The organism is Leptolyngbya sp. Heron Island J (assembly GCF_000482245.1).
Taxonomy (GTDB): domain Bacteria; phylum Cyanobacteriota; class Cyanobacteriia; order Phormidesmidales; family Phormidesmidaceae; genus Leptothoe.
Genome location: NZ_AWNH01000043.1, coordinates 1 through 57,671, shown reverse-complemented (window position 1 = coordinate 57,671; position 57,671 = coordinate 1). Strand labels below are relative to the sequence as shown.

Sequence of the window (57,671 nt, the reverse complement as noted above, 5' to 3'; positions counted from 1 at the left end):
GGTAATTTTGTGGAGCCATTTCAGCGATCGCTAGTGCTGGGGGGCATTGTTACAGCCCTGGTTGGCAGTATGGCTGTATCGGCCGCGATGGCCTTCCGGCAGCGCTTTCGGGGCTCAATGATCCTATTTTATCTGAGTATTGCCAGTCTAATTGTGCCCAGTATTTTAATATCCTTAGGCTTGGGCGTGATGTTTCAAGTCATGCAGTGGCCCACCCGCTGGTATAGCTCTGGTCTAGGTGCTCACCTGACTTGGACTTTACCCATTGCCTTTTTGATTATGCTGGGAATTTTTAATCGGTTTAATCCCTCTTATGAGGAGGCCGCTAGGGATCTGGGAGCCAGCGATGTCAACACATTTTGGGAGATTGTCCTACCGTTGATTGCCCCCAGTCTGATTGGGGTGAGTTTGTTAACATTCACCCTGTCCTACGATGAATTTACGCGGACATCGCTGGTCTCTGGGCAGTACAACACATTGCCTCTAGAAATCTTTGGTATGACGACTAATGTGACGTCCCCGGCACTGTATGCGTTGGGAACATTAACCACGCTGTTTTCCTTTAGTTTGATTGTGTTTGCCTACGTACTCTATCGACAGTTATCAAAGCAGCGCTTGTCGAAGTAATGTAGCGATTGAGTGAACCGCTGACTATAGTTAGGGTTTGCACTAAAGTGGCAGTCGAATGCAAAACTCAGTGCCCTGATCCACTTTTGAATCGACTGTTAGGCTGCCGTCGTGGATCTCGGTGACAATTTGGTGGGCGATCGCAAGTCCGAGTCCAGTTCCCTTACCCAATGGTTTAGTCGTAAACAACTGATCAAAAATCTTAGCCTTGATGTAATCGCTCATGCCCTTGCCATTGTCCCCAATGCGAATTTCCACCGATTGTTCTTCAGGGACCGCGATTGTTTGAATGGTGATGGTTTGGGATTTATATTCTAAATCCGTAAAGGAGAATAGCTCAGCAGCTTCATCAAATACATCAATGGCATTGGCCAGAATGTTCATAAATACCTGATTGAGCTGTCCTGGAAAACACTGAATCTCGGAAACAGGCCCATATTGCTTATGTACCTGGATGGCTGGGCGTTGATCATTGGCTTTGAGGCGATGCTTTAGAATCAACAGAGTACTGTCGATGCCCTCATGGAAGTTGAATGCTATTTTAGTCGCTTTATCTGCCCGTGAGAAGGTGCGGAGACTGGTGCTGATGGTGTGGATGCGATCGCATCCCGTTTCCATGGATGTCAGCATCTTAGGGATATCTTCTAACAGGTATGGCAGATCAATTTGTTGGGCATGGTGATCAATCGACGGAGTCGATGCCTGTGATTGATAAAGTCTCAGATGTTCAAAGATATCGCCAAAGTTTAGCTGCAGTTCTGCCACATTGCCACTAATAAACCCAATGGGGTTATTGAGTTCATGGGCCACCCCTGCCACCAAACCACCCAGAGTCGCCATCTTTTCCGTTTTTACCAATTGCAATTGAGTTTGGATCAATTGCTCATAGTTGAGTTGCAATTCTTGATTGGCCTGTTCTAAAGATTGGTTGAGGTGTAAGAGTTCAGCATTCTGGGCTACAAGTTGTTCCGCTTGGATACTATTGGCTTTTTGTAACTGTCTTTTCATTTGGTAGAGTTCCAGATGAGTGGCTACCCGTGCCAATACTTCCTCTGCTTGAAAGGGTTTCGGAATATAGTCAACTCCCCCCACCTGAAAAGCTTTGACCTTATCAAAAGTCTCATTTAAGGCGCTAATAAAAATTACAGGAATAGCCTGGGTTGATGGTTGAGCCTTGAGTTCCTGACACAGTTCGTAGCCATTCATGCCTGGCATCTGAATATCCAGCAGGATCAAATCTGGAAGAGAATAGGTAATTCCTGCCAAAGCAATTGCCCCCGTTGGAAAAGGGCGCACGTCATATCCTGCATCCTCCAATAGATTAGACAGCAGGTGTAAATTAGCTGGCGTATCGTCAACCACAGCAACTTGGCCAAGCAGCACGGAGGCAGTGTTCATGCTTAATCCTCTTCTTTGGGAATCAAGTTCAAAATTGTTTCGTATTCAAAGTTATGGAAACACAGGGCGATCGCTGTGGATAAAGCCGCATTTTCCTGCTCAATGGCTGCAACGACTGCTGCAATATCTTTTTTACTTGAGGTAAGAACCGCCTGACGCAGTTTTTGCCGCAGTTCTGGTGAGAGGGTTTGCAGATTTTCCACCGTTAGAAGTTCTCGTTTTTGAGCTGCTTGCTTAGGTTGATCCAAAATCTCTTCATAGATATAACGCACCCCCAAATGTTGTTCGATAGCTTTAAAGAGTTGCTCATCCCGAAAGGGTTTGCGGAGAACAGCATTGCATCCTACCGACCAGGCCAGCGCCCGTTCTTCTTCCAAGACGCTGGCGGTTAAGGCGATGATGACAGTTTCTTGCCCTTTGCTACTGGCCTTAATCGTTTGTGCAGCTTCCAATCCATCCATGATCGGCATGCGCATATCCATCCAAATCAGGTGGGGGTGCCAGGCTTCCCAGATTTCGATAGCTTCCTTGCCATGCTTGGCTTCCTGCAATTCAAAACCGAAAGGACTTAACAAACGCAGCAACAATTGGCGATTGACGAGTTTATCATCAACAACGAGAATACGATAGCGGAGTTGACCAGGTTCAAGCGCTATAATTTTGTGCCTGGGACTCAGGGAGTCTATCTCAGTTGCTTCAACGCCTTCACATTGAATCTTAAAGCTAAAGATGGTGCCTGCTCCTACGCAAGAACTTGCCTGTATTTCTCCCCCCATCAACTGGACGAATTTTTGACTAATGGAGAGACCTAATCCAGTGCCTTCTTGAGCTTGTTGGCCGCTTTTCGTCTGGGTAAAGGCTTCAAAAATTTGGTCAAGTTCGTCTGGTGCAATGCCTGTTCCGGTATCTTCAACTTCAAACTGTAGTGTGATTTGCCCGTCATCTGTATCTGTTGATTGATACTGCCTGACGCGTAGGGAAATTCTGCCTTGTTCAGTAAATTTGAGGGCATTGTTAATCAGATTAATTAGGATTTGGCGAAGCTTGACTTCATCGGTGCAAATATATTGGGGTAGAGCGTCTGATAGCTCTAATAACAACTGCAAGCCTTTATCATTGGCTTTAAGTTGAAACATATCGTGAATGTCCCCTAGAAGGCGATATAAATCAAAGCTTTTCTGATTGAGTGTAGTGTGTCCAGCTTCAATTTTGGAAAGGTCAAGAACGTTGTTGATCAATGTCAATAGGTGTTCTCCACTGCGATTAATAATCCCCACGTTTTCTCGATGTTCCAGGGGGAGAGTTTGAGAACGGATCATGATTTGAGTAAAGCCCAAAATGGCGTTGAGAGGAGAGCGCAGCTCATGGCTCATATTGGCAATGAAGGCACTTTTAGTCTGGTTAGCGACCTCTGCTTTTTCTCTCGCAACTTCTAGCTCGGCAGTGCGCTTGGCCACCCGTTGTTCTAAGGTTGTAAAGGATTCTTTGAGGCGATCGGCCATTTCGTTAAAGGCGTTGGTCAGTTCTCCTACCTCGTCCCGTCGTTGGGTAATGATGCGTTTCTCCCATTGACCGCGAGCCAGTTCTTTGGCAGATTGATTAAGACGCATCAATGGTCGCACTACCCAACGAGCCGTGAGAATGCCGATCGCTACAGCCAGTCCTAAGGCGATCAGGCAGAGAAGAATGGTCGTCCGAGTATTGGCGTTAATGTCTGCGAGAAAGTCCGATTCTGGTACAGTGATGACTGCCAGCCAATTTAACCCACCTGCCTCCTGAAAAGGAATGACTTTCAAAAAATACCGCTCGCGATCGATGATGAGACGCGTATCGAACTCTTCGGTAATTTGGGAGAGTTCGCCAAAACGAGACAGCAGGTATTGGGTCCCCGCTGCCACGACTTGATTGGGGCTATCTAAGGCATTGAGCCGCTGAGGAGTTTCATTTTTCGCCTCGGTTTCAAATAAACTATCTTCATTAGAAGCTGCTACCATCAGCCCCGAGTGCTCGATAATATAAATCTTGCCTGATTGACTGACTTGTAAACTTTGCAAAAAATCCGATACTTGCGCCAAGAGTAAATCAGTTCCCAAAACACCTTGTACGGAATTGCGCTGATCATCTATAGCCTGGGCGGCACTGATGCCGAGGGCTGTCTCTAAGGCACCGGGATAGATGTCACTCCACACAGGTTTACCAATCTCTGCCGCTGATTGATACCACCCTCGTTGCCGCGGATCAAAATCTGGTCTAGCGTTAATAAAAGTTTGAGGGTCGCCAGCGGCATCAAGAGCGTAACGTTTAAAATCACCACTCACAAATCCATCGGTCACGGAAATGTTAAAACCATAGTTAGGATCGCGTCCGACAGAGACGATTCCACCACGTTCGTTGGCAAAGTAGATATAATCGACAGTATCAAACTGTTGTAATTGTTGCCAAAAATGTTTGCCCAGGCGCTCTGGATCAGTCGCATCTAGGTTTCCAGCCTGGATCAGATCGTGATTGATTTGATTGATCAGCATTGTCGTTGCTAGATATCCTTCCAGCTTTTTCTCGATGCGATCGCTGGTTTCATCAATCAATTGATTGGCCAGATCTTCTACTGCTTTTTGCCCAACTCTAAAGGAAAGATAACCGACTACCGATACCGCACAGACAATTTGGATGACAAAAGGAATAATTAAGATATTCCGCAGTGAGATACCATTAATTTTCTCGACGAGTTTGTGCATGTGTCAGTTCATATAAGTCAGCCTGCTAGAGAGCTATTCAGCGTTCAGTTAACTTTAGGAACGTTTGAAATCCTGCTTTTATCATGGATAAATACGAATTTACTTCTATTTTATTAGGTTAAGTATTTAATTATTTTAAGACGATAGGCATTGCAGGGTAGTCCGTACATCCATGGAAATTGATGCCTCTTGCCGCGAGTTAACTGAGATTCAGCTAATATATTCACCACAAAACATCCTGTTCGATCCGGAAGGGGATGCTTTTTTATGACGCTGTTACATTTGAGTATGCGTATTTAAATTTAGCATTGCTGATCCTCGGGATGGCTTTGACTGTCAAGGACTGTCAAATAGCAGTGGTTACAGATCGGCTCATCCCATAAATCAGCAATCGCTTAAATTTTGTCTAGTCTCATTCGTCACATCAAAAGGTTGACTGCAAAAATTGGGTAAGAACGCGCATCGATGTGCCCCCACCAGGTTATTCCTCATTTGCAACCACGCTGACAAAACCTGCCTGAAAGGCTTAGGAGAGGTACCGTAGGCGGAGGAGTGAAAGCGATAACAGCCTACGTCTAGCCAACAGCATTAGGGAATGTCATCTGGCAGAATGGCATCTGTCAAATCCGCACTGGTCAGATCAGCGTTATAAGTTCGATCAGGAACCCCCCAATCCTCCAGTGGTAATGTGAATGTTAAAACAGCGTCTTCTAAATTAGCAGCGCGGAGATTGGCGTTTGTGAGGTTTACCCCCCTCAAATCTGCTTCTCTTAGATCAGCCCCTTGCAGATCGGCACCACTGAGGTCAGCACTGATAACATAATGGTCCATCGGTAGACTAGGACCGGTGTTTAACTCCGCAAATTTAGCCCGTTGCAAATTCGCTCCGGTTAGTTGAGCTCCTGGCCATTGGACGCCAATCAGCCCCGCATCGCTGAGGTCTGCATCGGTAAAATCAGCCCCCTCTAACTGAGTGGCTTGAGCAGTCATCAATGTTAACGTCGCCCCTTGTAAGTTAGCAGCTGATAAGTTAGCCCCGGTGAGATTACTCCAGACGAGGTCTGCTCCCTGGAGATTGGCGCTGCTCAGGTTGGCCCCAGCCAGATTCGCTTTCTGTAAATTGGCATTGCTCAGGTCGGCTCCAGTCAGGTCAGCTCCAGCCAGGTCGACACCTTCTAAATTACAGTCACGACACTGCTTAGACTGTAATACTTGGTCAACCAAATCCTCTCCTTCGGTGGATGGTGAAACGGGGGTGCTAGGAGAAGTGCTATCAGGTGGCGTTGGAGACGGTGTTGACTGACAGCCCGCCATGAGACTAGCCATCAGTAGTAACCCAACACAGCATTGAGGTGGTATCCGAAAGACTATGTTTGTAGCCATGGTCAGTCATCCTCCCTTTTAGCGGCATCACAGTCGGGATCCTAGCACGTACAAAAAAGATCAGCGTCATATTGTGTGAATGGGGTATCACATCCCGATCACGGAGTAATAAACGTACTCGTTGGGCATCAGAGTGTCATCGTTGGCTAGTTATTGTGCAATTGCGGGACTGGGCTATCCTTGGGTAGAGAAATCACACCTAGCTGCTGAAACATCGCCAACTGATCTAAAATTTCCCATTCCTCAATAATCTTTCCTGCCTTAAACCGACTGAGGATCATGCCATGCACGTTGACCTGTTTACCCGTTGCAGGAATGCCCATCAGAACGCCCTTGTGAGTACCCGTTAACGTAAAACAAGTGACAGTTTTATTCTCCTCAGTAGCCAGGTCATCAATCTGTATCTTTAAGTCGGGAAAAGCCGTGCGAAACATGCCAATAAACCCTTTCAGTCCATCTAGACCATAGAATTCTTCACCGGGACTACCAAAAATATAGTCTGGATGAACTAGCTCATCGAAAACCAGGAAATTACCTTGGTTAATCCCCTCTTCGATATAACGACGGACGATTGTTGGATAATGATTAGCCATGAGTCTCTCCTAGTTAAAGACAAAGTGAAAGCGTAAACAGTGTTGCTGACAAAAATGCTGCTACTGTCCGCACATGGTTCCAAACGGTCCAGTCGGTCAAATACCTGACCCATAAGGTGGCACCGTCAGTACTCCCTGGGACAACAATTGCCAGAGCATCATTGAGTGGAATATTGCCAGCCACCGTCACACCGATGGTGCCAACCAAATACAGTAAGCTACCCACCAGCCAATAGACAGAACCTGGCTGTTCCCACTGCCGCAGTGCAATCACTGTCAAGATGAGACAGGCCACCGCTGGGCCAAAGAAAGCAACCATAAACCACGGGTTAATCACGGTAATGTTGATCGCCTGCATGGTGGCAATGCCCGATGGGTTAGGTTGTTGCCCCAGGGCTTGCATAACAAAGGTGGAAAATGCAAAGAAGATACCCGCTGTCAGAGCACTGCCGATGGCGGCAAACAGAATTAACGGCAAACGCCAATTTTGAACAATCATCATAATTGTCTCCAGTGAATTGTTGTGAGCACAAACCCGATTCAAAATGAATAATCTTGTGGGGGCAGGTTGTGTGCCTGCCCTAGGAATACCTAATACGACAAACTCGGTGCCTGATGCAGATACGCATCAGTGGATAGCTGCTGCAAGATAAAATCAGCTACATCCGCACGGGTGATTTTGAGCTGTGATGTTTTATCGGCTCCTGGAAAACCGTGGCGATACTGTCCTGTGCGATCACCGTCAACAAATGCTCCAGGTCTGACAATGGTCCAGGCTAGATTGCTTTGCTGTATATAACTTTCCTGTAGTTTATGGTCAGCAAATACATGGCGCAAAATAAACCCAAACATAATGTACTTCCAAAAGAAGTTTAGACTGCCCCAGCTATCTCCGACTCCCATGGTGCTCTGACAGATAAACCGCTGTACACCAGCATGTTCCATGGCGCGGATGATCTGCTGTGTGCCTTCTGAACGGATATTGCTTTTGAGCTGCTGACCAGATCCGAGGATACACACAACTGCTTCTTGGCCTTGAACCGCCTGCTCTACAACGGGCAGATCCATCACATCTCCCTGGACCACCTTGAGATTAGGGTGCTGCATATCAAGCTTAACTGGGGTGCGGGTAAAAGCTGTAACCCTATGCCCTTGCTCTAGTGCCTGTTCAACGACGTAACGGCCAGTACCGCCTGTGGCTCCAAAAACGACTAATTTCATGGGGTTTGCTCCTAAGCAATGACATCCTCACCTTAGGCAGCCAGTTTATTTCCAGCTTTCTACTTCTTGCGGTACTGTTACGATCTTGCTAGCAGTTTTCTAGCTTGTGCGAGTCCCAGATGGCTATAAACTATCGAAATCTTGGGAATTTTGGCAAATTTACCTGATAAATTCAATTACTCCATATAATTGGATTATCAAAAGTAGACGTACTGGGCCAGTGCTGTGGAAAAACCTGCTATACAACCGGCTCAACTGAATTCTTTGTCTAGCCAGCCTCCGGCTTTAGACGCTGTTCAAGTTACACATTTGCTCAATCCTGCTGGGGAAGGGCAATGCCATTTTGCGGGTGAGCATACGCTGTTTATGTCGCTTGCGCCGCGACCGATTTGCTATTTGCAGGCCCAGGATGGCAAAACCCATACAGGGCTTTATAAAAAAGGAGACTTGTCCCTGGTTCCAGCAAATACACCGTTTTTTGCTCGGTGGGAGGGGGATGAGAATTGTTTACAGATTCGGCTGAGCGATCAGTTTTTGAAATGTGTTGCTAGGGAAACTGTTGATCAAGATTGCGATCGCATCACCCTTCTCCCCCAATTTCAGACCCATAACCCACAGCTTGAATCAATTGGCCTGATGCTTCTTGCTGAATTTCAGCAAGAAGCATCAGGCAACAGGCTTTATCTCGATTCGCTCACCAACATTTTGGCCGTACAGTTACTCAGGCAGCACGCAACAACTAAACCCCAACTACCAGTATATGAGGGTGGTCTGCCCCAGCGTCAGCTAATGCAGGTTTTAGACTACATTGACGCCCATTTAGACCAAACTATTAAGCTTGCCGATCTGGCTCAACTATTGGACATGAGTCAGTTCCACTTTGGCCGATTATTTAAACAGTCCCTGGGGGTTTCTCCGTATCAATATCTGGTACAACAACGTGTTGAACGAGCCAAACAGTTCTTAAAACAAACAGACCGCTTAATTGTAGATATTGCCCTAGAGTGCGGCTTCAATAGCCACAGCCATTTAAGCAAACAGTTTCGTCAGGTAACGGGCATGAGCCCTAAAGCGTTCAGAAGCAGTTGAATTTTGTTTTGTGCTAGAAAGAAAAAAGACTGTTTTTGATGCGATCGCTATTTTGCTTAAGCCGTTAATACTTTGCGGTAAACAATCTTATCAGCACCCACTTCGTAGAAATCACGAATTCGTGCTTCCTCATCAAACCCGCACTTACGATAAAATGCACGTGCATGCTCAAAGCTGGCCAATGTTTCCACCAGTAATAGATGTGCACCTTGGGTGGCTAGCATCTGTTCAACATGAGTTATCAAAGCTGTTCCCCGCCCTTGTCCCTGGTAGTCAGGTTGAACCGCAATAAAAAGCAGATTCCAGGTACCCTGAGTCATCCGCTCAGGTGCACAGTAAGCAGCTGCCACCAGTTCATCATCATCATCAGTCCACCAAAAATGATTGGCAGTTTTACCGCTAAAATAATCAGTCAGGATTGTTGTTAGCTCCTCTAACTCATCCGGTGAGAAGCTCATCGCCTTGCTGGCTAAGGCAAGTAGCGCAGCCATATCATCGGGTACAGTGGGTCGAATCATTGCATATCACACTACAGACTAGTCAAAACTAACTCACACCTGCCCTTTGCCACCAGTCTGCTTCTAAATCTGGGAATAACCAGGTTGCCTGGCTGAGTAATTCATCGACAATTTTAGCGGGCAACAACCGACCATCAACAGTAATAACATTTTCGTCTGGGCGAATGGGTTCAAAGGCCGCTAGCTGACTAGCCAGCATTTCAGGTTTCATATAGTGATTTGTTCGTCTTCGCAGTCGCCGCTGTAATTCTGCTGGGGGCACGTTGAGCCACACTAACTGAACTCGTTCCAACGCCGTCAGTTGTTTCTGAGTGGACAGTCACTCATGGTATAGCTTCCCGTTGCTTAACAAATTTTCAGCAAAATGAGCTATTGATTTATGGATTTTTTTCGAATTTGGTTAACATCCATAAATCAAATCAGAATTCAACCGATCTAGTCCACCTACACGTATAAAAGTTCATCTATATTACTCGGTGAGTTGGGCTGGACAGAACCCTGCCAACAGTTTCTCAATGCAAACCCGATTGATCCCCCCATTCCCATGCAAGATTTTAACTGGAAAAAACTTCAAAATGGTTCGGACATCCGTGGTGTTGCAATCGACGGTGTCCCTAATGAGCCCGTCAATCTCACCCCAGAAATTGCTCAGCGCCTAGGTCAAGCTTTTACTACTTGGTTAGCAACAAAGTTCAGCAAACCGACTACAGAACTACAGCTCGCCGTTGGTCGCGATAGCCGCATATCTGGCCCCAAGTTGATGAAAAGTGTCCTGCACGGCATTGCTGATCTAGGGGCTCAGGTGTATGACTTTGGTATGGCATCTACCCCTGCCATGTTTATGAGTACTGTTACCCCAGGCTTTGATTGTGACGGTGCGATCATGATGACCGCCAGTCACCTCCCGTTCAACCGTAATGGTCTCAAGTTTTTTACTCCCCAAGGGGGGCTCGGTAAATCGGATATTGCTGAAATCCTTACCCTGGCTGAGCAAAACAATTTTATCCCAGCCGCCAGCGCTGGTGCCATTGCAGACCGAGACTTTATCTCAGTCTATGCCGACCAGCTTGTCCAAAAAATTCGCATCGATGTCAATCACCCTGACCACCCTGACCAGCCCCTGCAGGGGCTCAAAATTATCGTTGATGCGGGGAATGGTGCGGGTGGTTTCTACGCTAGTAAAGTCCTAGAACCCCTGGGAGCCGATACCACTGGTAGTCAATTTTTAGACCCTGATGGCATGTTCCCGAATCATATTCCCAACCCTGAAAATGGGGCTGCAATGGCCTCTATTTGCCAGGCTGTATTAGCCCATAACGCTGATTTTGGTATTATTTTTGACACCGATGTCGATCGCGCCGCCGCCGTCGATCACCAGGGGCAAGAACTTAATCGCAACCGTTTGATTGCTCTTATTACCGCCATTGTGCTGCAGGAACACCCGGGCTCAACCATTGTCACCGACTCGATCACGTCTGACGGCTTAACTCGGTTTATTGAGCAAGAATTACATGGCAACCATCATCGTTTTAAGCGTGGCTACAAGAACGTGATCAGTGAAGCGGTTCGCCTGAATCAAATTGGAGAAGATTCTTGGCTAGCCATTGAAACCTCTGGCCATGGAGCGATGCGAGAAAACTATTTCCTAGATGATGGGGCTTACCTGATTAGTAAGTTGTTGATCGAGTTAGCCAGAGCAAAGCAAGCCGGGCGTTCGTTAACCGACTTAATCTCTACACTCAAAGAGCCCAAAGAAAGTCGAGAAATTCGGCTGACAATCCAGGCCAATGAGTTTAAGTCCTATGGTGAAAAGGTGATCGAAAACCTGACAGCTTTTGTAGCGGAACAATCTGACTGGTCCCTGGTACCCAATAACTATGAAGGCGTTCGTGTGGCCTGTTCCTCACCTACGGAAGACGGATGGTTCTTGCTCAGGCTGTCTCTCCATGATCCCGTCTTACCCTTAAATGTTGAATCCAATGTTGAGCATGGCGTTGCCAAAATCCTTGAGCGGCTGCGAACATTTTTTAACAACGCTGATGACCTGGACCTATCTGCTTTTTCTTAAGGAGTTGGTCTAAGGACAGCATGCGGTACTGACAAATTCCTTAAAACAGCACCCAATGAGTTTTCACCTCTAGCGAGCCCAGTCGCTAGAGGTGAAAACTGAGACTATTCACGCTGATTGTCCACTACTAGTGACAGTTACAACCAGTGTGTCCGCAGCCCTTAGAGTTATCCCCATGCCCGCTGGCACAGCCTTCACTACAGTAGTACTGACCATCTTTTTGAATGGCCTTACTGATATCCACAATACATAGACAAGGTTCGCAAGCACATTTCATCTGAGTCACAGTCGCCATTATCCAGACTCCTCTTAGGTGACATTATTGAATACTGTAACACTTGAACAATTATTCATATTTCAAGCTTAACACATGAAAGTTAGTTCAGGTATTTAGATCTTGAATCCTGAGAATTGAGCTATAGCCCAGAATGTTTTATCTGATGTTAATAAGGCCAGTAGGTCGCTTATTTCTCATGATTCTTAGATTGCTGTAGAGATATGTTAGAACCCCTAGATATGCCTTAAGAATTAGTGATCATTGTCCACATTACAAATGTTTATCGCTACACTTTCAGAGGCAATTGTTTAGGTAAGCGCTTAAATTAACATTGCTCTTTTTATGCTCCGACGGTTTATTGTTTGACATCGTCCTGTGTCAGGTTCGGCATCAGTCGATATTGGTGATGCAGTCTTAAAGTTTTAGGGCTTTGGGACGCGGCATGCCGGTGGCCATTATGTTCAATGGGAGAATCGTGATGAATCTGAACGGCATCGGAGAAGAGCAAGTTCATGCACTCTTAATGCTAATCGTCTTGAATATTATTGTGTTCGCAGCGCTGGTCGCTAAGGTTCAGGCTGAGTTTGCATTTTCAGGCTGGTGCGCATTCTTTTAATCGGTTGATTTCTGTCATTTTTTGATTGAAATATGTTTGAGTACTTACCTCCACTCAACGAGCACAATTTACCGTATCCCGACACGATTCACCCAATTGTGGTGCACTTTGTCATTGCTATGGTGTTGTTTGCTGTGTTGTGTGACGCTATTGGGTATTTCACCCGTAATGTTCGCCTATATGAGGTGAGCTGGTGGAATTTCTGTTTCGCGACGGTTTCTATATTTATTGCTGTTATTTTTGGGCAAATTGAAGCTGGTTTGGCCGAACCCTATACAGCTGCAGAACCGACCTTAAACTTGCATACTCTGATTGGTTGGTCCATGTCTGGGATTATTGCAGCCATCACAGCCTGGCGCTATGTGATTCGCTCCCGCGATCCCAAAACACTGCCCGTACCGTTTTTAGGTGTGGGGGTTTTATTGGTAGGGTTGGTCTTTTTTCAGGTTTACCTTGGAGATTTACTGGTCTGGATGTATGGATTGCATACGGTGCCGGTCGTGGAAGCTACCAGAGAAGGAGTTTTTCAATGAATTCAAGCTTGATTGAGCAGCTGCAGCTAGGCGCGAATGGCCTACCCTATCAGCTACCGATCCATCCGAATCTGGTTCACCTGACATTGGGCTTGTTTATTGTGGCCATTGGCTTCGATATTGTTGGGGTGTTGTTTCCCCTAGAAAAACCAGTCTTTAAACTGTTAGCAATACCGGCTAGTCGGTCTAACTTTTTCGATGTTGGCTGGTACAACATGTTAGCGGCAGCTGTTATTACCTTTTTTACGGTAGCTGCTGGCTTCTATGAAGTGATGTTAGCTCAGCCCCCTGCAGGCACCAAAAGTGCCTGGGGATTGCAGGCCATGGAAACCATGCTCTGGCATGGTGTTGGTGGAGTTATATTACTGTTCTTAATTGTGGGAATGGCGGTCTGGCGTGGATTTCAACGATTTATTTGGTATCGGGATCGGGCTCGTCAGGTGCAGTGGGCTTACTTGTTAGCTGGATTAGGAATCTTTGCACTGATGTTTGTTCATGGCACCTTAGGTGCACAGCTAGCAGCCGAATTCGGCGTTCATATCAGTGCAGATCGCTTGCTGCAGATGGGTCAAGACCCGAATTTGCTGTTGAAATAGTTGGTCAAAATCGGCTCCCATGAAAATTCGCACGATTTTAATTTTGGCGATAGCTGCTATTGTTGCAGCGGTCATCAGTTTTTGGGTAGGGCAACAAGCCTATGGTTGGATGCCTCCTCAAGCATCAGCAGAAGCGGTGCTTGTCGACAATTTATTTAGTTTTCTAGTCACCATAGGGGCGTTCATTTTTTTAGGTGTGTCCGGTGCGATCGCTTACTCGGTATTGTTTCATCGGGCAGGCAAGTACGACACCAGTGATGGCCCACCGATTGAGGGCAATATCACGTTGGAAGTGGTCTGGACAGCGATCCCGTTTGCTCTGGTTATTTGGATCGCAGCCTACAGTTTCCAAATATACGACCAAATGTCGATTCTAGGCCCCATGGAGCATGTTCATATGGGCATGGCGACGGCTGCTGCCGTTAACCAGGACGCTGGGGAACAACCGATAGAAGTCTTGGCACGGCAGTGGACTTGGGAATTTCGCTATCCCGATCAAAACATCAGTAGTACAGAACTTCACTTACCCAGCAATCAGCGCGCTGTCTTCAGACTTAAGTCTGAAGACGTAATTCACGGGTTTTTTATTCCGGCTTTTCGGGTCAAACAGGATGTCATACCGGGCCAGGAAATTACATTTGAATTTACTCCGATTCGGGAAGGTAAATATCGCCTGCGGGATTCTCAGTATAGCGGCACTTACTTTGCTGCCATGCAGGCAGACGTAGTAGTAGAGTCACCGGAGGACTATCGTCAATGGTTAGCTCAAGCAGCGGCTCAAACTCCCATGGTGGCCTACAACGAAGCGTTTGAGGACTACAGTAAAGCGACAGCAAAAGACGTTAGCGCCGGTTGGAAGACGGTGCCTCCCGCTCCTCCACCCTTGGTTAATTATTCTGGTTCACCCCTCACAGAGGAGTAGCTTTTATGACGAATGTTTTAGTAGATGAGACCAATAACAATCTTAACCAGCCCGGTGAACCGGAAAGCTGGCGACGGTTTTTCAGCTTTAGTACTGACCATAAGGTCATTGGCATTCAATATATTGTTACCGCTTTCTTCTTCTTTTTAGTGGGTGGCATTTTTGCCATGGTCATTCGAGGGGAGTTGATTACACCGGAGGCGGACCTGGTAGACCGGACGGTCTATAACGCCATGTTTACCCTCCATGGCACAGTCATGCTCTTTTTGTGGACCTTTCCGGTGCTGGCAGGGCTCGCTAACTATCTGGTGCCGCTGATGATTGGGGCACGGGATATGGCCTTTCCCCGATTAAATGCCGTGGCCTTTTGGATGGTGCCAGTGTTTGGTGTCGTTCTGATGGGGAGTTTTTTAGCGCCAGGTGGTCCTTCCCAGGCGGGCTGGTGGGCTTATCCTCCGGTTAGTTTACAGAATCCCTCTGGGGCCTTGATCAATGGTCAGTTTCTCTGGCTGCTGGCAGTGGCTCTTTCGGGAATTTCTTCGATTATGGGGGCTGTCAATATTGTTACAACCATTGTGCGGATGCGTGCCCCTGGGATGACCTTTTTCCGCATGCCCATATTTGTTTGGGCGGTGATGAGTGCTCAGATTATTCAGCTGTTTGGATTGCCAGCGCTGACTGCTGGGGCGGTGATGCTGTTGTTTGATTTGAGTTTGGGTACGAGCTTTTTTGATCCCGTTAAAGGCGGCGATCCGATTCTATTTCAGCATTTTTTCTGGTTTTACTCTCACCCAGCGGTCTATGTAATTATCTTGCCAATTTTTGGTATTTTTTCAGAGCTGTTTCCGGTCTATGCCCGTAAACCACTGTTTGGCTATAAGGTTGTCGCTATTTCTTCTCTGGTGATTGTGGCGCTAAGTGCCGTAGTGTGGGTTCACCATATGTTTGCCAGTGGTACACCGGGATGGATGCGGATGCTCTTTATGTTCTCTACGATGCTGATTTCAGTACCGACGGGGATTAAGGTATTTGCCTGGGTGGCAACTATCTGGGGCGGCAAGATTCGGCTCACCAGCGCTATGTTATTTGCTCTGGGTGGACTGTTGATGTTTGTGTTTGCCGGGATCACTGGCATTATGCTGGCATCGGCCCCGGTGGATATTCATGTGAACAATACATACTTTGTCGTTGGTCATTTTCACTATGTGATTTATGGTGCCACGGTAATGGGGGTCTATGCGGCTCTCTATCATTGGTTTCCAAAAATGACTGGTCGTATGTACAACGAGGGGTTAGGCAAACTACATTTTGTTCTCACTTTTATTGGGACGAATCTCAACTTTTTTCCGATGCATCCTCTGGGTTTAGAAGGCATGCCTCGACGGGTTGCATCCTATGATCCTGAGTTTGCCTTTTGGAATGTCATCGCGAGCATCGGTGCGTTTTTGTTGGGTATGTCCACACTGCCGTTTATTTTGAACATGGTGGGTTCCTGGGTGCAGGGTGAAAAAGCCCCTGATAATCCTTGGCGAGCCATTGGTATCGAGTGGCTGGTGTCGTCTCCACCTAGCCATGAGAATTTTGAGGTATTGCCAGTGGTGGTTTGTGATCCCTATGGTTATGGTAAATCTGACCCACTTGTTTCCAATGCTGATGAACTAGAGGTAGCCCATGACTAGTACTGAACTCGACCCCGTCAGTAGTGAACAGACGGCTGTTGATATTGAGCATCACCATGATGAAGCAGGCAACAGTATGTTTGGCTTTATCGTGTTCTTGTTGTCAGAGAGCGTCATCTTTTTAAGCTTTTTTGCTGGCTACATTGTCTACAAGACTACGGCTATCGACTGGTTGCCTCCTGGTATTGAAGGACTGGAGATCACAGACCCGGCTATCAATACGGTGGTGTTGGTGTCCAGTAGCTTTGTTATCTACGTTGCCGAGCGCTATCTCCATGTCAAAAATCTCTGGGGTTTTCGTGCCTTTTGGTTGCTGACCATGGCCATGGGCAGCTACTTCCTGTATGGGCAGGCGGTGGAATGGAGCAGTCTTGAATTCGGTATTACCGATGGGGTATTTGGCGGCATCTTTTACTTACTGACTGGATTTCATGGTCTGCATGTTCTGACGGGAGTATTGCTGCAGCTGATTATGCTGGGGCGGTCGTTTATTCCTGGTAATTATGACGGTGGTGAATTTGGTGTAGCGGCGACGTCACTGTTTTGGCATTTTGTTGATGTCATTTGGATTGTTTTGTTTTTGCTAATCTACATCTGGCAGTGAAAGGGGCATTATGATTATTGATGATGGGCAATATGATGTAATCATTATCGGTACTGGTGCAGGGGGTGGCACTCTGGCCTGTAAGCTGGCTCCTACGGGTAAACGGATTTTGATCCTGGAGCGGGGAGATTTTATGCCCCTCGAAGAACAAAATCGTAGCGATGTCGATGTGTTTAAGCGGGAGCGCTACCATGCTCCAGAACAGTGGTACGACACAGCCGGAGAACCATTTTCACCTCAGATGAACTATGCGGTGGGGGGGAATACTAAAATTTACGGTGCTGCATTACTGAGAATGCGGGAACGAGATTTCGAACGGGTGGAGCATCAGGGGGGGATCTCTCCTGAGTGGTGCTTGAAGTATGCAGATTTTGAGCCCTATTACACTGAAGCTGAGCAGCTGTATAAGGTGCACGGTGTGCTTGCAGGCGATCCGACTGAGCCTGAACATAGCCAGGGATATCCATTTGAGGCAATTGAACAAAAGCCTGAGATTGAGGAGATTTTTGGCGCGATCGCAACTCAGCCGCTGCACCCAGCTCGTCTCCCTTTAGGGCTTACCCGCCAGGACGATGACCCCACCAACGACTCTGAGGTGAGCGGGATTGGTCCTGCCCTCAAGTATCCCAATGTCACCCTCCAAACCGGAGCCCGAGTTGTTGCCCTGCATACCGATCCGACTGGTCGTCTGATTAAAGCGATCGAAACTCAACGTGGCGATCAAACCTATTTATTTTTTGCTGATATCGTTGTTTTAGCCTGTGGTGCAGTGAATTCAGCGGCCTTGTTGCTGCAGTCTGCCAATGAAAAACACCCCCAAGGGTTAGCCAATAGCTCAGGATTGGTAGGTCGCAACTTGATGAAAAGTTTGCTGACAACGGTAGTGCAGCTTAAAAACAAAGCAAACACAGGCGATTTTCTAAAAACTATCTACATTAACGATTTTTACTGGGGTGATACGGATTTCCCTTACCCCATGGGTCACATTTACAATACCGGGGGGCTACTCACCGATGTAATTTTTGCGGAGGCTCCGCCTCTACTCTCAATTCTGGCAAAATATATGCCTGGCTTTGGGCTGAAACAACTGGCTACTCGTTCCATCGGTTGGTGGATTCAGACCGAAGATTTACCCGATCCCAACAATCGTGTTCGGATCGAACACAACAAACTCTACATTGACTACACGCCTAATAATTTAGAGGCTCACGACCGTCTAGTCTATCGCTGGATAGATATCCTCAAAACCATTGAAAAAGAGCTCGGTGGTTTTCAGCGAGGTAATCACCCACGGGGTGAGATCCCGATCCAGGTGATGGCCAATCAATGTGGTACGTGCCGATTTGGTAATGATCGGACGACATCGGTTTTAGACCCCAACTGTCGCACCCACGATGTGGAGAATCTCTATGTGGTAGACAGTAGCTTTTTTCCATCCAATGCCAGCGTGAGTCCTGCATTGACGGTAATTGCCAATGCTTTACGGGTTGGGGAGCATTTGACTCAACGATTAGGGTAGATTTCAATCGTTTACATCACCTGATAGCAGGTCAAGAATAAGCCATTTGGCTTATTCTTGACCTGATTTTTTCGATTTTTAAACGTCGTCAAACCATCGGTACGTAAGTGTTGTATTTGTAACAAAGACAGTTGACAATGCTAAAGCTATTTGAGAAATAAGGGGGCACTCAAATGCGGCTGGATGGCAAGGTGAGTTTGATTACGGGTGCTGGTTCTGGAATTGGTCGGGCTACGGCTAATTGTTTTGCACAGGAAGGGGCGATTGTTGTCGCCGTTGATGTGAATGCTGATGCAGCCCAGGCAACTGAAGAGGCGATTGAGATGGCTGGGGGACAGTGCCTGGGGCTGGGGGCAGATGTCAGCGATGAAGAGCAGGTGATTGGTGCGATCGCAGCCACAGTCAAGAACTTTGGCCGCCTCGATATTCTCTTTAACAACGCCGGTATCTCTGTTATCAAGCCTATTACAGAAACCACCGAGGCCGATCTAGACAAACTCTTGGGAGTAAACCTCAAAGGTGTTTTCTTTGGTTGTAAGCACGGCATTGTGCAGATGCTCACCCAAGGCGGTGGCATCATTATCAACACCGCCTCAGAATTAGGCATAGTCGGACAGCCCCTCTACAGCGGCTACAGCGCCACCAAAGGAGGAGTGCTGGCTTTAACCCGAACCCTGGCCGCAGAATGGTCAGCTCAGAATATTCGCATCAATGCCATTTGCCCTGGCCCTACTGATACTCCCATGATTCGGGCTGAGTTTAATCTGAGCGACGATCCGGTTGCAGAAGAAAAAGCCGCCGTTTCTACCATTCCAGCAGGACACCTGGGTAAACCAGAGGATATTGCCCGTGTGGCCCTGTTTTTAGCCACCAGCGATGCCGACTTTGTCCATGGTGCTGCCATCGTTGCCGACGGGGGCAAAACCATCAGATAAATCCCATAGAAATGAGGATTCAAGAGCATGCTCGGGTCTAAAGCATAGCCAATCGCTCTCGCAACAGCTTTGCCTGAGTTTCTGCCTCAACCAGTGAATCCCGTGCTTCCTGCACCACATGGGCCGGAGCCTTATTCACAAAGCCTGGGTTGCCCAAACGACCGTTAATCGACTTCATCTCGCCTTCGACCTTTGCCAGGGATTTTTCCAGCTTCTGCTTCAGGGCATCCACATCCACCAGACCCGTAAGCGGGATCAGCACCTGAACGGTGCCAAATACACCCGCAAACATCTGCCGAGTATCTTCTGCGAGGGGCTCGCTTGCTTCAGATGTTGTCGTTAGATTCTCTATCTCGTCAGTCTCTTTACTAAAGGTACCAACCACCTCATCCCAGAACCCAGTTGCGTTTTCCCAGAGCTGTCTGCGGTTTGCAGCTTTGAGGACATAACGACCACCAAACCAGGCGGTATAGCCGACACCGATCATTTGAAAGAATCTACCCAATACAGGTAGGGTATTCACTCCAGAAACAACCGCTGCGGCTAATCTAATGGCTAGCCCTGTGAGTAGTAGCAGCAATACAACGGACGCTGGTTTTTTAGCCGTATTGTAGGCTTGTCCAATATAGCCTAGGGGATGCTTAAGCAGTGTTTGTAGAGCGTCTATGCCATCCCCCCAGTCGATTTCTGGCAGGCCGTCAGCGTGCTCAGTACTGTCTGCCGTTTGCGAAGTGGGAACTGTGGCGTTGGCACTGACGCTTAAGGTTTCAGCAGTTAAGGTTGTTCCCCTAATGGTGAGAGTTTCGACCTTGGCGGCATCCTTTAGATAAACCTGGGTGGCGTTGAGGACACGTGCCTCGCCAGCATCATCGGTTTTAAGAATGGCTTCGATCTTGGCCGAGGGTTTCACACCCGCTGCTGCCCGCAGGTTACGGATAGTACGGATAGTGCCAATCAGCAGGTCAAAGTCTTGCTCTAGTTCAGCATCCACCAATTCAGAGCGAACCGTAGGGTAGGGCTGCACCGCCAGATAGCTGTCTTCTCCTGTCTGGGTTAGGGTATGCCAGACTTCCTCAGTGATGTGGGGTGTAAAGGGATGCAATAGCTTGAGAATACCATCCAGCACAAAGGCCAAGGTTTGTTGTGCTACCTGCTTAGAGTCCTCATCCTTACCGTACAGACGGGGTTTGACCAGCTCAATATACCAATCGCAAAAGTCTCCCCAGATAAATTCGTATAGCACCTTGGCCGCTTCACCCATGCCATACTTGTCAAGATACTCGCGGGTTTGGGTAATTGTTTGATTAAACTTGGAGAGAATCCAGCGATCGGCAAGTTCTAGCCTAGCCGTGTCCGGCTCGCCCAAATCAGCTGGCGTCTTGCCTGCCAAATTCATCATTACAAACCGGGACGCATTCCATAGCTTATTGGTAAAGTTACGAGACGCTTCTACCGACGACGACTCATCGGTTTTACGGTTGTAGTCCAGGCGAATATCTTGACCTGCCCCGGCCACTTCACGAATCAGTGTATAGCGCAGAGCATCGGTACCGTACTTGTTAATTAGCACCAGCGGGTCGATACCATTGCCCTTGGACTTCGACATTTTCTGATTTTTCTCATCCCGCACCAGACCGTGGATGTATACGGTCTCAAAAGGCATGGTGTCAGTGAAATGCTCGGCCATCATGGTCATGCGAGCTACCCAGAAAAAGATGATGTCAAATCCGGTAACCAGTGTGGTTGTGGGGTAGTACGTTTGGAAATCCTTAGCGTTTTCATCGGGCCAGCCCATGGTGGAGAAGGGCCAAAGACCTGAGGAGAACCAGGTATCTAGAACATCAGGGTCCTGCTGGAGTTCAACGCCATCACCGAACTGGGCCGTGGCCTGAGCGCGGGCGTCTGCTTCTGACTCGGCGACAAAGAAGGGGGTGGAGTCAGTAATTTCGCCATTGGTTTGGCTGACCGCATACCAGGCCGGAATCTGGTGGCCCCACCAGAGCTGACGGGAAATACACCAGTCCCGCAGGTTGACTAACCAATCGCGGTATACCTTAGTCCAGCGTTCGGGAACAAACCTGGGGGACTGATGGTTGTCCAGAGCATCCAGAGCCTTGTCTGCTAAGGGACGAATTTTGACAAACCACTGGGTAGACAGTAGGGGTTCTACAGGCACCTTGCCGCGATCGCTATAGGGGACACTATGTTTGTAGTCCTCAATCCGCACCAGTGCCCCGACCTCATCCAGAGCCGTAACCACCTGTTTACGGGCTTCAAACCGATCCAAACCTTCAAAGCGACCGGCATTTTCATTCATCGACCCATCTTTATTCATGATGGTGATCATGGGCAAATTGTGACGCTCGCCCATGGCAAAGTCGTTGGGATCATGGGCGGGCGTGACCTTGACGCAGCCAGTACCAAATTCTTTGTCGACATAGCTATCGGCAATAATGGGAATCTCACGTCCCACCAGCGGTAGGGTCAGGGTTTTCCCCACCATTTCTTGATAACGCTCGTCTTCCGGGTTAACAGCTACGCCCGTATCCCCCAACATGGTTTCGGGTCGAGTTGTGGCCACTTCCACATGGCCTGAACCATCGGTCAACGGATAGCGAAAATGCCAAAGATTACCGTCGACTTCTTTATTTTCAACTTCAACATCAGATACCGCCGACTGGCTGGCGGGACACCAGTTGACCATGTAATTGCCCCGATAAATTAGCCCTTCTGCGTAGAGTTTGGTAAAGGCTTTTAGCACGGCTTTAGACAGCCCTTCATCCATGGTGAAGCGCTCACGGGTCCAGTCTACTGATACACCGAGTTTGCGCAGCTGGTTAACAATGGTGCCGCCGGATTCTTCTTTCCACTGCCAAGCACGGGTGAGATAGTCGTCTCGATTGATATCTTTACGGGTTTTATTTTGCGATCGCAACTCCTGATCAAGAATTGCACTCACAGCAATACTGGCGTGGTCGGTACCTGGCAGCCACAGGGTATTGCGACCATTCATGCGCTGATAGCGCACCAGGGTATCAATCAGCGCATTCTCAAAGGCATGGCCCATGTGTAGGCTGCCAGTGACATTTGGCGGTGGGATCACCACACAAAACGGGTCCCCACCATGGTCTGGATCAGCCTTAAATACAGCATTGTCTTCCCAAGCGGACTGCCACTTGGATTCGGTTTGGGAAGGATCGTACTGGCTCGATAGAGTAGGGACAGTTGCGGTCATTGCCTTGAGGAGTGCCTTTGATAGTAAGAGCGCGATATTACTGACTAACTCAATAATGTTAGGCCATAACCGGAAAGTCCGGCAGCGTTCTCCTGGAGAAGACGAGTAGCCTGCCCTTTGATGTCAGTTCCAACCGTATATGACCTGGGCGCTATCTTACACGGCTGTCAATAGGCACACTGACCAGTAAACCGACCAATAACAAAGGGAGCCATGAAAACGACTCCCTTGATCCAACACTCTAATCTGAGTAATGCTGAACTATAAACTAGAGCTGCTGTCCTTCAAATTCGGGGGTTTCTACAGCCGCCGCGCCTTGATCAGCTTCAAGGGCTTCTTGCTGGCGTTGACGAAAATCAGCAGCGGCTTCGTCAATGTTCTGATCACTCTGCCGACCAAACTCAGCTGAATCCAGACCCTGGGAACGACGAGCATTGTTCATTAAATCAGTCAGGCTCAGACCACTGCCGCTAAAAACTTCGTTATTCGTAGACTCACCACTTAAATCATCAAACCCACCATTAGTTTGAGCTAAAACTGGCACAGCTGCCAGGCCGAGGGCCAAACCTAAACCTGTTACAGAAGCCAATAGGTTGCGAAAAATGCTTGCCATAGTGAAGGTCACGGTACGTTAATTAGCTGTGGGCAATGCCCATAGTTTAGCAATTCTATTTGGAGTTGCTACAGGGTAGTAGCACTTTTTCAAGTGGTTACTTGACTACGAGTCTACTGGGGTATCCGAAAGACTAAAGATGGGGAGCATCAGGCCCCAGATAATGGCCGCTAGCCTTAAACTAGCCACTACTGTCATTCCGAGTAACTCAGCCCAAAACTGAGCCATCCCCAACCCTTGCAACAGCAGATACATCGCAATCCCAACAATGGCAGCGGTCGCATAGATGCGGCCCCGTCTTAATATCACTGGAATATTTACCAGCAAGACATCCCGGATAACGCCACCGGCTGAGCCCGTAATCGTGCCCATGACGATGATCAGCAAGTTGGCTAATTGCAGCTGCTCAGCAATTTGTGCGCCGCTAATGGAGAATAGAGCCAATCCAAAGGCATCAGCCACCAGCAAGGATTTGTGCGGCGGTTTAAAGAATTTGGTATAAACCACCGTCAATAGGGCGGAGCCTAAAATGACTGAAAGATAAATCGGACTTTCAATCCAAAATACTGGATGTCGGTCAAGCAAAACATCTCGTAGGGTACCGCCACCAATAGCGGTCACCACAGCAATGACCATCACACCCAATAAATCCAGATGTTTACGGCCTGCTGCTAGGGCACCACTGATCGCAAAGACAGCGACACCGATTAAATCCAGAATATGGGGAACCACCAGCAGTCATAGGAACGGAGCCGTTAAAAAGCTTATCGAACTCTCACTGTCTAGGCAATGCGGCGGTTAATCAGAGGATAGGTCAAGGCTAGCGCACCACCGCAAAAAGCAGTCAGCAGCATGAGCGACACGCCCATGGAAATATCGCCCCAGGGAGCCTGCATGACGATGTTGCTAAAGCTCCAGTCGTTGTGTAAATAAAGGTAGCGAATGGGCTCAATGGCATAGCTGAGGGGGTTGAGGCTGGCCACAATACTCAGCCAACGGGGCATAAAGGAGAGGGGTACCAACGCGGTGCTAGCAAAGAGTAGCGGTAAATTGGTGACAAAAATAACGGCAATGAGCTCAATGTGACCCGGCAGGGCAAAGGCTAGCCCCAAGCTAAAGGCGGTGACGCCGAGTACCAGCATCAGGATAATGGCTACCATTAGCCCTAAACCGGCAAGGTTGGGCAACCCTGCGCCTAACAAGGCGCTGAGGCCAACGATCGCGGCTGTCTGTACCAGACTCATGGCGGCAATAAACAGCGCGGAGGCAATCACAATGGAAAATCGGGAGACGAGGGGCGCTACCAGCAGCCGGTTTAGAAACCCAAACTCTCGGTCAAACATGACCGGCAGTCCGGCATTGAGGGCACCACCAAAGGCGGTAAAGACGATAATGCCGGCACCGATGAATTGCCCGTAGTTGATGCTGTCGCCAAAGAGTCCCTGGGGTACGTTTTGGAACAGTGCGCCAAATAGAATGAGCCACATTAGGGGCTGGATAATGCCAGCGGCCAATGTGGAGGGTCGGCGCTGCAGCTGGATAAATAGCCGCTTGGTCAGGGCCAGGGTTTCTTGAAGAAATTCGCTGAAACCAGGAGATGCGATCGCATCATCCTTCCACTGCTGTAGCTGATTATTTTGAATACTGGAACTGCTCATTTGATTAAAAGTTCTTGACTTTTTGATGGATCAATAAGATTAAAAACAAGCCTACTAAGGAATGGTGATCAAACAATTTCGACTTTACTGATGTTCGGATGGCTCGCTCCCCAGCCCGCTCCCAGGGGGGTACCGTGTGTACACAACGGAGACTAGCTCCAGTTTTTGAGCCCTCATCCTAAAAATGCTTCTCCCCCAGGAGACGAACTTTGAGGCCAGTCTCCCTTCTCCCTGAAGGTGCAAAGGGTTGGAGGATGAGGGCCAATTCAAGGTCAGAGGTTCCTTTTAGGCCTTTCACCTTTTCATGTTCTGCTGCTTCATCTCCTTTTTCATGTCACGTTTGCTCGCGGCTGCCACTTCTGCATCCATAATGGTGCGCCCCGTTGCCGCCAGATAAACATCGTCCAGGCTCGGCTGTGATTGAGCGATCCCAAATGTGGGCAAACCAGCCTCTTTGAGAGCTTTTTGCACCGTCATCAGGGCATCAGATTCTGACTCGACCACTAGATTAAGGGAGTTGCCCTGGGCACTATTGACGATCACCTCTTGCACCACCGGCAATTTCTGTAGCAATGTACTTGCCTGCTGTGCCTCGTCCAGCGGGGTGAACTCTCGAATTCTTAGGGTAATGCGCTCCCCCCCCACCTTAGCTTTCAGGTCAGCCGGTGTGCCTGAGCTAATCATCTTACCCTGATCGATAATGGCCACCCGATTGGCGAGGGCGTCTACCTCTTCAAGGTAATGACTGGTAATCAGAATTGTGGTCCCCGCTGCCTGCAGCTGTCGCAAAAATCGCCACACGGCTGAACGGCTCTCAATGTCTAGACCTACCGTAGGTTCATCTAATACTAAGACATCCGGCTGATGAAGCAGGCCAGCGGCTAAATCCAACCGCTTTCTCAGACCTCCTGAATAGGTGCCGGTTTTCTTATCCGCCCAGTCAGTTAGCTCTAACAGCTCAATCATCTGGTTGATCCGGGATTTAGCCAGCTTCCCCGGCAGATGATAAATTGCCGCCTGCAGCTCCAGCAGCTCGCGTCCGGTGAGCACTTTATCCAAGGCTACTTCCTGCGCAATGTAGCCCAGGCGCTGTCTGACCTGGCGTGGATTATCTAAAACTGATATACCCATCACCTCTAACTTGCCGGTATCGGGCAACGCCAGGGTACACAAACAGCGAATGATAGTGGTTTTACCAGCACCATTCGGGCCCAGTAAGCCAAAGATTTCTCCAGGTTCAATCTGTAGCGAGACATCCTTCACAGCTTGGACATCGCCATAGCGTTTTTGAAGGCTTTCAATGACAACTGCGGACTGCTTTAACATCCTTAAAATTGTATAGACAGCCCCCTAACGGGAGGGGTTAATCACTCCTAATTGTAATGGTCAACTGGAGACCTCAGGGGAGCTACCCGCCATCATTAGAATGAATACAGACTTTCACAGTAGTAGTCTATGGCTCAGAAACCTAACTTTCCTGGCATGAATCCTTATTTAGAGCATCCGACTATTTGGCCAGAAGTTCACTATGGCCTGATTAGCTGTTTGATGCGGATGTTAAATCGTTGCATTACCCCTAAATATCGAGCGGCGTTGGAAAAACGAGTTTACACTGACACCTTGCTAGTGGGCATTCCCGACACCACGGTATTTAAAAGTACTCCCGAAGTCTCTAGTTCACCGCAGCCAGTAGCGATATTACCTAAACCTGAACGAGTACAGATACCGACAGTGATTGAGGTGCGTGAGCCTTATCTTGAGATTCGAGAAATTTCCACCAATCGGGTGATTACGGTTGTAGAAGTACTATCACCTGCTAACAAACGTTCTGGAGAAGGACGTCAAAAATATTTAGCCAAACGACAGCGTATTCTGAATAGTCAAACCCATCTTGTAGAAATCGATCTCCTCAGGACCGGAATATCCATGCCCCTGGAAGGGGGACGGACAGCAGCCTATCAAATCGTCATCAGTCGCAGCCAAGAACGTCCCAGTGCAGAGCGCTATCCCTTTGATTTAGACGATCCCATACCCTGTTTTCTATTCCCACTAGGTATAGATGATAAGGAACTGGTGATTGACTTAGCGAAGTTATTAGAACAATCTTGCGAAGAATCAGCAATCGATTTATCCATTGATTATGCTCAACCGCCAATACCCTCTCTATCTGACAATGAGCAGCGTTGGCTAGCAGCCTTAATCAACTAGTAGATAATGAATTAGACGGACGGTAGTAATAAGTGTTGACCGCCCATCGTCAACCAGCCATTACCCCAACTTGCCAATCACAGCCACCATGGCCTGAATGCTTTGTTGGGTAACGGGTAGACTATCTACCACCATGGCGGCAGATAGCAACATCATGTAGAAGATCGAGTATTTGAAGACCCCTCGGGCCAGATCGCGATCGCCAGGACACTGTTTTAGATCATAGGCTTTTTGCAAAAATAGGCCGCCGAGCAGCAGCGCTAGCAACCCATAGAGCCATCCACAAGCTTCAGGAGGGCACACCATCAGCAGGGTGACGGGCACCAGTAGCACAGTGTAGAGCCAGATCTGATTGGCGGTTTCTTCATTACCGACAATCACCGGCAGCATCGGCACATTCACCTTGGCATAGTCATCTTTAATCAATATAGCCAGGGCCCAAAAGTGGGGCGGAGTCCATACAAACACGATGGCAAAGAAAATCCAGGCCGCCCAGCCAACATTGCCAGTCACAGCTGCCCAGCCGACCATTGGCGGAATGGCACCCGCTGCACCGCCGATGACAATATTCTGGGGCGATGACCGCTTCAGCCAGTGGGTATACACACCGATGTAAACCACAATACCGGCCATGGCCAAACAGGCACTTAACAGATTGGCGAACACCGTCAGCACGCTAAAGGATGCCGTCGCTAATACCCCCGCAAAAATCAGAGCATCGCGCACCTGGATGCGTCCGGAGGGAATGGGGCGATCGCGAGTGCGTTCCATGTCGTAATCAATATCACGGTCATAAACGCAGTTGATGACCTGGGCTGATGCTGCTGCCAGCCAGCCGCCGGCCATAGTAATCAGCACCAGTAACAGGTCTGGATGTCCCTGGGCAGCCACCCACATACTGGCTGCTGTCTCAATTAACAGTAGAGGAATGATACGAGGCTTGGTCAGCTGATAGTAGCTGCGACAGATCTGGCCAAAGTTCTCGTGGTGAACTTTAGACGCGATATTAGGGGATTGCATAGGGATGAAGAAAAGATGATTGGAATGACTATTTCGTGTTTCAAGCGGCTGTGTGAAAAGTATCGAACTCAGTGCTTAGGGTTGGGGTGTTTATCTATGGCAAAGGACGGTAGCAGCACGACGGATTGAAGATACCTGAAGTTGTCAAGTTTCAAAACTCTTCATTGTCCTAACTCAAACTTTCTAAGCGTTAGCTGAAGTCTTAAGATTCTCTTCAGTTGGGAAACAATCTCGCAGAGATAACACGGTGAAACAAATTAGCGTACCCAATAAAGCTGCGCCGACGGCCTGATGGCAGACAGTGAGAGGTTCAACCTGCAACCGCAGGCGAAATGTGGCAAAACCCAGGATTAGCTGCAGAACTAATAGGCCAAAGGCAATGGTAGCTTGCGATCGCAACACCCCATCTAAAGCCGGTGTCCGCCAGGCCAAAACAGCCAGTAAGATCACCACCAGACTGGCTGGCACAATCCCTAACAGATGCGCGTTCACTACACTACATAGCTCCGCCAAACCAAAGCATTGATGAGCAGCCCAGCGAGAACCCACCAGTCCACCGAGTAAGCTTTGAGCATAAATTAATACCACCGCTAAACCTCCTATCCAGGACAATTTACCGGCAGTTCCTTTGGCCTGATAGGGCAAAAGCATCATGCCCATGACCAAGAGGGTGCAAAATACTAAGAGAGCTGTACCTAGATGGGCGGTAACAATATCAAACCGTAACAACTGCGTCACCGTAAGACCACCTAGAACACCCTGAAAAACAACTAAAAAGAGAACCAAGCCAGCTGTCCAAGGCACCCAGCCATCCAAGGATTGACGCCATCGCAGGCTCAAGAAAACTAAGCCAATCGCCATCAATCCAATCAGGGATGCATCCAGGCGATGAAACCATTCCAGAAATACCTGTAAATTCATCTGCTGGCTGGGCACCAGTTGTCCATAGCATAGGGGCCAGTCTGGACAGGCCAACCCTGCATTCATCACTCGGGTGGCGCTACCAATGGCCATCAATATCAAAGTGGCGATAGCCATTTTCCACACCCACCGGCGCAGATAACGCACCGGATCAAAGTCAGAAACACGATCTGCACGGAATGTGGACAACGAAGAATGAGCCATAAACCTAAAAACTCTCTTAAGAAACCGAAACAGAAAGTCATGAACACTCCTATACAGAGTAGAAAATTTTTTTGCTAACGATGAAATACGTTTAGCATTTCTTCTCGTTTGCAGCTTTTCTTTAAATCTCTTAAATTATGGGGGGCTGATTTTATTGGCCAAAATCCATCTATATCGCTTCAATTTAGGGTATTTGACTGTTCTGGCGTTGGCAGTAGCTGGAGGAACCTGAAGAAAATCCTTAAATAGCTCAAATCAACTTTACAAAGACTGTTAATTACGAAGAGATAGCGTTACCTTGAGAGGGTCTCAAAAACTTTCTAACCCCTCGTCTTAATAACCCTACTGATATTGCTCTACATTATCCGCAGACCATCAAAACAACGGCCAGTTACAGATTCACAAAATGATACAGCGTAATGCCTGGGGCCAACAATGAGTTGGAGTTCCCCAGGTTTTAGGTGTGTGCTCCTTCAAACAAGTAAATTTACTGGCGTTGATTCTAATCTGTTTTGTTTGGTCAGTTTTAACCCATTCTGTTTTTTGACAACAGACTAGCCACAGGAGCGTGTTCGAGTCGTGAACGGTATTCCTACTTCTATTATCACCATGCTGATTGGCATTGCCGTCACGCTAATCAGTCTTTGGTATGGTCAAAATCACGGTTTGATGCCTGTAGCTGCATCTGCTGAAGCCAGTGAAGTTGACCAATTATTTAATCTAATGATGACCATTGGCACCGGGCTGTTTCTCATTGTTGAGGGCAGCCTGATTATTGCCTTGATTCGGTTTCGTCGCAAAGAAGGAGATGAAGCCGATGGACCTCATATTGAGGGCAACATTCCCCTTGAGATTGTTTGGACGGCGATCCCAGCCATTATTGTCCTGGGTCTCTCGGTATACAGTTTTGAAATTTATACCGAGATGGGTGGGCTAAATTTGATGGAGCATCACTCGTCTAAGGCCGTGCAGTTGGCCTATAGCCCTTCTAGTCAACAGGGATCGATGTTGGCGGCGGCTGGGCTAGGCGAACCTCCCGATATGGGTGGAGAATCCATGGGTGATGTGCTCAACATCGATGTGCTAGGGCTGCAGTTTGCATTTGTTATGACCTATCCTGAGACCGGCATTGTGGATGGCGAGGTGCATGTTCCCGTTGACACCTTGGTTAAGCTGAACCTCAAAGCTCAGGACGTGATTCATGCATTTTGGCTGCCTGAATTTCGGATCAAACAAGACATGATTCCGGGTCAGGAGACTTCTTTAGTGGTGCGAGCGACTCGGGAGGGGACCTATCCGATTGTCTGCGCTGAGTTGTGTGGCTCTTACCATGGCGGTATGCGTACTCAGATGATTGTTCATTCGGCGGCAGACTATGACGAATGGCAACAAAAGCGAATTGCTGAGGGCGCAACGGATCTCTCAACGGCGATCGCAACGGCTAGTCATCCCCCTGATGAGACTGATGCCGAGTACTTGGCTCACTTTGAATCACCCATACATACACCAGCGGAACATTTAGATCAGTTGCCTCATGCCCACATGGATATGGCGTTAATGCCCTAACGATTTCCCTTAGTTTTGAGTTTTTGAATTTACGATTCACATGGCACAAGCAGAGGTTATACAAACACCTGATCCCTCGCCGTCTCCTCAACCATTGGGTAATGAGCGCAAGTGGACTCATTTTTTTACGTTTAGTACAGATCATAAGGTGATCGGGATTCAATACCTGGTCACTGCGTTTACGTTCTATCTGATTGGTGGGGCCCTGGCGACGGTAATTCGGACGGAATTGGCCACACCGGCTCCCGATTTTGTCACCCCTGAAACCTACAACGGGGTACTGACCCTCCACGGCACAGTGATGCTGTTTTTGTGGATTGTTCCGGCAGGGGCAGGGCTGGCAAACTATCTGATCCCGCTGATGATTGGGGCCAAGGATATGGCCTTTCCCAGGATTAATGCGATCGCATTCTGGCTGATCCCGCCCTCCGGCATCATGCTAATCGCCAGCTTCTTTTTTGAACCCCCCCAGGCGGGCTGGACCTCCTACCCGCCCCTGAGTCTGACATCTGGCATGTTAGGCCAGGGCATCTGGATTCTGAGCATTCTGATCGGTGGAACCGCCTCAATTTTGGGGGCACTCAATTTCCTGGTAACCATCTTAAAGATGCGGGTGCCCACCATGCCGATCCACAAAATGCCCCTATTTTGCTGGGCAATGATTGCCACCTCGCTGCTGATCTTGATTAGCACGCCGGTCTTAGCCGGGGCGCTGATCCTACTGCTGTTTGATCTGGTGGCCGGCACCGCATTTTTTAATCCCACGGGTGGTGGTGACCCCGTGGTTTATCAGCACATGTTTTGGTTCTACTCCCACCCGGCGGTGTACATTTTTGTCCTGCCGCTGTTTGGGGCTATTTCTGAAGTGTTGCCGGTCCATGCCCGTAAGCCCATCTTTGGCTATCGCGCCATTGCTTACTCCAGTTTAGTCATCAGTTTCCTAGGTCTGATCGTCTGGGCTCACCATATGTTTACCAGTGGCACTCCCCCCTGGTTGCGGATGTTCTTTATGATTACCACCATGACCATTGCGGTACCCACCGGGATCAAGGTCTTTGGTTGGACGGCTACCTTATGGCGCGGCAAGATTGCTTATACCAGTGCCATGCTGTTTGCCATTGGGTTTATTGCCATTTTTGTGATTGGTGGTATCAGCGGGGTGATGCTGGCGGCAGTGCCCTTTGACATTCACGTCCACGATACCTACTTTGTGGTAGCCCATTTCCACTATGTGCTATTTGGAGCTTCCACCTTTGGTGTCTACATGGCTGTTTACCACTGGTTTCCGAAAATGACCGGACGGATGCTCAATGAGCCATTGGGTAAGGTCCACTTTATTCTCACCTTTGTCGGCATGAACCTGACGTTTATGCCCATGCACCAGCTGGGTTTACAGGGTATGAATCGACGTGTGGCACTATATGATCCCCAGTTTACTGACCTGAACGTGGTGGCAACTGCCGGTGCTTATCTGATGGCTGTGTCTACAGTGCCCTTTATTATCAACGCTATCTGGAGCTGGCACTGGGGTGAAAAAGCACCGACTAACCCCTGGCGGGCACTCACCCTAGAGTGGCAAACCTTGTCGCCACCAGCCCATGAAAACTTTGAAGGCGTGCCTGCGATTAAAACCGGCCCCTATGATTATGGTCTGGGCTATATCCCTGATACGGACGATCCGGTAATTTACGAAGAAGCGATCGCAGCAGCGGCAGCCCATTAGACTTTTTTCCTCACCCCATTCCCTCCTGGGAGGGAATGGGGTGAGGAACGCTTTCCGTAAGATAGATTCTTCTTCCTTGAACATCCAATTCTTTTTCCTTCGATCCCTTTTCCCTATGCAAAGTTCAGCTGTTAATCAAGCCGATACGATTGCCGTTGCTCAGACTGCCCACGGCCATGAAGAACATCCTGATCTGCGGATGTTTGGTGTTTTAGTTTTTCTGTGTGCCGAGAGTATGATTTTTCTCGGTTTATTTATTGCATACCTCAGTTTTCGGCTGATGGCACCGGCCTGGCCACCGGCAGGAACTGAAGGGTTAGAACTACTATTGCCTGGGATCAACACCATTATTTTGATCTCCAGTAGTTTTGTAATTCATAATGCCGATACAGCCATCAAACAAGATGATGTCGGTGCCATGCGTAAGTGGTTTGCCATCACGGCCGTGATGGGCGCTATTTTTCTCGGTGGGCAAATCTATGAGTACACCCATCTGGAGTTTGGATTAACCACCAACATTTTTGCTAGCACCTTCTATGTGCTAACCGGGTTTCACGGACTGCACGTATTGTTTGGCTTACTCATGATGCTGGCGGTGTTGTTCCGGTCTCGTCAGGCAGCCCACTATTCCCATGAAAATCACTTTGGCATCGAGGCCACAGAACTCTACTGGCACTTTGTTGATGTGATTTGGATTATTCTGTTTGCGCTTTTGTATTTGTGGCGATAGTCAGCATCACCGGGTTCGGCCTAGAAACCCATAGGCAGAATAGTTCATTCGGGTAACGAGTGTGGCTAATCCACCCGCTAACAATCCCCAGAATGCGGACCCAATTCCCAACAAGCTCACCCCTGATGCCGTAACCAGAAACGTAATCAGGGCCGGTTCGCGTTCGTTCTCCTGGGTCAAAGCACTGACTAACCCTTTGCCAATGGTGCCGAGCAGGGCCAGCCCTGCGATCGCAACCACCAATTCCTGAGGCAGTGCCGAGAAAATGCTTACCACCGTTGCCCCAAACAGACCAATGACAATATAAAGCACCCCAGCAGTAACCGCCGCCACATAGCGTTTGTTGGTATCCTCATGGGCTTCTTGCCCCATAGAAATTGCTGCAGTTATGGCCGCCAGGTTAATGGCAAAGGCTCCAAAGGGAGCCAAGATCAGCGAGGCTAGCCCACTCCAGCTAATCAGGGGGGATGTGGGTACCTGATAGCCAAAAGCCCGAATTGTCGCAACACCGGGCACATTTTGCGAGGCCATGGTGACGATAAATAGGGGCAACGCAATCCCGATTAAGGCATGGATTGAAAACGTGGGGGCAATAAATACGGGCGTTGCCCACTGCAGCTGTACCGCATCTAGGGGCAGTAACCCCTGAATGCTCGCCAGTAAAACTCCTAACACCAGAGCAGCCACCACCCCATAGCGAGGGCTATAGCGACGCATCACCAGGTAAACAGCGAACATGGTAAACACCATGAAAAACTGGGTTTGCATTGCCGTAAACACATTCAGCCCAAACTGTAAGAGCACCCCCGCCAACATTGCCGAAGCCAGGGATAGGGGCAAGCGATCCATCATGCGCTCAAACCAGCCGGTAATACCAAATAGGATAATCAGCCCAGCCGAGATGATAAAGGCTCCCGTGGCATCGGCCAGAGTGACATCGGCGGTGGTGGTCACGAGCATGGCGGCACCGGGTGTGGACCAGGCCATGACGATGGGGGCATGATAGCGCAGCGAGAGCATGATACCGGTTAAGCCCATGCCCCAGCCTAAGGCCCATAGCCAGGAACCGATTTCGGTGGGGGTTGCACCTAAGGTTTGGGCCGCTTGGAAAACAATTACGGCGGCGCTGCTAAAGCCCACCAAAATGCTGACAAACCCTGAAACTATTGCAGAAAGTGAGAGATCTTTAAAGAAGCGCATGGTATCCCTAGAGGCACGATTGGCTTCTAGGGTAAAAATATCTGGGTTTAGCCGTATTGGACAGAATTGACCTTTTGATATTGACCAGGAGTAACCCCGTAGGTTTTCTTAAAAGCACGGTTGAAGTGACTTTGGTCGTAGAAACCATGGTCGGTTGCGATCGCAGCCAGCGGCTGGGTAGTCTGCAGCGCCCGCTTTGCCTGCCCTAGCTGCCAGTGACGCTGGTACTGATGGGGCGCACAGCCCACCTGCTGACGAAAACAACGAAGCAAATAGTAAGGGTTCAGATTCACTAACTGAGCCAGCTCATCCAGGGATAGATTTTCGGTGTAACGGTCTTCGAGATAAGTACGCACCTGAGCAACAGCTTTTGATTCTGGCTTAACTGGTTTAACGCAAACAGAACGCTCTGCATTGAGTTGAAATAGCGTTGACAACAGTTCTAGCAGCAGAGACTGTTGTCTTAGCTGAGAATTCGATGTGGTTAAACAGTGAAAAAGCTCATAGAAAATTGGCTGTAGACAAGATTTCTGAAAGATAGGTGCCTTAAAGTAAGGAATCCCCTGACCTGACCAATCTAACTGAGCTAAAAGCTGTTCAATTTGTGAAAACTCGATGTAAATGTTACGAAAGCCCCAGCCTTCGGTCGAGGCCACCTGTCCGGTGTGAATCTCGCCTGGGTTGATCAAATTAAAACTACCCGAACCAAGCACATGATGTTCCCCGTGGTGCTGACAGCAGCCTTGCCCGCTTTCATTAAAGCCAATGGTATAGGCCTCATGGAAATGCTTACCAAACCGATGACGATGTAATTGAGCTTCAAATAGCTCGACACCTGGCAGGTTTGTTTGCCAAAGACGCGCTGACTCCACTGGTCTATTCATAGATGTGATCGCCCTTCTGTAATCGAGCAGCGATTTCATAGGTTTGCCCTTGGGATCTCATTGTAGGAGCATGGGCCGCTAAATATCGTGCTGTTGCGACAAGAATGTGGACTCCTGCTTCGTGCCCTTGCCAGTGCTGATATTGTTGTACAGCCGCCTCCAAATTCTGAATGGTATGAAAATCTCGATCTTCCCGTAGCAACAATTTGCCCAGCATCTCTAGCAGCTGTGCTGAATCTCCACCGCTGTGAAGATAGGTGCCAACCAAATTACCGGCAGCATTTACCTGCTGCTGTCGATCCAGTAGTTCCGGCAGTTCTGCTAACAACGATATCGGGTCTTCTACTTGTTTAGTTGGATCCGGTAAACGAGCTGGGGGAACATTCAAAAAACGGTTGAGATAGACGGCCATAGCTGCGTCAAAAACACCGCGCAGGAGTTCAAGAGAGCTCACTCGTTTTAATCCCTGGTGAACGGCATTGGCAAAGGTAAAGGTGTGGTGGGCCGTATCCCAATCGCGGAAGTCGTTGTTGGTTTGGAATTGGGCAATACGTAAGGCTGCGGCATAGGCGACAATTCTCGCTAGTTGCTCCGGGGTATATCCCTGGCGGAGGGTGTTGAGGAGGGCGGTTGCGATCGCACCTGGATCATCTCCTAACAAAATAGGTATCAGGTGATCAACAGCGGCCTTAAAACTATCCTGACCATCATGCCTTGCCCTACCTGACACTAACGCTGCTGGTAACGCCTCAAATGTCTCCTCTAAAATCGCTACCAAATCAATCGGATAGCGCCAGGCATTGGATTCTTCCATCCGTTCGGCATGGGCATAACCGCTGACCAGGCTGGTCAAAACAGTCTCAGCATGTTGCCAGTTGGTCTGGTCGAGCGCTGCCAATGCCTTGTTGGTAAAGTCTAAGGCATGGCCGCCATCAATAAACCGATGATCGGTGACGGCAGCAAACAGCATATCCGCCAGGTTCTGCGGCTCAACACCCATCTGAACCGCTGAGACTAAGCAACGCTCAGCGCCTTGGGCATCACGGACTTCAATAAACTGCCGGAACCATCCCTTAAGCGTGGAAAAATCGGCTGGTGTATCCGGTAAGGGGTGAATGGTGAAGCGTGGCGGCTGACCAGCACAGTCTCGTGCCACAGCTGAAAGACCATGGTACATAGCCCTGGCGCGATCGCCTGACGCTAAATGGGGTAGGAGTTGCTGCATACAGGTATGAATGGTTAAACCAGTGCCCCAGCCTGCACGGCGGTAGCGTACTCCAAACTCCAGCCCAGTTTGAAATGGTGCCATCGGCTCTACCCCAGCTGCCAGCTGAGCGATGACTGATTTTGCCACCACCAGGGAAATCCCCTGTTCCAAACCATCCAACAATCGCTGGCGCTGATAGTCTTGAGTATGGTTGGAGATGGAGGGATCTATCCATACAGTCCCATCTCGGAGTTCTACCGGAAACGCACGACCATCATCAGCCCAGATATCGAAGGTGCCGCCACTGGTAAGGTCAAACCGGGCATGGTGCCAGTGACAGGTCAAAATACAGTCTTTAACACTGCCTTTGTGGAGGGGAAACCCCATGTGAGGGCAGCGATTGTCAATGGCGTAAATTTTGTCATTGTGATGGAAAAGGGCAATGGCATGACCTGCGGCATGGACAACCATGGCTCCTGCTGCTTCTACCTCTGAGACCTGAGCAACCGGAACAAAGTGTTGTTTTTGGGGTAATTGTTGACTAATCACCATAGCTGACCTCCAGAGGGTAAGAAGACTTTAATTGAGCGAAATGCTTACGGATTTGGATAAATTACGTTACATGGAGCCTGTACTACATTGACCATCCTTAATTCTCTCAAAAAGATTAATTATTATTTATTGAACTCTCAGCTGGATCTTACCTAAGTATACGTTGAGATTCAGTAGGCCTCTCTATCTTAGAAATTGTCAGGGGAATAATCCCAGTGGCTAATCGTCAGTTGAATTGAGGTATTAAAAATGAAACGCTTCTTGTTATCAACATTAACAGTTTTGATGTCCATGGGGGCAATCGCTGGTATGGCCAACGCTGCCCAGGTAGGATTGGGCAATCCGATTGCTGATTTAAATGAAGATGGTACTGTCACTCTCCATGAGGTTGTTAACTACAATCGCGATCAGCGAGACAAAAGCTGAGACATCGATGTGGAACCAGTCCTTCTGTTGATGATGTTTGGATGTTGAACAATGACGCTAAACTGATCCATCTGCGATGGTGCGATCGCACCATCGCAACAACTGTATATTCTACCTATGTCAACCAGTTACAAGGAATTTTCTGTCAGAGGATTAAAAGACCGGCAACCGATAATGCAGACGTCGACTAGAGATTTTTTAGGGAACCTGGCGGACCCATTCGTATGCAAAAATTTCATCGACCCTATCAGGGTATAGTATCAGGCCGTTGATTTCGTATGAGCAGCTACTTTTTGAAGCAAAACAATATCGTTACGATGACAAAACTTCTAGTGTTGATCAATTATCGTAATGACTATCGCCTCAGAAGAAGTTAGTGGCATTGCTACTGAAAGGTCTGTCTCATCTCAACAGTTAACCTACTTTCGCACATTACTCTATGCCGCCATTGTGGGGGGTGCCGGGGGGCTCGTCGCAACGATTTACTATTTTGTTTTAGAACAGCTGCTGGAGGTGGTTTGGGGCTCGGGTAAAGAATTTATCCTGGGTTGGTTTCCGGTCTGGTTACCTCACTGGCATTACACCTGGCTTGTGGCTACCCTGGGCGGTCTGGGTGTGGGGTTATGTCTACACTTTCTGGGGTTACCTGGGGAAATGGCAATTGTGATTGATCGGGTGCACGATGCTGGGCGATTAGAACCGAAACAGACCCCTGGTATGATTGCAACGTCCTTAATTTCGATTACCGCTGGCGGTAGTTTAGGGCCTGAGGCTCCCCTGGTACAGATTAACGGTAGCCTGGGCAGCTGGATTGCTGAAAAACTTAATTTGACGCTACAAAATATGCGGGTCATGACCTTTTGCGGCATGGGGGCAGCCCTGGCGGCTTTTTTTGGTGATCCCATTGGTGGGCCGATGTTTGCCCTAGAGATTCCTCACCGACGGGGTTTGGAATATTATGAGGCAATTATTCCGGCTATGGTTGCTGGCATCTGCAGCTTTGCTATTTTTCGCATGGGTACTGGATTAGAAGTAGGGGGTATCTATAACTTTGGTCGTTTTGGGACGTTACCCAGTCTCTCCTGGCTCAATTTAGTTGAGGGGGCAGCACTAGGGGTAGTAGGAGCGTTGGCTGGGGTATTGTTTATTGGTATTTTTCGTTTGGTCAAATGGATGATTCAAACGATCGAACATCGTCATATTCTGTTGGCGTTAATGGGGGGACTGGGCATCGGCTGGATTGCGGTGCTTTATCCAGCCACGTTGTTTTTTAGTGAACAACAAATTGAAACTCAGCTGCTGGCTCAGTCTGCATCCCTGGGGGTTATGACATTGTTGGGAATTTGCCTGACTAAAATGATCGCGATTTGTTTCACTATCCACGGTGGTTTTCGGGGTGGGTTTATTTTTCCGTTATTTTTTACCGGGGCTAGTCTGGGGCTGGCGATCGCATTTGGTATTCCCACTATTCATCCGACGATTGCTGTCCTCTGTTGTATGGCTGCCATCAATGTCGCGATTACTAAAACGCCCATTAGCACCACGATCATTCTCACCGTGTTGTCGGATACAACTATCTTACCAGTGGTTGCGATCGCAAGTTTTACTAGCTTTTTACTAACTAGCAATATTGGTCTGCTTAAAACCCAACGGGCCAGAGCCACCGAATCTTTATCGGGTTTAGACGTCCCTGCAGCAGAAGCGGCCACATGATTGACTAGATCGCGCCCTGGGTAATACCGAGAAGCATAGGCTGTTATCGTTGAATCATCCGACGAATCCACTCAGCAAGGGACTGTATTTGATTATCTGGGGTCAGGCTCGTGGGGTGTGGCCTTTTAATGGCGGCCTATGATCTGTTGTTGCCAAGCCCTGGCAGTTACAGGATAAAAGGGAGATGCCGTTAGGTCTTGTCTTTAAGAAGTTCCAAGACAGGATTCGGTTTTAACTGCCCATCTTCCATGTAGATAATACGATCGGCAATGTCGAGAATACGATTGTCATGGGTAACCAACAAAATGGTACAGCCCTGTTCTTTAGCTAAGCGCTGCATAATGTTCACCACATCTCGCCCTGATTGTTTATCTAAGGCGGCTGTCGGTTCATCAGCCAGGACGATTTTGGGATGACTGGCTAAGGCTCGTGCGATCGCAACCCGCTGTCGCTGTCCCCCCGATAGTTCATCAGGGTAATAATCAATCCGGTTCTCCAGCCCTACGTTTGTGAGCATAGTCGCGGCAACTTCATCTAGATCTTGATCAAGAAAATGAGAGTGTAGCTCCAGAGACATCCGCACATTTTGTCTAGCTGTGAGAAAACTCAGCAAATTATGAGCCTGAAAAATATAGCCAATATTGCACCGCAGTTTATTCAGCACCGGCTTAGGGGCTCCGAGAATTTCTTGCCCTAAAATCTTTAAACTCCCGCTTTGTGCTGCCCTCAGCCCCCCCATAAGGGTGAGTAACGTCGTTTTTCCAGAACCAGAAGGGCCGGTGAGGATGACGATTTCGCCAGCACGAATGGTTAGATCTATGTTGAATAGAACCTGTTTTTTTAGATTTCCTTCACCAAAGTGATGGTTCAATTGTTGAGAGACGATCACTGGAGACATGGTCACACCGGAGAATCAGGATAGAGATAGAGTAGAGTGGTTAGGCGCAAGGAGAATGTACATAGAATCTGTAGCAGGGAAAAATCGTTATTGCTAAGGCGGACAACCGTCATGCGAGTGCCAATTTCAACCCCTAGGAAACGCAATGGTTGGCGGGCAACCCAAAGATTATCTGCAACGGAAACGATATTCATAGAAAAGACTCAAGCAATAAAGGGAATAAACAGTCTAGATAGGGAAACTAACTAGAAAATGTCAGCGGGATCGGCCGTACGTAACTTTCTCATAGCAATAGCTCCTGAAACAGAGCACATAACAATAGTCAAAATGAGCACGGTGATGGCTCGTCGACTGGTCATGGCAATGGGCAACATTGTGGCGGTAAAAGCCAATTGATAAAGACCAAAGGCCAGAACAATACTTGGTATGTAGCCCAACACAGCCAGCAGCAATGACTCTTGGATGAGGACACTCAGCAAGTAGCTGTCGGTATAGCCCATGGCCTTGAGGGTGGCATATTCTGGCAAGTGTTCAGACACATCAGAATAAAGAATCTGATAAACAATCACAATGCCGACAATAAAGCCCACGCTCACACCCAGGCCAAAGATAAACCCAATGCCGGTACCATTGGCCCAATACTCCCGCTCAATTTGAGCAAAATCTTCTGGTGAACCAATTAAGACATCATCGGGTAAAGCCGCTGTGAGTTCACGCTGTACCTTTTCAACATCAGCCCCAGGCTTAAGCTGCACCAGCCCCACCTCAATTTGGTCAGCATTCTGGTCAGGAAAGAGCCGCAAAAATGTTGAGTCACTGGCAATCACGTTCCCATCGGCGGCAAAAGACGCCCCGTTGGTAAACACCCCGGTCACATCCACCTGCATCCCATTGAGTTCTGCGGAAAATTGACCAGTTTCTTCATAAGCAGCCGCTGTAAACCCATACTCAGGTCGCCCTGCCTGGTCAAACAACAGTCGATTGAGGGGCTGAATTTTGTGTAGATTCTGATTCACCTCTGGAAAATTAAAGGAGGGTTCTGTTGGATCAATTCCCCAAACTAAAATGGCTCGCTCTAACCTGGTTTCAGGATTTTTCCACTGCCCGGTGGCAATATACACACCGCTGACTGAAGCCACATCTGCATGGGCCAGGGTTTGATACAGCCGCTGCCTGGGAAAATCTTTGACCGAGAACAATGTTTGCATCTGGGGGTTGGTTAATACTAAGTCCGCCTGCAGGTTGCGGTGGGGCTGAATGGCAGCATCGTAGAGCGCACCTTCAAATCCCATTTGGATGAAAATTAGCATGTCGGCAAAGGCAATACCTGCGATCGCAACCATCAACCGTGTCCGCTCCCGTTTAACCTGCAGCCAGGCCAACGGCGTTTTTTTGAGGAATCGAAGCTTAAACATGGCCACAAAGAAAATCGAACGTTCGTTATCTAAAAAGACACATTAGAGCTGAACGGTGTGAACAAGACATTCTGTAAGCTAGAATTACCAAGACCAATATCAACGACAGGTTTGGCTGGAGTTGGTGGGGTTTGGGCCGCGCGGTTAACCGCAATCAACGCCTGTACCTGGAGGTTGCTGAAGTTGGCCACACGCTGACTATCCTCAGGGCTGAGGGCAATCTTCACTTCGACAACGCGTCGATCTAGATTCTCACCAGGTTCACGGGCAAAGACATTTTGACGACTCACCTGACGGCCAATTTCAATCACTTCCCCCTGCAGTTCACCTGAGAAGGCTTGACCGCGCACCGTTGTTGGTTGACCCAAGCGAACGCGGCCAATATCACTTTGATACACCTCCGCAATCACTAGCATCTGGTCGGTTTGACCTAAGGCAACAATACCGTCCGTACTCATCTGTTCCCCCGGTCGGGTATACACTTTCAAGACTTGACCCGCACTCGGGGCTCGAATAGTCGCCTTAGCCAAATCATGTTCAGCGCTAACCAAAGCCGCCTTGGCAGCGTCTAATTCCACCTGAGCCAATTGCACATCTACCGGACGGATTTCGGCCACCTGTGCCAGGGTTGACTGAGCCGCTGCCAGCTGAGCCTGCCCCGTATTCTCCAAACGAACAAGTTCAGCCCGCGCTTCTTGCAACTGTCGCTGGGCTGTTGCTGAAGTTCGTTCTAGTACAGCGACAGCTTCCACTTTAGCTTGGCGAGCTGTATCTACCACCAACTGTTTTGCGTCATAGAGAGATGCAGAAATTGCTCCAGCCTCGTAGAGAGACTGATATCGAGTCAGTTCAGCTACCGCCGTTTGTAGCTCTGCCTGCAATCGACGAATCGTCGCCGTTTGAGCCGCGCGATCGCCTTCATACTGTGCCTCAATGCGGGCAATTGTTTCTCGCTGTATGCGCAGCTGTCCTGTCAGTTCAGCCGATCGCTGTGTTACCGTTGCCTGCTGAGCCAAGATCTCGCCCGACTTGGCTCCTGCTTGCACCTGGGCCAACCTCGCCTCAGCTAGCCGAATGTGTTGTTGAGCTTGAATAACTGTATTTTGCAGACGATCGTAAGAATCAAGCACAGCGATCGCATCGCCCTGGTTCACTCGGTCTCCCACATCAACAAATAGCTCTGCTAGACGATCTCCATCCAACTCTAATGGAGCCGCTACCTGAACAATTTCTCCCGTAGGTTCTAACCGACCTAATGCTGCAACCCCTGGCAGCTCCGTTGGCATAGCCGCCATTTCAGACTCAGTTGCAACCGGTGGACTGTAAGGAGAAAAGCCAAGATACAAAATACTACCAGACGCTGCCAGTGCTGACAATATCAGCCATAGCAATCTTGAATTAAGGCTAAGAACAGTTTTGTTCATGGTGCATCACCATTTGAATCATCAGTTGACTTTGTTGTTCAAATGAAGGAGTCTCTGTAATCGCCACATCACAGCCATGGTCATAGATATATTGCAAAACCAATCCGTCTATAAACACCATGACAAAATCCACCAGTTCGGGCTTGGATAGTTGTAGATAGCCAGCCAGCAACTCTCGTGTCCGTTGCCAAACTTCACGCAAGGCTTGGATATCGCTGTCGGGATTAGGACGGGTTTGTTGAGAAAAGTCCATCCACAGTAGCAGCTGTTGATGGTAATACTGTCTATGCTGCAATACAAAATCCATGATGGCCTGCAGACGACCCTCTAAATCATCTACTTCAGGGGCTTGCGCCAGAAAATTATAGATATCTTGTTCGCATAGCTCCTGCACGAGCTGGATAAAAATACTCTCCTTGCTTGGAAAATAGTGATACAAGGTACCTGTAGACACCCCCAAACCCTTGGCAATTTGTCGCATCGTAATCGAACCGTATCCTCGTGCCGCAAAGAGATCGAGACACCCTTTGAGCAACTCTTTACGATAACGGTCATGATCGACAATTTTAGGCATAGGGGTATGTGAAGAGCGGCAGACATTCTTTTACTGCTCTATCTATTTATAACATATGTTCGTTATAAATAGTCAAGGCTTAATTAAAAACAACTCATGCTAGGATTCAGGGCAGTCTGGTCACTACATGGTGGACGCGTTCGCAGTCATTGCCCCAGGTATGAATCTGTCGACTTATCAGCGCAACCCATTGACCAATCATTGCTGAAACGATATAAATCAAGGTTTTCAAGACAATTTGAAAAATTTTCATCCAAATCAAAACGTCATTCGTATTGATAGTCAGACAGATAAATATTGATCGATAGGAGGAGGCTCACGTTGGAAGCCACAGTATAGAGGCGCTTGCTCTATGTTAGGTTGTCTTATTATTTAAATTCAATAAACATCATTCAACAGGCTCTCAAAACAAACTCATCCAACGTTGGTCATTATTCGTATCCATAACTGACAATCGAATATTTTCTGATCAAGCTTGACTCACTGACATAGTGTGTCACGTATGAGCCTGTCATAGAACAGATGTTATCTGTCTGTTTTTTAGTTCTTTGTCTCACTAAAAATACCTGCAACAACTATCCTGATTTTCCATCAGGGGCGCTTAAGCACGTCGATATCTTTTATCAACAATTCACAACAGAAGAAATCTTATGGCAGTTCAACCTAACTATCACTGGCAGTTTGAAGAAAAGCAAGGAACAACAGTAGTAGATACCGTAAGCGGTGTCAAAGCTAAGCTTTCTAACACGACATGGCTCGGCCATGGTCGGATTGGCAGTGCCCTCAAAATCGATGGCAGGGTTAAGAATTCTCGGATTGTATTTGATCAGGATGTGGCCCGGTTTGGTACCAGCGATTTTACGATAGCGTTTGGCATGAAGGTTCAGGGCACCTATGGACAGAAGGTGCTCCATGTAATCGGCAACCGATCAACGTCTGGCCATGGAAATTTCTTTTCCCTGCGGATGAAAAAACAGGGACAGTTGACCTTTGAGGTGGATGAAAATACCCGTGGTAAGAACTACGCCTTTTTGGATAGCAAGCGGCCCCTAAAAGATGGGAAATGGCATCATATCGCCGCTGTGAGACAGGGGCGATCGCTAAAGCTCTACATTGATGGTGAGCTATCCGATGAAGGTAAATCCAAAACGGGCATTGCCAATATTACGACCGACGCGGTCCTATTGCTGGGGGCTCGGGGATTGAAGACTCCAGTAGCACAATACGAAGACCTGCGCATCTACCACACGGCCCTCAACGCCGCAGACGTTAAAGCCCTAGTTCCTCCCGTGAATCGCCCCTTGAATGAAGGTGAAATTGAGCTAGTGGCCGCCGATAATGCCGCCGTGATCCTCACTCAAAATGTTGACGATCTCTCCCGCTTTTCCAGTAGCTTTAAGCAACTGCGAGTCGCCAACAATACCGGTGTTACTCTTTATCAGCAAAACGACTTTAAAGGCACTGCTCAAAAGTGTTATGCCGAGCTGCCAGACATTCGCCTCTCACGGCTCAAGAACTTTCCAAAGTCGATCCGTATTTGGTCGACCATTGGCGAGCCCTTTACCGGGAAGTGGATTATCAAAGCATCTAACGGTGAGTTTTTGAGCCTGGGTAAGAACAGACTCACCACAGTCCCCCCCCGAGGAACTAATAAGCTTTTCAAATTTCATCACAATTTACAACAGGCCCAGCTTCAGCTGATCCCCGGCTCCGATCAGGAAAATGCTTTCTTTACCCTATCTTCGGTGGAGACCCCCACTTACCTATTTGTTGATGATTTAGACGGTCGTGAGTTTTCACTGGTCAACCAGACCCAGAACGAATGGTTAGAACTCGCTGCAAACAACACCTTTAGATGGACTCGACAAAAAGATAGTCGTGCCATTTTTGTGCGTGCGGTCAAAGTTGCCGACAACGAAGGCCAGGTGGGAGAACTGGCACCGGGGGAAGTGGCCCTATATGAACATTTAGCCTACCACGGGAAAACCTGGATTTTGTCCGACAGTGCCAAGCATGTGTCCGGCGAACATAGACACTTTTCACAGTTTCAAGGGTTACAGGATCAAACCTCCTCCATTCGTTTAGGACCCGATACAGGGGTAACCTTATTTAAGCATTCTGCCTTCCGTACGGACGAAGACAAACGAGAAGAAGATATCGAAGATGTCGTTCACAATGTGCCGGATCTCCGAGAGAGTCAGGTCGGTAACGATGCGCTTTCCTCAATCAAAATCTTTAGAACCATTAAACCTGAGGATGTCTTTAGCTCTTATACCACCAAACTGAGCCAGGACTATCGTATGGTGGGCAATAATCTCGAAGAATTTTCGTCCTATCGCACCACTCTGCGACTTAAACCGGGTGCTGGCGAGATCGAGGTGTCAGCCACCGATCTGACCGAGATTGAAGTCGAAGACACCACCTATGAGATTGATGAGGTGAGATCGGTCACCCTCAGCCCCAATGACCTTAATTTCATCATGATTACCTCTGAGGCTGATGGCCTCAACACCCCTGGGCTCAAAATTCGTACCAACGAAATGGCCTCCAATGAACAAGTGGTGATTTTCCCAAATCAAGCAGCTCATCAACAAATTGCTGAGCTAGAAGAGGGAGCGCTTTGGAATGCGACCGATGCCCAGGGCAACTTAATTGTGGATCGCAAAGCCCATAGCAAAGAAGAAGTCGCTAGTGTACAAAACACCATCAAACGGGTGATGGCAACTGTTAACTATGGTGAGAATGCTCCTGCTGCCAATAGCCGTGTGCAGTCATCAAATCGGGATGTGTCTGGTGCAACCATCGACAACCCCTGGGAACTCAAACTTGGGGCTATTGAAGACAATAAAACAAGGCAGCCGGGAAGAGGTAGACGAACAACCCCTCCTCCCTCAAGAATCATTGTGAAAGCTCCCATCGGAGAGAATAAGGTTAGTAAGGATGAATGGCAGCAGCTGCTCAGTCAAGCAATCAGCAGTGAAGACGCTAACGGTCCAGAAACTAGCAGTCTAGGAACGAGCAGAGTCGTCGGTACTAGAAGAGCTTTTCGCCGCATCGGCAGACGATTTAAAAATGCGATTAAAAAGGCCGCATCGGTGGTGATCGGCACTGTGAAAGATGTCGTCCATGTAATTGTAAAAACCGCTGAAGAAGTCATTGATTTTGTGGTTGATACCGCTGAAAAAGTGGCTGAATTTGTGGAAGCGGTTGTCGAAAAGGTTGTCAGTGGCATCAAAAAATTTATCGAGTTCCTACAGTTTTTGTTCAACTGGGACGACATTTTAGACACTCAGCGGTATCTGGTTGGTGCCATCAATGCCGGATTCGATTATGCATCCCAGCAAGCAGACGCCGCTAAAGCACCGGTCTCGGCCTTTATGGACAATCTCCAAGAGACCGTAGAGGAGGGTATGAACCAGTTAATCACAACCTTGGGAGGTGAGCCTTCGGAGGTACGAGAGTCTGGATTTAAACTGCCAGAAGCTGCGGAATGGTTTTTCTCGAAGCTGTTGGGCAATTCGAAAAAAGATAGCGCTAAAACCGTGCCTGAGTCAGATACACTGCCGAGCGGAGATTCTGAACTAGAGAACTTTGCATTCCACTTTACCGAAGCATTGGAAGACAGTGCCGGGGCTGTAATTCGAGGATTTGAAGGCATGGGTGAAACCATTGCCACTCTGCTGGCGAATCCGCTTCAACCGCAGCTGGCCTTAGTCGCTCTGATCGAAGTGTTCAGGGATGTCACCATTCAGCTGTTGGAAGCTGTCGAGAACCTGGCTCTGGGCTTTTTGGATGTGATTGCCGAAGCGGTTGAACAGATTCAAAAGCTGCTGAATACAGAAATCAAGATCCCCTTTATTTCTAATCTATTCGAGCTGATTGGGGCAGGCAAGCTAACAATACTAAATCTGGCGGGTTTGCTGCTGGCGATTCCAGTGACGGTGGTATCTAAGCTTGTTATGGGTGAAGCACCCTTTAAGAATGAGCCACCGCTTGATTTTTCTGCTCCATCCGGGCCGGTCACTGGGCAAACCGGTGCCAGATTGGTTGCTCAACAAAGTGCGATCGCACAAAGGTCTGACACCTCTGCCCGCGAGCGCTCGATTCGCATCTGGGGAATTATTGGATTGACAGCCGATGCTTTGAACGGTGTGATCAATGCCGGATTAGATCTCTCTTCAGAATTTGGCCCTAAGGAGAAGAAACTAGAAGAAACGGCTGGTTATACGTTTGAGTTCGTGAGCCTATTACTGAGTGGCTTTAGCTGGTTAGCCAGCTTTCCCTCCTCTCCAGATTTCCCCGGTGGTCGTCCATACAACGTTGCTGCCCACAAAGTCACCAAAGGCGAAGACAAACCAGAGTACGAAGAGCGTGTTATGTGGGGCTGGAGGACGTTTGTCTATTGGCTAGATGTTGTCATATTAGCCAATAAAGGAGTCGCTGTATTACGGGGAAACGAAGCTAAGTTACAGCGGATACGGCGCGCAGAGCCTAAAAGTATAGGTGTCTTCTGTGTGTTCTCAATTTTGGATGCAATCTATGCAATTCAATATTTGGCGGCTGTTCCTAGGGAAGACAAATCAGGCTTTGAGATCGCCAACGAGGTGGTCTCCTGGATACCTAACATTTTAGCACCCTTAAGAACAACTGGACCTAAAGGTGCTGTGGCCCTTGCTGCATTAGATTTCGTTGCAATGACTGTTAACATGGGACTAGGCGGCAAGTTGCTAGCTGATGATTTGGCAGAATTGTAGACAACGATGTCTTAACCCCGGTAGAGAAAGCGTGGAAATATCTTAGATAGCCACTCCCTGTACTGTTGGTTAAAGCGCTAGGGCAAGACTGATTAAGACGACTCTAAACAGAGAAACAATGGTCATGCTACGTCCTGGCGCTTAGGCTAAATATGCTTTCAAGATTCTCCCAATTTTTTTCATTTTTCAAAAGAACTATTATTCGCTGCCACAACTGTCCAGCACTGCATTCAATACACCTGGAAACAGCTGCTCCAATTCGTCACGCCGGAGAGAGTTCAGATGTTGTGTGCCAGATTTGCGGGCATAAATCACGCCAGACTCGCGCAAAATTTTGAAATGGTGCGACACTGTTGACTTAGCGAGATCACAGTCAAAGGCACTACAGGCATATTCTCCTCCAGCTGCTAGTAACTGAACAATTTCTAAACGCACCGGATCTCCCAGGGCATATAAAACGCCTGCAAGGGTTATTTGCTCAGGATTTGGATGATAGAGCGGCTTCATGTTGGCATTATGCCACAGGGTGAGCTATAGTTTCATTGTTCAATTATTTCGAACAAACGAATAAAGGAGGCCACTATGTCCACAGTCACGCCCACTTCATCGGCTGTGTCTATCGCCCCACTCTTTGAACCCATCAATCTAGGCGCGATCTCTCTGCCAAATCGCATGATCATGGCCCCTTTGACCCGAGCGCGGTCTGGGGAGTCCCGGATTCCCAACGACCTGATGCTGGAGCATTACGTTCAGCGAGCCAGTGCCGGATTGATAATCACAGAAGCCACTCAAATTTCTGAACAGGGGGCAGGCTGGGCTCAAACGCCTGGAATTCATACCCCTGAGCAAGTTGAGGGATGGAAAAAGATTACTGAGGCGGTCCATCAAAAGGGCGGCAAAATGGTGCTGCAACTGTGGCATACGGGACGGGCGTCTCACCCAGATTTTCAGCCAAGTGGGGCATTGCCGGTATCCGCGTCTGCGATCGCAGCCCAAGGCGAAATCCACACCCCTGAAGGGAAAAAGCAGCGCGTGGCACCACGGGCGCTGAGACTGGATGAAATTCCAGGGGTGGTTGAACAATATGCGATCGCAACTCGCAACGCCAAAGCTGCAGGCTTTGATGGGGTGGAGATCCATGCCGCCAATGGCTATCTGATTGATCAGTTTTTGCGGGACGGTTCGAATCAACGGACAGACGCCTATGGCGGGAGTATCGAAAATCGAGCCCGGTTCCTGCTGGAAGTTACAGCCGCAGTGGTGACTGAATGGAGTCGCGATCACGTCGGGGTGCGCCTATCGCCTTACAATCCGTTTAATGACATGCGTGATAGTGATCCAATTGTCACATTTACCTATGTTGCAAAGGCTTTGAATCCGTTTGATTTAGCGTATCTGCATATTGTCGAAGCGTTACCAGGACATTTTTTAGCATTAGAGGGGGTGGAACCGGCCACGCCCCATATACGCCGAGAGTTTAAGAACCCGATTATTCTAAATGGTGGCTATGATGCGCAAACGGGTGCAGCGGCGATTCGTGGCAATGAAGCTGATGCGATCGCCTATGGGATTCCGTTTATTGCCAACCCTGATTTGGTGAAACGCTATTGGCAAGGGGCAGCGTTAAATGCAGCTGACCCGACTACGTTCTATACTCACGATGCCAAAGGATATGTGGATTACCCTGCGTTAGCTGCGTAGGAATGAGTTTTGTGGAAGAGCCATGGCGCTGAGGGAGGATTCCGTTCAGCGCCATGACCTTATGGGGGACGAGCCTGTTAGCCCTGAGCAAAAACCTGATCTTTACAAAATAACGGCCATGATAATCAAAAATAACTAAGATTCAGCAACTAAATGGTTATAAACAAGGCGGTGTATTGGCCTTAAAACATCGACAAGGTGATCTCCGCAGTGACCTTGTAAATTGAATCGCCATTCCCATATAGCTATACACTGATTTGCAGCAATACCAGTTTTATATTTGATTAATGGGCGCTTCAAATCCAAGTAAATATCTGATAGATCATCAGAAATGGTTGTTGTTATCGCTTCAGTATCGACAACAGGGTCGAAAACCTCTGAATATAAATCATATTCTCCAAGCAGCCTATTAATAGCGATTGTCGGAGCTTGAATACTTACCGTTATTTCTTGTATCGACTCATCTTCAGGTAATTCAACCTCAGGCAACTTGTGACTCAAGGAGTAAATTTTGGGTAATAGAATTGCGCATTCTATAAGAAATTCTCTTCCCGTTAAATTCGCCTGAGGCAATCCATCAAGAAGATACAAATACTGATGTATAAGCTGAATAAATTGAGTGATCATGAGCGATGATGGCAGCCTAACGGCTTGCACTCAGGGGGAGCGAGAATTAATTTAAAATGTTAATCAACAGTGTGTTTCGAGCGTCCTCTTGCAGTACATAGTTAGACCAGAATTAAGAAGACAACTTAGAAATAATAGATCTATCCTTTGTCTATCTAAGATGGTTAGCTTAATACAAATATAGCTCTACGGAGGAGTTTGATGATATCTTTCATTTTCTTTGTGATAACTAAAAGTCTGAGCCTTAGGAAAAAACTGAATCAAGGGGATATCTTCTAGATTTTCTGGAGTTAAAACGACTGTTTTCTGTAAAAGATTACCAAGGAAAGTCATGAAATCTAGAATCGCATCTAAATCCTGTTGATTCACGACTTGTCTTGGATCAATATCAAATTCAATATTTTCATCAGTAAAAAAGTGACATGCGATCGCTATACCCATCATTTCAACATGCATTAGTGGACAGGCTTTCTTGCGAATCTCCAATGCTTCTTGCATCGTCAAAATTGGTTGCGATTTAGCATTATCGACCCAGAACTTGATCTCGTATTTTGAATGAGAAAGTGCATCAAGCAGTTTGTCCCAATCCATTGAACTGGTGTTGAGGATATAGATGTCTCTCCAAGAGCCATCAAACTCAAAAGCTTTTTCACATTGACTCCACTGCATCGACTGGGAAGATAGAGTAGTCTGACGGTTCAAATCAACGGTGATAGTTAATCTCGAACTCACAATCAACATCATGGATACAGTAGCACGTGACCCCAAAAGGTACTGCAAAGGGTGTGTAAACTGATTCGTCAGACAGAATGAAGCTCTGTTCAACCCCAATCCTGAGCATCAGGAAATACATTGGAATATTTCAAAACATGTGGTGGTGCATCCATCATCTCTTCTACAGCACGCCCCAATCTTGTTGGACCCTGTTCAAGTCGTACCGAGAAGCCAACTGGCGGGCCGGGCAGGTGGATGACATGTTGCACGCGGAGGGCTCGATCGTCGCGTTCTGTGCGCCGTCTCGTCATTTGCTCATTTGACGGTTGGGTTTCCCTAGCCGCGACCGATCTCGAATAAGATTGAATGCGATGAACGTTTCCGATCTCTCGCTCCTCATTGCCCTCGACGCGCTGCTGCAAGAAAGCAGCGTCACGCGCGCTGCTCGACGCGTAGGCCTGTCTACACCTGCGATGAGTCATGCCTTGGCCCGCATGCGTGACCGCCTCGGCGACCCACTCCTGGTACGCGCGGGCCAAGGCATGGTGCTCACAACGCGTGCTCAGATCCTGAAGCCTCGCGTGCACAGCTTGGTGGCCCAAGCGGAGCAACTGTTCACTCTTGGCGACACGTTCTCACCAGAGACTGTCGACCGAGAATTTGTTATTAATGTGACCGACTATGTGCATTTCGTGATGGGCAGCGCGCTCGACCGCATGGTGCGGCAACAAGCACCACAGCTACGTTTGCGCTTCGTTCCCGCAACAGACGAAGACGCTGAGGCACTGCGACAAGGCAGCACCGATCTAGCCATCGGGGTCTATGACGAGCTGCCGCCCGAGATCATGACGCAAATACTCATCACCGATCGTCCTGTATGCGTGCTTCGAAAAGGCCATGCGCTGGCGGGTCAACGGATGACACTCAAGCGCTTTGTTGGGTTGGACCATGTTCAAGTCGCGCCGAGGGGCCGGCCGGGTGGGCGCATGGATGACCTGTTGCACGCGCGAGGGCTCGAGCGTCGCGTTCTGCGCGCCGTCCCGTCATTTCAGGCAGCAGCAGCGCTGGTCGCGGACTCCGACTATGTGCTGACACTATCTCGGCGCGTAGCGATCATACTGGCCGCCTCGCTCGAACTGGTGATCGTCGAGCCGCCTCTCAAGCTCGAACCCTATGCGGTGAATCTCATATGGCATCCGCGTGTAGACGCCGACCCCGCCCACCGATGGCTGCGGGAGCTCTGGGTTGCGGCAGCGGCCGAAGTCACTGGCGACAATCACGTTGGAGCGCGGAACGACTGAACGAGGGTGACGCCACGCCGGTGCCGCAAGACGCACGATCAATAGTTTCATGCTGTGCAATGATTCATTGCATAATATTTCATTTGACGCAACATGAAACGCTCTGCATGATGGTTATATCGACCAAGGAGCAAACCACTATGAGTGCCAACACTAACGTGAGCAGTTCCGATAAGAAAAAGACCATTCTGATTGTCGCTGCCAACCCCGCCGTCGGCCCCCTCACCGGCTGGCCCATCGGTTTCTGGCTGGCTGAGCTCACCCACCCCTACGCCACGTTCACCGAGGCTGGCTACGACGTTGAGATCCGCAGCCCTGAGGGTGGTACGCTGCAGGCCGATAGCTACTCCGACCCCGAGGACGATAGCGGTTACTCCGTCCACGATCTCCTCTCGCTGGGTTTCAAGAAATCCCCGTCCCACGCCACTCTGCTTGACAACACCGCGAGCATCGCCGACGTGAACGTCGCAGACTACGATGCCATCCTCCTCGCCGGGGGCCAATCACCCATGGTCACCTTCATAAATAACCACGCCTTGCATGCCCTTGTCGCCGCCTTCTACGAGGCCGGCAAGCCTACCGCTCTCCTCTGTCACGGTACGTGTGTCCTACTCAAGGCCAAGCTGTCCACTGGCGAGTTGCTGGTCACCAGTAAGACATGGACTGGTTTCTCGAATGAGGAAGAGAAGGAGGTCGAAAAGTTCGTCGGCCAGAAAGTCCAGCCCTTCTGGATCGAGACCGAGGCCCGCGCTTTGCCAGACACGACCTTCGTTGTAGCGCCGCTGTGGGAGGCGTTTGCTGTCCGCGACGGTAACCTCATCACCGGCCAGCAGCAGACCTCCGGTCGCGTCGCCGCCGAGCTGGTGATCGAGGCCCTATCGGGCGTGCCATCGCCGGCACCTAGGACGCGGGCAGGGGTCTAAGAACCTTACTGTCTCAACACGATGAAGAGCTCGGAAACGGCCCGTGATTGGCTAAAGCGAGGCGAGGGCTTCACGGTGGGCAACGTGCAAATCCAGACCAAAATCTCAGTAAATCTTCTCCAACCAGGTTGTTATGCTACACAATTATTTTGACTAACTCAAGCATGATGAATCTTTTTGACCCACTGGAATAGAAGGCCATACTTCGCTACTTACAATTTCATAGTGTACTTTCAGAATCCAATGCCCCAATCGCTAATCGGTAAAAGATGACTATATGAACGAACATCAACAGTGGCACTAAATAGAGTGGGAGGTATGCTAGTGGAGCACTGATAATTGGAGCCATTGCCGAACTACCAGATAGTTGAGCAGTCCCAAGGGCTTGAAGCAGATCCACAATACCCACAACATTCCATAACAGCAGCAGCCTACGATGGAACCGACTGACTGCGGGTAGAAAACCAACAGCCAATGCAAGTGCAGTAATGGCCGTAAAAATATCACCATACCCAGCTCGATCAGCAAATATCTGTGGTAAACCACCTTCCGCTGCACTAGATACTAACAAGGCAATGCCGACAAAGCGCACAACGTGTAAAAGCACAAGAAACCGTAGCTCCAAACTAAGTAACCATGACCGTAGCGGGGAGACGGAGATCCCAAGAATACAAAACAATAGCGTCACACTCATCACGTAACCGCCAATGAAGGGAGTTGGGGCACCAACCAGCACACCAGTATGACCAACAACGGCAACGCCTAAAAACCAAAGCATCAAAACGATTGCAACAACCTTTGGGGTTGCAGATTTTTTTGTAGACAAAAAGCTCATAAGAATCACCTCATTCTTGATAAGTGTATATGCACGTTTTTGGCTTTTTTTAGCGTTCGCGATGTAGTTCAGTGATCTCAGTTAGCTGTGAGAGTAATACATCCCATCGCGCCTCCCCTAAAAGTTCCACTACATTCATTTGAGCTTGTTGCCAAAGAGGAAGTGCCTTTGCTAAGGCTATCTCACCATCTGGGGACATGCTGACAATGCGAGTGCGCTTGTCTTGACCGGGCTCAATTTCTAACCATCCTTCTCTTTGCATAGGCTTGAGATTTCGAGTTAAGGTCGTACGATCCATCATCAAGATCTCTGCCAGCTTAGTAATAGCAATGGCTCTAACCTTTGCTAACGCAACAAGTACAGTAAATTGGGTAATCAGCAGCCCGCTTGGTCTGAGAATTTCGTCGAAGTGTTGGGTTACAACGCGAGAAACCTTACGGAAATTTAATCCTGCACAGGTTGAACTGATCTTGTTTAATTCAAGTGTACTAACTTGGCTTATATTATCCATAAATAAAGTGTATATGCACGTATATACCTTGTCAAGGCATGACTTCTCTCTAGGATGGCTGCCTCAAAGTAACTGGCTTTCAATTGTCAATAAGTGTACGAGAGCAGAAAACCATTCTCGATGCCCTGGTAACTCAGCTTACATTGATGAAAATTCTATGATTCTCCGGTGTGCGATACTCCTATGGAGTTTCTACAGGAGGGGGTGGGACATTAGATGAGATGATTGCAGTCGATATCCCACCGAGCAGGCCAAGAATGCCGGTAATTAACGCAATGATGATCGCACCAGTTCTGGTGACGCGTGCTGCAGCTACCGATGGATCCTCTGTCGTGCTACCGGGTGGTCGAACTTTAGCCAAATAAGAGATTGCCGAAGAGAGAGCCTGGTAACCCGTCTCCGAATAAGCCTTTGGCACGGGCAATGCGCCCCGATCTAGGACTAAGCTCATGAGCTTCGGGTCTTTTTCGAAGTTCTGTGAGAAAGCAAGAACTGGTTTATAGCCTCGATGTTTGTCGTTTTGTTCCTGAAGAATCTCTAATAGCTCGATTCCAACATTATGTCTTTGTCCTGAAGGGATTTGTGCATCACCAGACCATGATAAATCGATGACCGCAACGTCAAAGTTGTCTCGTTCGTACAGTGTAGCCTTGGCCTCCATAAAGGTTCTTGCCGGTAAGACTTCGAACCGTTCTCTGAGGTGTTGGCGTAGCCCTTGAAACCAATTAAAATCTTCCAAGAACGCAAATTCGGGATCTAGATTTTTTGCTCGAAGCTTATCTCCAATCTCTGCCAAGATTGCTGCCTTCACAGAAGTATTTCGCTCGGCTTCATCGTACGGAAACTGATCATCGGCAAATAACACACGGATTCTAGTCATAGAAGTTTCTTACTTTCTCTAACGCATCTTTACTTATATCAACTAAAGGGAGCATCCATGCCTGTATTCGAAGTCGTGAAGGTATTACGAATTAAGTCTGTAATCGATTCCATTGAATGCGACTATGCTGTTTTCAGCATCATAGTTATCTTAGGGTGATTTGAAAATCCACACTTTTCATAGAAGGCTGCGGCTGGGCTATCTCGCATCGTCAGTAGATAAATCATACTGATACCTTTACTGGCCAGATCTTGGTGAAGTACATCCATTATTTGCGTGCCAATTCCACTTCGCTGATTGGTGGACTGAACACACATTTCTTTCAAGTAGAAGTGTTTATCTGTATGCCATGCCTCAGCGTAACCAATAGCAAAGCCAAAAATTTTATTTTCTGCGATCGCAACAATACCGTAAGATCCTGGGGTGTTGTAGCAGTCCTTCAATCTCCTCAAAGCTACCTCCTGCTTCCATGTTTCATTCCAAGGCGGATTACTGAAGACTGAGACAAATAAGTTGCTGCACTCTCTTAGATGACCAGATTGAATAGGTTGCAAGTGCATTTGGTAATGATATGGCTAATATTTTTTGGATATTCAATTGAAAACTTTATCCTGACCTACAGGTAAGCTTCAAGCACTGCCTTAGTCCACGATTGGAGTAGCCTAAAGAATCTATGCAAGCCGTGAGAGAGTAGAGAAACCAACCAAAACCCTCTCACACGAGGAGGATAGCATGAAGATTCTAGCGATCGACCTGGGCAAATTCAACTGTGTATCCTGTCTGCTTGATACCGAGAGTAACGCGACTGAATTTGAGACGTTCAAGACGTACCGACGGGAATTCAAAGAAATATTACATCGCACTCAACCACACTTGGTGGTCATGGAAACGTGTTCGATTACGGGGTGGGTGCATGATCTCTGTGTTGAACAAGACTACCCCGTGCTGGTGGCCGATCCCAGCCAGGAGGCCTGGCGCTGGAAAAACGTCAAACGCAAAACCGATAAAGACGATGCGTTGAAGTTGGCAAAACTAGCAGCTCTAGACCAGATTAACCCAGTGTATGTGCCTGCACCAAAGAGCCGACAATATCGGCACTTAGTGAAATATCGCAAAGTGGTGGTCGGACGTATCAATCGAGTTCAAAACGCGATTCGTGTGTTGTTTGATCAACAAGGTGTGAAGATGCCGTCAGGACAACGAGCTTGGACCGTGCAGGGGATTGATGAATTAGGCCAACACCGACGAGTACTGGCGGAGTGCGATGAGACCAATCTATGGCGTGGGGAATTAGATTTAGAATTAACGATGCTGGACCAACTCTGGGAGCACCTGGCCACCCTTGAACGGAAATTAGACATACTGGCCAAGCAGGAGGCCCGTATCCAACTGTTGCAGACCATTCCTGGGGTAGGCCGAAAAACAGCCGAAGTGATTGTCACCTGTTTGGATGACCTGAAGCGATTTGGCAACTCGCGGCAAGTGTCTGCCTAGCGCTCTTTAATGACTCTGGCGAGATGATTTTCAAGGAGGACTCTCTTGTATGGGAACAGCTATCCCTGGAAACTGGTTCATCCATGCAATCAAACAATCAAACCCTTCTGTTAATTGGGGAATGGAAAAAATCTCTAACCAAGGCTTGAGTAAGTTAAAGCTAACCCAAGGAAGAAGAATTAAGCGTAGGTTGTTCAGCCAACTCTTCCAACCCTCTCCATCCTCCCAATAACGGTGTTTGAGAAACGATGAGAACACTGTTGAATCAGCCTGTTCTGGAGGAATGATCCCGTCGGGGCGGAGGGGCGGAGTGTATAGCGTTACCATTAAGTAGGCACTCATAACCAGTTCCCACCACTTTTCAATTTGGGCATAGTTCGTTACTCGAAAATCTGCCCATCCCAGTTCATTCTTGCTTTGTTTCAAACCATATTCGACCCAATTCCG

54 protein-coding genes and 2 pseudogenes (1 of these 56 running past the window's edge) are annotated in these 57,671 nt (G+C 48.4%); 23 read left to right on the top strand and 33 right to left on the bottom strand.

Translation table 11 applies throughout. The features are described from left to right. A protein-coding gene (locus N836_RS52095; protein WP_023072768.1) for an ABC transporter permease crosses the window boundary here: on the top strand, positions 1-627 show its 3' portion. It extends 186 nt beyond the left edge of the window; 627 of the gene's 813 nt are visible here — the last part of the coding sequence; its start codon lies off the left edge, out of view; its stop codon occupies positions 625-627. 42 nt (positions 628-669) lie between these two features. On the opposite strand, the gene N836_RS52090 is transcribed toward N836_RS52095, so the two are convergent. The 6 genes from N836_RS52090 to N836_RS52070 all read right to left on the bottom strand — a co-directional run bounded on the left by N836_RS52090 (position 670) and on the right by N836_RS52070 (position 7,957). Then, on the bottom strand, positions 670-2,025 hold the full coding sequence (locus N836_RS52090; protein ID WP_023072767.1) for a hybrid sensor histidine kinase/response regulator: 1,356 nt from the start codon (positions 2,023-2,025) through the stop codon (positions 670-672). Between the two features lie 2 nt (positions 2,026-2,027). Beyond that, positions 2,028-4,760, bottom strand: coding sequence for an ATP-binding protein (locus N836_RS52085; RefSeq protein WP_023072766.1), 2,733 nt, complete (start codon positions 4,758-4,760; stop codon positions 2,028-2,030). A 588-nt stretch (positions 4,761-5,348) separates the two neighbouring features. Further along, positions 5,349-6,143, bottom strand: coding sequence for a pentapeptide repeat-containing protein (locus N836_RS0138025; protein ID WP_081716853.1), 795 nt, complete (start codon positions 6,141-6,143; stop codon positions 5,349-5,351). 146 nt (positions 6,144-6,289) lie between these two features. Beyond that, entirely contained in the window at positions 6,290-6,736 is a 447-nt protein-coding gene (locus tag N836_RS52080) for an ester cyclase (protein ID WP_023072764.1), read from the bottom strand. Positions 6,737-6,749: 13 nt separating this feature from the next. Continuing rightward, positions 6,750-7,238, bottom strand: a complete 489-nt coding sequence (locus tag N836_RS52075) for an anthrone oxygenase family protein (protein ID WP_023072763.1) — start codon at positions 7,236-7,238, stop codon at positions 6,750-6,752. Positions 7,239-7,327: 89 nt separating this feature from the next. After that, positions 7,328-7,957, bottom strand: coding sequence for an NAD(P)-dependent oxidoreductase (locus N836_RS52070; protein ID WP_023072762.1), 630 nt, complete (start codon positions 7,955-7,957; stop codon positions 7,328-7,330). 225 nt (positions 7,958-8,182) lie between these two features. On the opposite strand from N836_RS52070, the gene N836_RS52065 reads away from it, so the two are divergent. Beyond that, the gene (locus N836_RS52065) at positions 8,183-9,046 is read left to right on the top strand and encodes a helix-turn-helix domain-containing protein (protein WP_023072761.1); all 864 of its coding nucleotides are present in this window, start codon (positions 8,183-8,185) and stop codon (positions 9,044-9,046) included. A 56-nt stretch (positions 9,047-9,102) separates the two neighbouring features. Here N836_RS52065 and N836_RS52060 read toward each other — a convergent pair whose 3' ends face one another. After that, a complete protein-coding gene (locus N836_RS52060) occupies positions 9,103-9,564 on the bottom strand; it encodes a GNAT family N-acetyltransferase (protein ID WP_023072760.1) in 462 nt (153 codons plus the stop codon). 28 nt (positions 9,565-9,592) lie between these two features. Then, on the bottom strand, positions 9,593-9,856 hold the full coding sequence (locus tag N836_RS0138020; RefSeq protein ID WP_200867411.1) for a hypothetical protein: 264 nt from the start codon (positions 9,854-9,856) through the stop codon (positions 9,593-9,595). A 252-nt stretch (positions 9,857-10,108) separates the two neighbouring features. Here N836_RS0138020 and N836_RS52055 point away from each other — a divergent pair, with 252 nt between their 5' ends. Then, on the top strand, positions 10,109-11,632 hold the full coding sequence (locus tag N836_RS52055) for a phosphomannomutase/phosphoglucomutase (RefSeq protein WP_031292711.1): 1,524 nt from the start codon (positions 10,109-10,111) through the stop codon (positions 11,630-11,632). Between the two features lie 127 nt (positions 11,633-11,759). On the opposite strand, the gene N836_RS74615 is transcribed toward N836_RS52055, so the two are convergent. Beyond that, entirely contained in the window at positions 11,760-11,909 is a 150-nt protein-coding gene (locus N836_RS74615; protein WP_235071092.1) for a metallothionein, read from the bottom strand. Between the two features lie 442 nt (positions 11,910-12,351). On the opposite strand from N836_RS74615, the gene N836_RS76510 reads away from it, so the two are divergent. The 8 genes from N836_RS76510 to N836_RS52020 all read left to right on the top strand — a co-directional run bounded on the left by N836_RS76510 (position 12,352) and on the right by N836_RS52020 (position 19,313). Further along, positions 12,352-12,525 (top strand): hypothetical protein, encoded by a 174-nt coding sequence (locus N836_RS76510; RefSeq protein ID WP_023072757.1) that lies wholly within the window; start codon positions 12,352-12,354, stop codon positions 12,523-12,525. A gap of 32 nt (positions 12,526-12,557) precedes the next feature. After that, positions 12,558-13,058, top strand: coding sequence for a DUF2231 domain-containing protein (locus N836_RS52050; protein WP_023072756.1), 501 nt, complete (start codon positions 12,558-12,560; stop codon positions 13,056-13,058). Further along, positions 13,055-13,654: a DUF2231 domain-containing protein gene (locus N836_RS52045; protein ID WP_023072755.1), complete on the top strand. Its 600-nt coding sequence runs from the start codon at positions 13,055-13,057 to the stop codon at positions 13,652-13,654. The genes N836_RS52050 and N836_RS52045 overlap by 4 nt, the downstream gene beginning before the upstream one ends. 19 nt (positions 13,655-13,673) lie before the next feature. Then, a complete protein-coding gene (locus tag N836_RS52040; RefSeq protein ID WP_023072754.1) occupies positions 13,674-14,576 on the top strand; it encodes a cytochrome c oxidase subunit II in 903 nt (300 codons plus the stop codon). Between the two features lie 5 nt (positions 14,577-14,581). Further along, positions 14,582-16,255: a cytochrome c oxidase subunit I gene (gene ctaD, locus N836_RS52035; protein WP_023072753.1), complete on the top strand. Its 1,674-nt coding sequence runs from the start codon at positions 14,582-14,584 to the stop codon at positions 16,253-16,255. Further along, positions 16,248-16,859, top strand: coding sequence for a cytochrome c oxidase subunit 3 (locus N836_RS52030; RefSeq protein WP_023072752.1), 612 nt, complete (start codon positions 16,248-16,250; stop codon positions 16,857-16,859). Before ctaD (N836_RS52035) ends, N836_RS52030 begins: the two co-directional genes overlap by 8 nt. Positions 16,860-16,869: 10 nt before the next feature. Next, positions 16,870-18,378 (top strand): GMC oxidoreductase, encoded by a 1,509-nt coding sequence (locus tag N836_RS52025; RefSeq protein WP_023072751.1) that lies wholly within the window; start codon positions 16,870-16,872, stop codon positions 18,376-18,378. A 173-nt stretch (positions 18,379-18,551) separates the two neighbouring features. After that, positions 18,552-19,313 carry an SDR family NAD(P)-dependent oxidoreductase gene (locus N836_RS52020; protein WP_023072750.1) on the top strand — a complete coding sequence of 254 codons (762 nt, stop codon included), beginning with the start codon at positions 18,552-18,554 and terminating at the stop codon, positions 19,311-19,313. A gap of 37 nt (positions 19,314-19,350) precedes the next feature. Here the strand turns inward: N836_RS52020 and N836_RS52015 are convergent, their stop codons facing one another. The 5 genes from N836_RS52015 to N836_RS51995 form a co-directional block, all read right to left on the bottom strand. Continuing rightward, positions 19,351-22,548: a valine--tRNA ligase gene (locus N836_RS52015; protein ID WP_023072749.1), complete on the bottom strand. Its 3,198-nt coding sequence runs from the start codon at positions 22,546-22,548 to the stop codon at positions 19,351-19,353. Between the two features lie 268 nt (positions 22,549-22,816). After that, positions 22,817-23,161 (bottom strand): hypothetical protein, encoded by a 345-nt coding sequence (locus tag N836_RS52010; protein ID WP_023072748.1) that lies wholly within the window; start codon positions 23,159-23,161, stop codon positions 22,817-22,819. Positions 23,162-23,266: 105 nt separating this feature from the next. Continuing rightward, a complete protein-coding gene (locus tag N836_RS52005) occupies positions 23,267-23,893 on the bottom strand; it encodes a trimeric intracellular cation channel family protein (protein ID WP_023072747.1) in 627 nt (208 codons plus the stop codon). Between the two features lie 50 nt (positions 23,894-23,943). After that, a complete protein-coding gene (locus N836_RS52000; protein WP_023072746.1) occupies positions 23,944-24,819 on the bottom strand; it encodes an ABC transporter permease in 876 nt (291 codons plus the stop codon). A gap of 294 nt (positions 24,820-25,113) precedes the next feature. Beyond that, positions 25,114-26,145 carry a daunorubicin resistance protein DrrA family ABC transporter ATP-binding protein gene (locus tag N836_RS51995; RefSeq protein WP_023072745.1) on the bottom strand — a complete coding sequence of 344 codons (1,032 nt, stop codon included), beginning with the start codon at positions 26,143-26,145 and terminating at the stop codon, positions 25,114-25,116. A 129-nt stretch (positions 26,146-26,274) separates the two neighbouring features. On the opposite strand from N836_RS51995, the gene N836_RS51990 reads away from it, so the two are divergent. Then, a complete protein-coding gene (locus N836_RS51990) occupies positions 26,275-27,027 on the top strand; it encodes a DUF4058 family protein (RefSeq protein WP_023072744.1) in 753 nt (250 codons plus the stop codon). A 60-nt stretch (positions 27,028-27,087) separates the two neighbouring features. On the opposite strand, the gene N836_RS51985 is transcribed toward N836_RS51990, so the two are convergent. After that, the gene (locus N836_RS51985) at positions 27,088-28,047 is read right to left on the bottom strand and encodes a heme o synthase (protein WP_023072743.1); all 960 of its coding nucleotides are present in this window, start codon (positions 28,045-28,047) and stop codon (positions 27,088-27,090) included. Positions 28,048-28,230: 183 nt separating this feature from the next. Next, positions 28,231-29,172 carry a COX15/CtaA family protein gene (locus N836_RS51980; protein ID WP_023072742.1) on the bottom strand — a complete coding sequence of 314 codons (942 nt, stop codon included), beginning with the start codon at positions 29,170-29,172 and terminating at the stop codon, positions 28,231-28,233. 579 nt (positions 29,173-29,751) lie between these two features. Here N836_RS51980 and N836_RS51975 point away from each other — a divergent pair. From N836_RS51975 to N836_RS51965, 3 genes are read left to right on the top strand one after another with little or no spacing between them, the layout of a single operon-like run. Continuing rightward, positions 29,752-30,738, top strand: coding sequence for a cytochrome c oxidase subunit II (locus tag N836_RS51975; protein WP_023072741.1), 987 nt, complete (start codon positions 29,752-29,754; stop codon positions 30,736-30,738). Between the two features lie 40 nt (positions 30,739-30,778). After that, positions 30,779-32,461, top strand: coding sequence for a cytochrome c oxidase subunit I (gene ctaD, locus N836_RS51970; RefSeq protein ID WP_023072740.1), 1,683 nt, complete (start codon positions 30,779-30,781; stop codon positions 32,459-32,461). A 40-nt stretch (positions 32,462-32,501) separates the two neighbouring features. Then, positions 32,502-33,191 carry a cytochrome c oxidase subunit 3 gene (locus tag N836_RS51965; protein WP_442785776.1) on the top strand — a complete coding sequence of 230 codons (690 nt, stop codon included), beginning with the start codon at positions 32,502-32,504 and terminating at the stop codon, positions 33,189-33,191. Between the two features lie 6 nt (positions 33,192-33,197). On the opposite strand, the gene N836_RS51960 is transcribed toward N836_RS51965, so the two are convergent. Genes N836_RS51960 through N836_RS51950 form a run of 3 tightly spaced genes read right to left on the bottom strand, consistent with a single transcriptional unit; the run spans position 33,198 to position 37,034 of the window. Further along, a complete protein-coding gene (locus tag N836_RS51960) occupies positions 33,198-34,391 on the bottom strand; it encodes a benzoate/H(+) symporter BenE family transporter (protein ID WP_023072738.1) in 1,194 nt (397 codons plus the stop codon). A 47-nt stretch (positions 34,392-34,438) separates the two neighbouring features. Continuing rightward, positions 34,439-35,275, bottom strand: a complete 837-nt coding sequence (locus N836_RS51955) for a helix-turn-helix transcriptional regulator (protein WP_023072737.1) — start codon at positions 35,273-35,275, stop codon at positions 34,439-34,441. Then, positions 35,268-37,034 (bottom strand): Rieske (2Fe-2S) protein, encoded by a 1,767-nt coding sequence (locus N836_RS51950; protein ID WP_023072736.1) that lies wholly within the window; start codon positions 37,032-37,034, stop codon positions 35,268-35,270. The genes N836_RS51955 and N836_RS51950 overlap by 8 nt, the downstream gene beginning before the upstream one ends. Positions 37,035-37,283: 249 nt before the next feature. On the opposite strand from N836_RS51950, the gene N836_RS77030 reads away from it, so the two are divergent. The 3 genes from N836_RS77030 (at position 37,284) to N836_RS51945 (ending at position 39,173) form a co-directional block, all read left to right on the top strand. After that, positions 37,284-37,460 (top strand): hypothetical protein, encoded by a 177-nt coding sequence (locus N836_RS77030; protein ID WP_023072735.1) that lies wholly within the window; start codon positions 37,284-37,286, stop codon positions 37,458-37,460. Between the two features lie 41 nt (positions 37,461-37,501). Continuing rightward, positions 37,502-37,651: a hypothetical protein gene (locus N836_RS76505; protein ID WP_161634967.1), complete on the top strand. Its 150-nt coding sequence runs from the start codon at positions 37,502-37,504 to the stop codon at positions 37,649-37,651. A 160-nt stretch (positions 37,652-37,811) separates the two neighbouring features. Then, a complete protein-coding gene (locus N836_RS51945) occupies positions 37,812-39,173 on the top strand; it encodes a chloride channel protein (protein WP_023072734.1) in 1,362 nt (453 codons plus the stop codon). A 190-nt stretch (positions 39,174-39,363) separates the two neighbouring features. Here N836_RS51945 and N836_RS51940 read toward each other — a convergent pair whose 3' ends face one another. Genes N836_RS51940 through N836_RS51920 form a run of 5 tightly spaced genes read right to left on the bottom strand, consistent with a single transcriptional unit; the run spans position 39,364 to position 43,484 of the window. Continuing rightward, positions 39,364-40,071: a DevA family ABC transporter ATP-binding protein gene (locus N836_RS51940; protein WP_023072733.1), complete on the bottom strand. Its 708-nt coding sequence runs from the start codon at positions 40,069-40,071 to the stop codon at positions 39,364-39,366. A gap of 2 nt (positions 40,072-40,073) precedes the next feature. Next, on the bottom strand, positions 40,074-40,265 hold the full coding sequence (locus N836_RS51935) for a hypothetical protein (RefSeq protein WP_023072732.1): 192 nt from the start codon (positions 40,263-40,265) through the stop codon (positions 40,074-40,076). 51 nt (positions 40,266-40,316) lie between these two features. Beyond that, complete coding sequence (devC, locus tag N836_RS51930; RefSeq protein WP_023072731.1) at positions 40,317-41,486, bottom strand: ABC transporter permease DevC; 1,170 nt, start codon at positions 41,484-41,486, stop codon at positions 40,317-40,319. A gap of 29 nt (positions 41,487-41,515) precedes the next feature. Beyond that, the gene (locus tag N836_RS51925; protein ID WP_023072730.1) at positions 41,516-42,910 is read right to left on the bottom strand and encodes an efflux RND transporter periplasmic adaptor subunit; all 1,395 of its coding nucleotides are present in this window, start codon (positions 42,908-42,910) and stop codon (positions 41,516-41,518) included. Next, complete coding sequence (locus tag N836_RS51920) at positions 42,891-43,484, bottom strand: TetR/AcrR family transcriptional regulator (RefSeq protein ID WP_023072729.1); 594 nt, start codon at positions 43,482-43,484, stop codon at positions 42,891-42,893. Before N836_RS51920 ends, N836_RS51925 begins: the two co-directional genes overlap by 20 nt. Positions 43,485-44,134: 650 nt before the next feature. Between N836_RS51920 and N836_RS51915 the strand changes: the two genes are divergently transcribed. Then, a complete protein-coding gene (locus tag N836_RS51915) occupies positions 44,135-48,238 on the top strand; it encodes a LamG domain-containing protein (RefSeq protein WP_023072727.1) in 4,104 nt (1,367 codons plus the stop codon). 198 nt (positions 48,239-48,436) lie between these two features. Here N836_RS51915 and N836_RS51910 read toward each other — a convergent pair whose 3' ends face one another. Further along, positions 48,437-48,745, bottom strand: a complete 309-nt coding sequence (locus N836_RS51910; protein ID WP_023072726.1) for an ArsR/SmtB family transcription factor — start codon at positions 48,743-48,745, stop codon at positions 48,437-48,439. Between the two features lie 75 nt (positions 48,746-48,820). Here N836_RS51910 and N836_RS51905 point away from each other — a divergent pair, with 75 nt between their 5' ends. Then, positions 48,821-49,939: an alkene reductase gene (locus N836_RS51905; protein ID WP_023072725.1), complete on the top strand. Its 1,119-nt coding sequence runs from the start codon at positions 48,821-48,823 to the stop codon at positions 49,937-49,939. A 135-nt stretch (positions 49,940-50,074) separates the two neighbouring features. Here the strand turns inward: N836_RS51905 and N836_RS73295 are convergent, their stop codons facing one another. The 3 genes from N836_RS73295 to N836_RS75810 form a co-directional block, all read right to left on the bottom strand. Next, positions 50,075-50,566, bottom strand: coding sequence for a DUF5063 domain-containing protein (locus N836_RS73295; RefSeq protein ID WP_023072723.1), 492 nt, complete (start codon positions 50,564-50,566; stop codon positions 50,075-50,077). Between the two features lie 186 nt (positions 50,567-50,752). After that, on the bottom strand, positions 50,753-51,310 hold the full coding sequence (locus N836_RS51895) for a hypothetical protein (RefSeq protein WP_152532133.1): 558 nt from the start codon (positions 51,308-51,310) through the stop codon (positions 50,753-50,755). Between the two features lie 77 nt (positions 51,311-51,387). After that, on the bottom strand, positions 51,388-51,591 hold the full coding sequence (locus N836_RS75810; protein WP_152532132.1) for a hypothetical protein: 204 nt from the start codon (positions 51,589-51,591) through the stop codon (positions 51,388-51,390). Positions 51,592-51,651: 60 nt separating this feature from the next. Between N836_RS75810 and N836_RS51890 the strand changes: the two genes are divergently transcribed. After that, the gene (locus tag N836_RS51890; RefSeq protein WP_023072721.1) at positions 51,652-52,581 is read left to right on the top strand and encodes a LysR family transcriptional regulator; all 930 of its coding nucleotides are present in this window, start codon (positions 51,652-51,654) and stop codon (positions 52,579-52,581) included. 140 nt (positions 52,582-52,721) lie between these two features. Beyond that, entirely contained in the window at positions 52,722-53,504 is a 783-nt protein-coding gene (locus tag N836_RS51885) for a type 1 glutamine amidotransferase domain-containing protein (protein WP_051394574.1), read from the top strand. A gap of 220 nt (positions 53,505-53,724) precedes the next feature. Here N836_RS51885 and N836_RS73290 read toward each other — a convergent pair whose 3' ends face one another. The 4 genes from N836_RS73290 to N836_RS51870 form a co-directional block, all read right to left on the bottom strand. Continuing rightward, a complete protein-coding gene (locus tag N836_RS73290) occupies positions 53,725-54,339 on the bottom strand; it encodes a hypothetical protein (protein ID WP_023072719.1) in 615 nt (204 codons plus the stop codon). 49 nt (positions 54,340-54,388) lie between these two features. Continuing rightward, on the bottom strand, positions 54,389-54,850 hold the full coding sequence (locus N836_RS51880) for a MarR family winged helix-turn-helix transcriptional regulator (protein ID WP_023072718.1): 462 nt from the start codon (positions 54,848-54,850) through the stop codon (positions 54,389-54,391). Positions 54,851-55,031: 181 nt separating this feature from the next. Next, positions 55,032-55,730 carry a hypothetical protein gene (locus tag N836_RS51875; protein WP_023072717.1) on the bottom strand — a complete coding sequence of 233 codons (699 nt, stop codon included), beginning with the start codon at positions 55,728-55,730 and terminating at the stop codon, positions 55,032-55,034. 122 nt (positions 55,731-55,852) lie between these two features. Then, on the bottom strand, positions 55,853-56,290 hold the full coding sequence (locus N836_RS51870; RefSeq protein ID WP_023072716.1) for a GNAT family N-acetyltransferase: 438 nt from the start codon (positions 56,288-56,290) through the stop codon (positions 55,853-55,855). Between the two features lie 172 nt (positions 56,291-56,462). Between N836_RS51870 and N836_RS51865 the strand changes: the two are divergent. Next, positions 56,463-57,221: pseudogene (locus N836_RS51865) on the top strand (IS110 family transposase); the annotation flags it as partial. A 33-nt stretch (positions 57,222-57,254) separates the two neighbouring features. Here the strand turns inward: N836_RS51865 and N836_RS77555 are convergent. After that, positions 57,255-57,671, bottom strand: a pseudogene (locus N836_RS77555) (IS701 family transposase); the annotation flags it as partial.

Coding starts and splice junctions, on each gene's coding strand:
- N836_RS52090 (WP_023072767.1), bottom strand. CDS start 2,025: ATGAACACTGCCTCCGTGCTGCTTGGCCAAGTTGCTGTGGTTGACGAT.
- N836_RS52085 (WP_023072766.1), bottom strand. CDS start 4,760: ATGCACAAACTCGTCGAGAAAATTAATGGTATCTCACTGCGGAATATC.
- N836_RS0138025 (WP_081716853.1), bottom strand. CDS start 6,143: ATGGCTACAAACATAGTCTTTCGGATACCACCTCAATGCTGTGTTGGG.
- N836_RS52080 (WP_023072764.1), bottom strand. CDS start 6,736: ATGGCTAATCATTATCCAACAATCGTCCGTCGTTATATCGAAGAGGGG.
- N836_RS52075 (WP_023072763.1), bottom strand. CDS start 7,238: ATGATGATTGTTCAAAATTGGCGTTTGCCGTTAATTCTGTTTGCCGCC.
- N836_RS52070 (WP_023072762.1), bottom strand. CDS start 7,957: ATGAAATTAGTCGTTTTTGGAGCCACAGGCGGTACTGGCCGTTACGTC.
- N836_RS52060 (WP_023072760.1), bottom strand. CDS start 9,564: ATGATTCGACCCACTGTACCCGATGATATGGCTGCGCTACTTGCCTTA.
- N836_RS52055 (WP_031292711.1), top strand. CDS start 10,109: ATGCAAGATTTTAACTGGAAAAAACTTCAAAATGGTTCGGACATCCGT.
- N836_RS74615 (WP_235071092.1), bottom strand. CDS start 11,909: ATGAAATGTGCTTGCGAACCTTGTCTATGTATTGTGGATATCAGTAAG.
- N836_RS76510 (WP_023072757.1), top strand. CDS start 12,352: ATGCCGGTGGCCATTATGTTCAATGGGAGAATCGTGATGAATCTGAAC.
- N836_RS52050 (WP_023072756.1), top strand. CDS start 12,558: ATGTTTGAGTACTTACCTCCACTCAACGAGCACAATTTACCGTATCCC.
- N836_RS52045 (WP_023072755.1), top strand. CDS start 13,055: ATGAATTCAAGCTTGATTGAGCAGCTGCAGCTAGGCGCGAATGGCCTA.
- N836_RS52040 (WP_023072754.1), top strand. CDS start 13,674: ATGAAAATTCGCACGATTTTAATTTTGGCGATAGCTGCTATTGTTGCA.
- ctaD (WP_023072753.1), top strand. CDS start 14,582: ATGACGAATGTTTTAGTAGATGAGACCAATAACAATCTTAACCAGCCC.
- N836_RS52030 (WP_023072752.1), top strand. CDS start 16,248: ATGACTAGTACTGAACTCGACCCCGTCAGTAGTGAACAGACGGCTGTT.
- N836_RS52025 (WP_023072751.1), top strand. CDS start 16,870: ATGATTATTGATGATGGGCAATATGATGTAATCATTATCGGTACTGGT.
- N836_RS52020 (WP_023072750.1), top strand. CDS start 18,552: ATGCGGCTGGATGGCAAGGTGAGTTTGATTACGGGTGCTGGTTCTGGA.
- N836_RS52015 (WP_023072749.1), bottom strand. CDS start 22,548: ATGACCGCAACTGTCCCTACTCTATCGAGCCAGTACGATCCTTCCCAA.
- N836_RS52010 (WP_023072748.1), bottom strand. CDS start 23,161: ATGGCAAGCATTTTTCGCAACCTATTGGCTTCTGTAACAGGTTTAGGT.
- N836_RS52000 (WP_023072746.1), bottom strand. CDS start 24,819: ATGAGCAGTTCCAGTATTCAAAATAATCAGCTACAGCAGTGGAAGGAT.
- N836_RS51995 (WP_023072745.1), bottom strand. CDS start 26,145: ATGTTAAAGCAGTCCGCAGTTGTCATTGAAAGCCTTCAAAAACGCTAT.
- N836_RS51990 (WP_023072744.1), top strand. CDS start 26,275: ATGGCTCAGAAACCTAACTTTCCTGGCATGAATCCTTATTTAGAGCAT.
- N836_RS51985 (WP_023072743.1), bottom strand. CDS start 28,047: ATGCAATCCCCTAATATCGCGTCTAAAGTTCACCACGAGAACTTTGGC.
- N836_RS51980 (WP_023072742.1), bottom strand. CDS start 29,172: ATGGCTCATTCTTCGTTGTCCACATTCCGTGCAGATCGTGTTTCTGAC.
- ctaD (WP_023072740.1), top strand. CDS start 30,779: ATGGCACAAGCAGAGGTTATACAAACACCTGATCCCTCGCCGTCTCCT.
- N836_RS51960 (WP_023072738.1), bottom strand. CDS start 34,391: ATGCGCTTCTTTAAAGATCTCTCACTTTCTGCAATAGTTTCAGGGTTT.
- N836_RS51955 (WP_023072737.1), bottom strand. CDS start 35,275: ATGAATAGACCAGTGGAGTCAGCGCGTCTTTGGCAAACAAACCTGCCA.
- N836_RS51950 (WP_023072736.1), bottom strand. CDS start 37,034: ATGGTGATTAGTCAACAATTACCCCAAAAACAACACTTTGTTCCGGTT.
- N836_RS77030 (WP_023072735.1), top strand. CDS start 37,284: ATGAAACGCTTCTTGTTATCAACATTAACAGTTTTGATGTCCATGGGG.
- N836_RS76505 (WP_161634967.1), top strand. CDS start 37,502: ATGTTGAACAATGACGCTAAACTGATCCATCTGCGATGGTGCGATCGC.
- N836_RS51945 (WP_023072734.1), top strand. CDS start 37,812: ATGACTATCGCCTCAGAAGAAGTTAGTGGCATTGCTACTGAAAGGTCT.
- N836_RS51940 (WP_023072733.1), bottom strand. CDS start 40,071: ATGTCTCCAGTGATCGTCTCTCAACAATTGAACCATCACTTTGGTGAA.
- N836_RS51935 (WP_023072732.1), bottom strand. CDS start 40,265: ATGAATATCGTTTCCGTTGCAGATAATCTTTGGGTTGCCCGCCAACCA.
- devC (WP_023072731.1), bottom strand. CDS start 41,486: ATGTTTAAGCTTCGATTCCTCAAAAAAACGCCGTTGGCCTGGCTGCAG.
- N836_RS51925 (WP_023072730.1), bottom strand. CDS start 42,910: ATGAACAAAACTGTTCTTAGCCTTAATTCAAGATTGCTATGGCTGATA.
- N836_RS51920 (WP_023072729.1), bottom strand. CDS start 43,484: ATGCCTAAAATTGTCGATCATGACCGTTATCGTAAAGAGTTGCTCAAA.
- N836_RS51915 (WP_023072727.1), top strand. CDS start 44,135: ATGGCAGTTCAACCTAACTATCACTGGCAGTTTGAAGAAAAGCAAGGA.
- N836_RS51910 (WP_023072726.1), bottom strand. CDS start 48,745: ATGAAGCCGCTCTATCATCCAAATCCTGAGCAAATAACCCTTGCAGGC.
- N836_RS51905 (WP_023072725.1), top strand. CDS start 48,821: ATGTCCACAGTCACGCCCACTTCATCGGCTGTGTCTATCGCCCCACTC.
- N836_RS73295 (WP_023072723.1), bottom strand. CDS start 50,566: ATGATCACTCAATTTATTCAGCTTATACATCAGTATTTGTATCTTCTT.
- N836_RS51895 (WP_152532133.1), bottom strand. CDS start 51,310: ATGATGTTGATTGTGAGTTCGAGATTAACTATCACCGTTGATTTGAAC.
- N836_RS75810 (WP_152532132.1), bottom strand. CDS start 51,591: ATGACGAGACGGCGCACAGAACGCGACGATCGAGCCCTCCGCGTGCAA.
- N836_RS51890 (WP_023072721.1), top strand. CDS start 51,652: ATGAACGTTTCCGATCTCTCGCTCCTCATTGCCCTCGACGCGCTGCTG.
- N836_RS51885 (WP_051394574.1), top strand. CDS start 52,722: ATGAGTGCCAACACTAACGTGAGCAGTTCCGATAAGAAAAAGACCATT.
- N836_RS73290 (WP_023072719.1), bottom strand. CDS start 54,339: ATGAGCTTTTTGTCTACAAAAAAATCTGCAACCCCAAAGGTTGTTGCA.
- N836_RS51880 (WP_023072718.1), bottom strand. CDS start 54,850: ATGGATAATATAAGCCAAGTTAGTACACTTGAATTAAACAAGATCAGT.
- N836_RS51875 (WP_023072717.1), bottom strand. CDS start 55,730: ATGACTAGAATCCGTGTGTTATTTGCCGATGATCAGTTTCCGTACGAT.
- N836_RS51870 (WP_023072716.1), bottom strand. CDS start 56,290: ATGCACTTGCAACCTATTCAATCTGGTCATCTAAGAGAGTGCAGCAAC.